53 protein-coding genes and 1 pseudogene (1 of these 54 cut by a window edge) are annotated in these 56197 nt (G+C 63.2%); 19 read left to right on the top strand and 35 right to left on the bottom strand.

Translation table 11 applies throughout. From position 1 onward, the window contains the following. Positions 1 to 368 carry the 5' portion of a histidine phosphotransferase ChpT gene (gene chpT, locus NKH33_RS02840; RefSeq protein ID WP_352452917.1) on the bottom strand. It extends 262 nt beyond the left edge of the window, so 368 of the gene's 630 nt are visible here — the first part of the coding sequence; it begins with the start codon at positions 366 to 368; its stop codon lies beyond the left edge, outside the window. Positions 369 to 708: 340 nt separating this feature from the next. Between chpT and NKH33_RS02835 the strand changes: the two genes are divergently transcribed. Together NKH33_RS02835 and NKH33_RS02830 are read left to right on the top strand one after the other, a co-directional pair. Beyond that, positions 709 to 1290 carry a DUF1134 domain-containing protein gene (locus NKH33_RS02835; RefSeq protein WP_023679557.1) on the top strand — a complete coding sequence of 194 codons (582 nt, stop codon included), beginning with the start codon at positions 709 to 711 and terminating at the stop codon, positions 1288 to 1290. Between the two features lie 149 nt (positions 1291 to 1439). Then, complete coding sequence (locus NKH33_RS02830) at positions 1440 to 2603, top strand: coiled-coil domain-containing protein (RefSeq protein WP_352767289.1); 1164 nt, start codon at positions 1440 to 1442, stop codon at positions 2601 to 2603. 37 nt (positions 2604 to 2640) lie between these two features. Here the strand turns inward: NKH33_RS02830 and NKH33_RS02825 are convergent, their stop codons facing one another. Further along, positions 2641 to 3438, bottom strand: coding sequence for a TrmH family RNA methyltransferase (locus tag NKH33_RS02825; protein ID WP_352502237.1), 798 nt, complete (start codon positions 3436 to 3438; stop codon positions 2641 to 2643). A 312-nt stretch (positions 3439 to 3750) separates the two neighbouring features. On the opposite strand from NKH33_RS02825, the gene NKH33_RS02820 reads away from it, so the two are divergent. Beyond that, the gene (locus NKH33_RS02820) at positions 3751 to 4755 is read left to right on the top strand and encodes a L,D-transpeptidase (RefSeq protein ID WP_352918134.1); all 1005 of its coding nucleotides are present in this window, start codon (positions 3751 to 3753) and stop codon (positions 4753 to 4755) included. Positions 4756 to 4810: 55 nt separating this feature from the next. Here the strand turns inward: NKH33_RS02820 and NKH33_RS02815 are convergent, their stop codons facing one another. The 4 genes and pseudogenes from NKH33_RS02815 to NKH33_RS02800 form a co-directional block, all read right to left on the bottom strand. Then, positions 4811 to 5149, bottom strand: coding sequence for an ArsR/SmtB family transcription factor (locus tag NKH33_RS02815; protein ID WP_023679553.1), 339 nt, complete (start codon positions 5147 to 5149; stop codon positions 4811 to 4813). Positions 5150 to 5322: 173 nt separating this feature from the next. After that, positions 5323 to 6084 (bottom strand): HugZ family pyridoxamine 5'-phosphate oxidase, encoded by a 762-nt coding sequence (locus NKH33_RS02810; protein WP_352822358.1) that lies wholly within the window; start codon positions 6082 to 6084, stop codon positions 5323 to 5325. A gap of 16 nt (positions 6085 to 6100) precedes the next feature. Beyond that, positions 6101 to 6861 (bottom strand): annotated as a pseudogene (locus NKH33_RS02805) (SDR family NAD(P)-dependent oxidoreductase). Positions 6862 to 6924: 63 nt separating this feature from the next. Continuing rightward, a complete protein-coding gene (locus NKH33_RS02800) occupies positions 6925 to 7479 on the bottom strand; it encodes a GNAT family N-acetyltransferase (protein WP_352815212.1) in 555 nt (184 codons plus the stop codon). 281 nt (positions 7480 to 7760) lie between these two features. Between NKH33_RS02800 and NKH33_RS02795 the strand changes: the two genes are divergently transcribed. Next, on the top strand, positions 7761 to 8750 hold the full coding sequence (locus tag NKH33_RS02795; RefSeq protein WP_352822365.1) for a glutathione S-transferase family protein: 990 nt from the start codon (positions 7761 to 7763) through the stop codon (positions 8748 to 8750). A gap of 116 nt (positions 8751 to 8866) precedes the next feature. Continuing rightward, positions 8867 to 9019 (top strand): hypothetical protein, encoded by a 153-nt coding sequence (locus tag NKH33_RS02790; protein ID WP_352918132.1) that lies wholly within the window; start codon positions 8867 to 8869, stop codon positions 9017 to 9019. Positions 9020 to 9324: 305 nt separating this feature from the next. Here NKH33_RS02790 and NKH33_RS02785 read toward each other — a convergent pair whose 3' ends face one another. Continuing rightward, a complete protein-coding gene (locus NKH33_RS02785) occupies positions 9325 to 9825 on the bottom strand; it encodes an NUDIX domain-containing protein (protein WP_352918130.1) in 501 nt (166 codons plus the stop codon). A gap of 53 nt (positions 9826 to 9878) precedes the next feature. On the opposite strand from NKH33_RS02785, the gene NKH33_RS02780 reads away from it, so the two are divergent. After that, positions 9879 to 10811: a metallophosphoesterase family protein gene (locus NKH33_RS02780; RefSeq protein ID WP_352918128.1), complete on the top strand. Its 933-nt coding sequence runs from the start codon at positions 9879 to 9881 to the stop codon at positions 10809 to 10811. A 75-nt stretch (positions 10812 to 10886) separates the two neighbouring features. On the opposite strand, the gene NKH33_RS02775 is transcribed toward NKH33_RS02780, so the two are convergent. The 4 genes from NKH33_RS02775 to leuA all read right to left on the bottom strand — a co-directional run bounded on the left by NKH33_RS02775 (position 10887) and on the right by leuA (position 16338). Next, a complete protein-coding gene (locus NKH33_RS02775) occupies positions 10887 to 11504 on the bottom strand; it encodes a hypothetical protein (protein ID WP_352918127.1) in 618 nt (205 codons plus the stop codon). A 134-nt stretch (positions 11505 to 11638) separates the two neighbouring features. Next, positions 11639 to 12442, bottom strand: a complete 804-nt coding sequence (locus NKH33_RS02770; RefSeq protein WP_352918125.1) for an alpha/beta fold hydrolase — start codon at positions 12440 to 12442, stop codon at positions 11639 to 11641. 227 nt (positions 12443 to 12669) lie between these two features. After that, positions 12670 to 14457 (bottom strand): tetratricopeptide repeat protein, encoded by a 1788-nt coding sequence (locus NKH33_RS02765; protein ID WP_352918123.1) that lies wholly within the window; start codon positions 14455 to 14457, stop codon positions 12670 to 12672. Between the two features lie 144 nt (positions 14458 to 14601). Next, positions 14602 to 16338 (bottom strand): 2-isopropylmalate synthase, encoded by a 1737-nt coding sequence (gene leuA / locus NKH33_RS02760; RefSeq protein WP_352918121.1) that lies wholly within the window; start codon positions 16336 to 16338, stop codon positions 14602 to 14604. 679 nt (positions 16339 to 17017) lie between these two features. Here leuA and NKH33_RS02755 point away from each other — a divergent pair. The 4 genes from NKH33_RS02755 to NKH33_RS02740 all read left to right on the top strand — a co-directional run bounded on the left by NKH33_RS02755 (position 17018) and on the right by NKH33_RS02740 (position 20569). After that, on the top strand, positions 17018 to 18184 hold the full coding sequence (locus tag NKH33_RS02755; protein ID WP_023679540.1) for an ATP-grasp domain-containing protein: 1167 nt from the start codon (positions 17018 to 17020) through the stop codon (positions 18182 to 18184). Positions 18185 to 18188: 4 nt separating this feature from the next. Continuing rightward, on the top strand, positions 18189 to 18965 hold the full coding sequence (locus NKH33_RS02750; protein WP_352770870.1) for an esterase family protein: 777 nt from the start codon (positions 18189 to 18191) through the stop codon (positions 18963 to 18965). Between the two features lie 18 nt (positions 18966 to 18983). After that, on the top strand, positions 18984 to 19298 hold the full coding sequence (locus tag NKH33_RS02745) for a nuclear transport factor 2 family protein (RefSeq protein WP_352770872.1): 315 nt from the start codon (positions 18984 to 18986) through the stop codon (positions 19296 to 19298). A gap of 194 nt (positions 19299 to 19492) precedes the next feature. Beyond that, on the top strand, positions 19493 to 20569 hold the full coding sequence (locus tag NKH33_RS02740) for a siderophore-interacting protein (RefSeq protein WP_352918119.1): 1077 nt from the start codon (positions 19493 to 19495) through the stop codon (positions 20567 to 20569). A gap of 20 nt (positions 20570 to 20589) precedes the next feature. Here the strand turns inward: NKH33_RS02740 and NKH33_RS02735 are convergent, their stop codons facing one another. The 6 genes from NKH33_RS02735 to NKH33_RS02710 form a co-directional block, all read right to left on the bottom strand. Next, on the bottom strand, positions 20590 to 21804 hold the full coding sequence (locus tag NKH33_RS02735) for an MFS transporter (RefSeq protein ID WP_352918117.1): 1215 nt from the start codon (positions 21802 to 21804) through the stop codon (positions 20590 to 20592). Then, entirely contained in the window at positions 21804 to 23891 is a 2088-nt protein-coding gene (locus NKH33_RS02730; RefSeq protein WP_352918115.1) for a TonB-dependent siderophore receptor, read from the bottom strand. Before NKH33_RS02730 ends, NKH33_RS02735 begins: the two co-directional genes overlap by 1 nt. Before the next feature lie 182 nt (positions 23892 to 24073). Then, complete coding sequence (locus NKH33_RS02725) at positions 24074 to 25162, bottom strand: AbrB family transcriptional regulator (RefSeq protein ID WP_352918113.1); 1089 nt, start codon at positions 25160 to 25162, stop codon at positions 24074 to 24076. A gap of 266 nt (positions 25163 to 25428) precedes the next feature. Further along, positions 25429 to 25737: a putative quinol monooxygenase gene (locus NKH33_RS02720; protein WP_352450553.1), complete on the bottom strand. Its 309-nt coding sequence runs from the start codon at positions 25735 to 25737 to the stop codon at positions 25429 to 25431. Between the two features lie 49 nt (positions 25738 to 25786). Beyond that, positions 25787 to 26584, bottom strand: a complete 798-nt coding sequence (locus tag NKH33_RS02715) for an SDR family NAD(P)-dependent oxidoreductase (RefSeq protein ID WP_352450552.1) — start codon at positions 26582 to 26584, stop codon at positions 25787 to 25789. A gap of 171 nt (positions 26585 to 26755) precedes the next feature. Next, positions 26756 to 27208: a DsrE family protein gene (locus NKH33_RS02710; protein WP_352770880.1), complete on the bottom strand. Its 453-nt coding sequence runs from the start codon at positions 27206 to 27208 to the stop codon at positions 26756 to 26758. A gap of 100 nt (positions 27209 to 27308) precedes the next feature. Between NKH33_RS02710 and NKH33_RS02705 the strand changes: the two genes are divergently transcribed. Further along, positions 27309 to 28397, top strand: a complete 1089-nt coding sequence (locus NKH33_RS02705; protein ID WP_352918111.1) for a hypothetical protein — start codon at positions 27309 to 27311, stop codon at positions 28395 to 28397. A gap of 86 nt (positions 28398 to 28483) precedes the next feature. On the opposite strand, the gene NKH33_RS02700 is transcribed toward NKH33_RS02705, so the two are convergent. The 5 genes from NKH33_RS02700 to NKH33_RS02680 all read right to left on the bottom strand — a co-directional run bounded on the left by NKH33_RS02700 (position 28484) and on the right by NKH33_RS02680 (position 35057). After that, a complete protein-coding gene (locus tag NKH33_RS02700) occupies positions 28484 to 29413 on the bottom strand; it encodes a cation diffusion facilitator family transporter (RefSeq protein WP_502896420.1) in 930 nt (309 codons plus the stop codon). Between the two features lie 32 nt (positions 29414 to 29445). Beyond that, the gene (locus NKH33_RS02695) at positions 29446 to 31635 is read right to left on the bottom strand and encodes an anthranilate synthase (protein ID WP_352540981.1); all 2190 of its coding nucleotides are present in this window, start codon (positions 31633 to 31635) and stop codon (positions 29446 to 29448) included. 436 nt (positions 31636 to 32071) lie between these two features. After that, positions 32072 to 33121 (bottom strand): M14 family metallopeptidase, encoded by a 1050-nt coding sequence (locus NKH33_RS02690; RefSeq protein ID WP_352918109.1) that lies wholly within the window; start codon positions 33119 to 33121, stop codon positions 32072 to 32074. A 101-nt stretch (positions 33122 to 33222) separates the two neighbouring features. Continuing rightward, on the bottom strand, positions 33223 to 34599 hold the full coding sequence (locus NKH33_RS02685) for an FAD-containing oxidoreductase (protein ID WP_352743322.1): 1377 nt from the start codon (positions 34597 to 34599) through the stop codon (positions 33223 to 33225). Then, complete coding sequence (locus NKH33_RS02680) at positions 34596 to 35057, bottom strand: DUF4126 domain-containing protein (protein ID WP_352450545.1); 462 nt, start codon at positions 35055 to 35057, stop codon at positions 34596 to 34598. The genes NKH33_RS02685 and NKH33_RS02680 overlap by 4 nt, the downstream gene beginning before the upstream one ends. A 148-nt stretch (positions 35058 to 35205) precedes the next feature. Here NKH33_RS02680 and NKH33_RS02675 point away from each other — a divergent pair, with 148 nt between their 5' ends. After that, positions 35206 to 35763, top strand: a complete 558-nt coding sequence (locus NKH33_RS02675) for a sugar O-acetyltransferase (RefSeq protein ID WP_352918108.1) — start codon at positions 35206 to 35208, stop codon at positions 35761 to 35763. Positions 35764 to 35821: 58 nt separating this feature from the next. On the opposite strand, the gene NKH33_RS02670 is transcribed toward NKH33_RS02675, so the two are convergent. From NKH33_RS02670 to NKH33_RS02660, 3 genes are all read right to left on the bottom strand, one after another. Beyond that, positions 35822 to 36331 (bottom strand): RES family NAD+ phosphorylase, encoded by a 510-nt coding sequence (locus tag NKH33_RS02670; RefSeq protein ID WP_352466798.1) that lies wholly within the window; start codon positions 36329 to 36331, stop codon positions 35822 to 35824. Beyond that, entirely contained in the window at positions 36328 to 36834 is a 507-nt protein-coding gene (gene parS, locus NKH33_RS02665; protein WP_352918107.1) for a type II RES/Xre toxin-antitoxin system antitoxin, read from the bottom strand. Before parS ends, NKH33_RS02670 begins: the two co-directional genes overlap by 4 nt. A 160-nt stretch (positions 36835 to 36994) precedes the next feature. Then, positions 36995 to 37984, bottom strand: a complete 990-nt coding sequence (locus tag NKH33_RS02660) for a helix-turn-helix domain-containing protein (RefSeq protein ID WP_352918106.1) — start codon at positions 37982 to 37984, stop codon at positions 36995 to 36997. A 128-nt stretch (positions 37985 to 38112) separates the two neighbouring features. Here NKH33_RS02660 and NKH33_RS02655 point away from each other — a divergent pair, with 128 nt between their 5' ends. After that, the gene (locus tag NKH33_RS02655; RefSeq protein ID WP_352918105.1) at positions 38113 to 38760 is read left to right on the top strand and encodes a cysteine hydrolase family protein; all 648 of its coding nucleotides are present in this window, start codon (positions 38113 to 38115) and stop codon (positions 38758 to 38760) included. 72 nt (positions 38761 to 38832) lie between these two features. On the opposite strand, the gene NKH33_RS02650 is transcribed toward NKH33_RS02655, so the two are convergent. The 8 genes from NKH33_RS02650 to NKH33_RS02615 all read right to left on the bottom strand — a co-directional run bounded on the left by NKH33_RS02650 (position 38833) and on the right by NKH33_RS02615 (position 49004). Then, on the bottom strand, positions 38833 to 40512 hold the full coding sequence (locus NKH33_RS02650; protein WP_352772531.1) for a formate--tetrahydrofolate ligase: 1680 nt from the start codon (positions 40510 to 40512) through the stop codon (positions 38833 to 38835). 307 nt (positions 40513 to 40819) lie between these two features. Then, complete coding sequence (locus NKH33_RS02645) at positions 40820 to 41944, bottom strand: DUF2333 family protein (RefSeq protein ID WP_352450540.1); 1125 nt, start codon at positions 41942 to 41944, stop codon at positions 40820 to 40822. A gap of 14 nt (positions 41945 to 41958) precedes the next feature. Further along, positions 41959 to 43257, bottom strand: coding sequence for a DUF6638 family protein (locus NKH33_RS02640; RefSeq protein ID WP_352683898.1), 1299 nt, complete (start codon positions 43255 to 43257; stop codon positions 41959 to 41961). A 198-nt stretch (positions 43258 to 43455) separates the two neighbouring features. Beyond that, complete coding sequence (locus tag NKH33_RS02635) at positions 43456 to 45366, bottom strand: AAA family ATPase (protein WP_352770900.1); 1911 nt, start codon at positions 45364 to 45366, stop codon at positions 43456 to 43458. Positions 45367 to 45390: 24 nt separating this feature from the next. Next, positions 45391 to 46536 (bottom strand): hypothetical protein, encoded by a 1146-nt coding sequence (locus tag NKH33_RS02630; protein ID WP_352488971.1) that lies wholly within the window; start codon positions 46534 to 46536, stop codon positions 45391 to 45393. A 35-nt stretch (positions 46537 to 46571) separates the two neighbouring features. Continuing rightward, a complete protein-coding gene (locus NKH33_RS02625; protein WP_352450536.1) occupies positions 46572 to 47660 on the bottom strand; it encodes a hypothetical protein in 1089 nt (362 codons plus the stop codon). Positions 47661 to 47875: 215 nt separating this feature from the next. After that, complete coding sequence (locus NKH33_RS02620; protein ID WP_352819908.1) at positions 47876 to 48265, bottom strand: c-type cytochrome; 390 nt, start codon at positions 48263 to 48265, stop codon at positions 47876 to 47878. Between the two features lie 127 nt (positions 48266 to 48392). Then, on the bottom strand, positions 48393 to 49004 hold the full coding sequence (locus tag NKH33_RS02615) for a thymidine kinase (protein WP_352680866.1): 612 nt from the start codon (positions 49002 to 49004) through the stop codon (positions 48393 to 48395). A 237-nt stretch (positions 49005 to 49241) separates the two neighbouring features. On the opposite strand from NKH33_RS02615, the gene NKH33_RS02610 reads away from it, so the two are divergent. The 3 genes from NKH33_RS02610 (at position 49242) to choV (ending at position 52328) form a co-directional block, all read left to right on the top strand. Next, positions 49242 to 50177, top strand: a complete 936-nt coding sequence (locus NKH33_RS02610) for a choline ABC transporter substrate-binding protein (protein ID WP_292660734.1) — start codon at positions 49242 to 49244, stop codon at positions 50175 to 50177. 118 nt (positions 50178 to 50295) lie between these two features. Continuing rightward, on the top strand, positions 50296 to 51150 hold the full coding sequence (gene choW, locus NKH33_RS02605) for a choline ABC transporter permease subunit (protein ID WP_254819158.1): 855 nt from the start codon (positions 50296 to 50298) through the stop codon (positions 51148 to 51150). Then, positions 51147 to 52328, top strand: a complete 1182-nt coding sequence (gene choV / locus NKH33_RS02600; protein WP_352450532.1) for a choline ABC transporter ATP-binding protein — start codon at positions 51147 to 51149, stop codon at positions 52326 to 52328. Before choW ends, choV begins: the two co-directional genes overlap by 4 nt. A gap of 237 nt (positions 52329 to 52565) precedes the next feature. On the opposite strand, the gene NKH33_RS02595 is transcribed toward choV, so the two are convergent. Both NKH33_RS02595 and NKH33_RS02590 read right to left on the bottom strand, forming a co-directional pair. Then, a complete protein-coding gene (locus NKH33_RS02595) occupies positions 52566 to 53975 on the bottom strand; it encodes an ATP-binding protein (RefSeq protein WP_352819909.1) in 1410 nt (469 codons plus the stop codon). After that, positions 53972 to 54688: a response regulator gene (locus tag NKH33_RS02590; protein WP_352469721.1), complete on the bottom strand. Its 717-nt coding sequence runs from the start codon at positions 54686 to 54688 to the stop codon at positions 53972 to 53974. The genes NKH33_RS02595 and NKH33_RS02590 overlap by 4 nt, the downstream gene beginning before the upstream one ends. Before the next feature lie 237 nt (positions 54689 to 54925). On the opposite strand from NKH33_RS02590, the gene NKH33_RS02585 reads away from it, so the two are divergent. From NKH33_RS02585 to clpS, 3 genes are all read left to right on the top strand, one after another. Then, the gene (locus NKH33_RS02585) at positions 54926 to 55270 is read left to right on the top strand and encodes a hypothetical protein (protein WP_352469825.1); all 345 of its coding nucleotides are present in this window, start codon (positions 54926 to 54928) and stop codon (positions 55268 to 55270) included. A 36-nt stretch (positions 55271 to 55306) separates the two neighbouring features. Then, positions 55307 to 55522, top strand: coding sequence for a hypothetical protein (locus NKH33_RS02580; protein ID WP_352450529.1), 216 nt, complete (start codon positions 55307 to 55309; stop codon positions 55520 to 55522). 256 nt (positions 55523 to 55778) lie between these two features. Then, positions 55779 to 56084, top strand: a complete 306-nt coding sequence (clpS, locus tag NKH33_RS02575; RefSeq protein ID WP_352540995.1) for an ATP-dependent Clp protease adapter ClpS — start codon at positions 55779 to 55781, stop codon at positions 56082 to 56084. Positions 56085 to 56197 lie beyond the last annotated feature (113 nt).

Genomic DNA, 56197 nt, shown 5'->3' with positions numbered 1-56197 from the left:
GCGACGAGGATGAGATTGAGCAGCAGCTTGACCTTGTTCTTGGGCAACAGTGCGCGGGTTCCGTTCCAGATCAGTTCCGGCTTCTCGTTCTTCAGGAAGGCGATGGCCACGGCCTCGGCGTCCCCGGTGTCGATCAGCATGCCGGCGGAACCGGCGGCGCCGAAGGCGATGCGGGCGAATTGCAGGCGGGCGGAGGCGTTTTTGGCGCTTTGGCGGATCAGCTTCATGGCGTCTTCGTCGGCGCCGCCTTCGTCGAGCAGCTCAAGCCCGTTGTTTATGGCGCCGACCGGCGAAATGATGTCGTGGCAGACCCGGCTGCACAGCAGCGCTGCCAGATCGGGTGCGGAAAGGGTGAAAAGCTCGGCCATCGGCAAAAATCCCTGCAAATTTCACAACACAATGACCGGGCGATCATGATCACGCCTGTCCACACGAATCACGCTCTCTCCCAAGCATTCTGAATACACAGCGCTTGTGCGTGCAGCAACAAATCCGAAATCATGATTGTCGAAAATGGCGTGTTCACGCAGCAGGGTGCTGCGCGGGCGATGTGAAAACAGCCTTCGAACCGCCATCTTCATGTGGGAGTTTAATGGTTGAAAAAGGATTACGGCATAGTTTGCCCCTAACAGTCATCCTTAACGGCCGCCAAAGAGCCGTACGGGTGCGAGGCGTCGGCGAAAGTGCTCCCTGACGGAGATTGGAAGCATGGTTTCCCGATTCTACGACCGGACTTTTTTCCGTGTCATCTCAATGACGATCGCGCTCATCGGCCTTGTCGCCTTTTCGGCATCGGCGGCGCGGGCGCAGGAATACACCGCGCAGGAGATCGTCGATTCCGGTCATAAATTCTTCGGCGCTACATCGGGCGGGCTCGCCACCGTCGTCGAGAAGATTTTCGCCACCTATGGCCTGCCGAACGGCTATCTGCTCGGCGAAGAGGGGTCCGGGGCGCTGATCGGTGGCCTGACCTATGGCGAAGGCACGCTCTACACCAAGAATGCCGGCGACCACAAAGTGTTCTGGCAAGGCCCTTCGCTCGGCTGGGATTTCGGCGGCGAGGGCTCGCGCGTCATGATGCTGGTCTACAATCTCGACGATGTGAGCAGCCTCTATAATCGTTTTGGCGGCGTCGCCGGCTCCGCCTATGTCGTCGCCGGCGTCGGCTTCAACGTGCTGAAGAACAACAATGTGCTGCTCGTGCCGATCCGTACCGGCGTCGGCGCCCGTCTCGGCGTCAATCTCGGCTACCTCAAGCTCACCCAGCGCGCGACCTGGAATCCGTTCTGACACCTGCATGATGGCGCCACTGCGATTGGAGCTGTGATCCCACGGTCTGAGCTTTGCCGCGGCATACTCTTGCCGTGGCGCCGGATTTCCGTCATGCGAAGATGGCAAAGTCGACCTTTGGCGGTTGCCATGCACAACGGATAGTCATCTTGGTCCAGTCGATCCTGTTCTTTGTTCTCGGCTTTCTCTGCGCCGGCTTCCTGGCGCTGATGATTGCTCCGGCCGTGTGGCGGCGGGCGGTGGCGCTGACGCGCAAGCGCGTCGAGGGCTCGATGCCGTTGACGCTGGCCGAGATCCAGGCGGACAAGGATCGCATTCGCGCCGAGTTCGCGGTTTCGGTGCGCCGGCTTGAAATGACCGTCAAGTCATTGCGCGAGAAAGCCGCCGAACAGCTGGTCGAGATCGGCCGCGACCGCGAAGCCCTGAAGGAATTGGCGGCCGAGCGACAGGACAAGAACCGGGTCGTCGCCGATCTTACAGCCAGCGGCGAGGAGCTTCGCAAGCGCGATGAGCAACTGCAGCAGCTGTCGGAACGGCTTGCGGAGACCGAGCGCGCCCTCGAAAAGCGCGGGCTCGAACTGCGGAAACTGGAGCACATGTATGACGACGCCAGTTTTTCATCCAGCAGCAGGCAGATCGAGCTGGTGGCGCGCGAATCCGAGCTGCAGAAGTTGGCAAGCGACATTTCGCTGCTGCGCGGCCAGCGCAAGGAGGCGGACAGGCGCAGCCAGGAATTGGCAGCCGAAAGCAAGGTTTTGCGGGACGCGCTGAAGGCCGAGAAGAAAAGAACCGGCGACCTGGAAAAGAAGGTCGAACGCCTGCTCGCCTCGCTGGCCGATCGCGAGGACAGGCTCGAGCGCCGCGAGAAGGAACTGGTGCGCCTTCGCGAAAAGCCGAAAGGCGCTGAAAGGGCGCCTGCGGTGGGTCTTGCCGGCGTGCCAGGCACCCAGGTCAATGTGGCCGCCAACGGCGACATCGAACAGACAACCGCCAAGCTCGACGCCGACCGCGAGCGGCTGGAGGCCAGGCTGACGTCGCTGGCACGCGAGAACAGACGGCTGAAGACAGATCTTGCTGCCGTCGAAACGTCGAAATCGCGGACCGGAGACGATACCGGCAGCGCCAGCGCGGCATTGCGCGAAGAGATGAACGATCTGGCGGCGCAAGTCGTGGCCTTGACGGCAAAGCTCGACGGGCCGGATTCGCCGATCGCCCGGGCGCTTGCAGCGCCTGAGGATACGCGGCCGGGGAGCGGCGGACGCAGCCTTGCCGATCGGGTGCGGGCGCTGCAGAAGGCCGCTTCGACCGACTAAGATTCCACAAGCGCGAGCGGGACGCCCCGGCTCTAAATTAGGCTCCGGAAAAATGATGCAGCGCGATGGCTGATGCGGCGGCGACGTTCAGGCTGTCGAAGCCCTGCGCCATACCGATCCGCAGAGTCTGCAGGCGGGCAAGCAGGCTTTCCGGCAGGCCTTCGCCCTCGGTGCCGAGATAGAGCGCCAGCCGCTCGTTTCTCTTGGCATCGCGAATGTCGATCTGCCCGCGCGGCGACAAGGCGAATTGGCTGAAGCCTTGCCGGTCGAGCATTGCGGTGCAGCCGGCGGTATCGGCAAAGCAGGCGAAGGGGACTTTCAAGGCCGCGCCCACCGAGACGCGGATTGCCTTGCGGTACAACGGATCGCAGCAGGTCGGATCGAGAAGCGCGGCATCCGCGCCAAAGGCGGCGGCATTGCGGAAGATCGATCCCATATTGTCATGATTGGCGATGCCGACCAGCACCACGATCAGCGCGCGGGCGGGCAGTGCGCCGAGCAAAGCTTCAGCGGAGACGGCCGCGCCCTTGCGGCCGATCGCCAATATGCCGCGATGCATGTGGAATCCGGCAATCCTGTCCATGACTTCGCCGGATGCGACATAGATCGGAAGCCCGGCAGGCGCCTTGCGCAGGACGTCATCGAGGCCGGCCAGCCGGTTCTCGAGCACCAGCACCGATTCTGCCTCGAAGCGACGGGCGGCAAGCAGCGTGTCGAGCACCACCTTGCCTTCGGCGACGAAACGGCCCTGCCGGCCGGCAAGATCGCGTTCCCGGATGTCGAGATAGGCGGCGACGCGAGGATCCTGCGGGTCGTCTATGCGGATCGGATTCATGGCTTCCTCGGCGGATCTTGGCGTCGGCCGCGAATCGGGATTCGGCTTCGGAAGGCATGATGCCGGATCCGAAGCTCTGACCGTATCTCAGCGTCCAAATGGATGCACGCCGTTCTAACGGTCAAATCCAATCACAAGGCGCCGGGCCGAGACGCCTTGCCTGGCCTCCTGGCGGCATGGAGATATTGATTCCCGCGGCACGGCACTTCGGCCAAGCCGCTTCAATGCAGAATTTCGATGGGGCGAAGGAACCCCACGGGGCCATGCCGCGTCATAGAGGCGGGCTCCTGCTGCGGTCCTGGGACGACATCGATGATCAGGCTCCTCCTCGTCTTTGCCGCCACACTTGCCCTCGCATGCGGCGTGGCCCGCGCGGCCAAGCTCGATCCAGCCACCGTCAATCAGTCCCAATTCACTATCGGCGAACCGAAGGGTGTCGATCCGATGCTGCTGAAGGCGCAGATCCTTCTGGATCGCGCCCGCTTCTCGCCGGGCCTCATCGACGGTCGCCTTTCCCGGAACTTCGCCAAAGCCGTCGCCGCGTTTCAGGCGGCAAACGGACTTCCGCCCGATGGCAAGCTCAGTCCACAAACCTGGAGCAAACTCATCGCAACCTCCGCCAAGCCGGTGCTGGTGACCTATGAGGTGATGCGCAAGGATGTGCGCGGACCTTTCACCAGGCGTATTCCGGCTCGCTTGGAGAGGATGGCCCGCTTGCGGCGGCTCGGCTACCGCAATGCGGTGGAGAGGTTGGCCGAGCGCTTCCACGTCAGCGACCAATTGCTGCGAATGCTCAATCCGGGCACCAGCCTCAGGAAACCAGGCAGGACCTTGGTGGTGCCTGATGTCGGCAGAGGCGACCCTCCCGCCGGCGTCGCCACCGTCGAGGTCGACAAGGGCGCTCGCCTGGTGCGTGTGCTCGACCGTGCCGGCAAATGGCTGGCGGTCTACCCCGCCTCGATTGGGAGCGACGAGAAGCCGGCGCCAAGCGGCATGGCGGAGGTCAGGCGCGTGGTGCACAACCCTACCTATCATTACGATCCGGACTTCGCTTTCAAGGGAGTCAAGACCAAGCGGCCCTTCACCATCGCTGCCGGGCCGAACAACCCCGTGGGATCGATCTGGATCGATCTCTCCATCGAAAGCTACGGCATCCACGGCACGCCCGAACCGGGCAAGATCGGCACGACCTTTTCGCATGGCTGCATCCGGTTGACCAATTGGGATGCCGAAGACCTTGCCTCCATGGTGCAGCCGGGCACGAAGGTCGAGTTCAAGGACGAGATTGCGCAGGCCGCCGACGAGCGCGTTCAGTAGCAAAGCGGACTTGGCAGCAAAGCGGATTTGGCGGGGCATTCTCCGCCTCGGCCGCTCAGGTCCCGGCGCGACGCAGCCGGTGCGCCATCTGCGACAGTTCACCTTCGCCGAAAATGCCGTCCAGCATGTGCAGCAATTCGCGCACCGCCGCGGACTTGCAGGAATAATAGATCATTTGCCGGTCGCGGCGGGTCTCGACAAGGTCGGAAGCCCTGAGCTTGGCCAGATGCTGTGACAGGGCGGATTGGCTGAGCGATACCTTCTCGGCTATGGCGCCGACCGACATCTCGCCCTCGGCCAGATAGCTCATGATCAACAAACGTTTTTCGTTGCCCATCAGCGTCAGAAACGCAGCCGCGGTTCCGGCGTTGGCGACTAGTTTGTTCGAGACCATAGATCCCCCATGCCTTCTTGCTCATCCGCCGCTATGGGGGCAATAGCGTCGGATTCCATAGACTTTCCCTATAGATGCACGCCAGCGATTCAGCGTCACTCGCAAAGGTAGAACATTTCGCTCAAATCTCAAGGCTTGCTTTCCACGCAAGCCGATTAACTGTGCGGCTGTGATTAATTTGCCGATCGGGCAGCCTTGGCCATGTCAACCAGGACAGGCCTGAGGTCGCGCGCCGCTCTCAGCGGCTCGGGGAAAAAGACCCGGCAGACATTGTCGCCCGATACGAGATCCATCCCGTCGGCGTCGAACCCGGTGACGATCCAGCCGTCACTCTCGGCCCCGCCGAAATGACTTGCGTAGAGGGCAATCGCATCGAGATGGTCGGCGTTGATGTGGTCGAGCGCCGATTGCTCGCCGGCGGCAAGCTCTTCGACGATCGCTCCCGTCACGACCAGATCGGTGCGGTCGAGCAGATAGGCCTTGCCGAAGCCGCCGTTCAGGCTGGCGCGCTCCGGTTCGAGCCGGAAAATCGAGAAGTCGCCGAGCCCGGCATAGAGTTTTGCCTTGGGGTTGCGGTTGAGGTAGCGCCGCTCGGCACGGGCGTGTTCGTTCGCTCCGCGTTCGAGCCGCACGGCGCGGCAGACGAGCGTCAATCGCGGATGCGCCAGCGGATCGCCCTTGCCGGGTTCGCCGACGAGCAACGAGCAGCGCGGGTCGGCAAGGATGGCGCCGGTATGGGTGGACAGCATCGATACCAGGATCAATGGCGTGCCGTCGATGTCTGTGGCGACGCCGACCCGGCTGGCCAGCGGCGAACCGGTTCCTGGTTCGAGCACTGCCAACGCGCCGAAACGGGCGCTGCGGATCAGCGTCTTTGCCAGCCTGATCGCCTCGGTATCGGTCGCGCGGATCACGTCTTTCCTGGGTTCGTCCAAGGCATCACCGTCGCATTTATTTCGGCGCCATGCGGATGGCGCCGTCGAGGCGAATGGTCTCGCCGTTGAGCATCTGGTTCTCGATGATGTGCAAGGCAAGTGCCGCGTATTCCGAAGGCTCGCCCAAACGGGAAGGGAAGGGCACAGCGGCGCCGAGCGAATCCTGCACCTCCTGCGGCATGCCGGCCATCATCGGCGTCCTGAAGATGCCGGGTGCGATGGTGCAGACGCGAATGCCGGAGCGGGCGAGATCGCGCGCCACCGGCAGCGTCATGCCGACGACGCCGGCCTTGGACGCGGAATAGGCGGCCTGGCCGATCTGGCGTCATAGGCTGCGACCGACGCGGTGTTGACGATGACGCCGCGCTCGCCGCCCTGCAGCGGCTCGAGCCTGGCGGCGCGGTCGGCGACCAGGCGGATCATGTTGAAGGTGCCGATCAGATTGACCTCGATCACCTTGCGGTATTGATCGAGCGGATGCGGTCCGTCCTTGCCGATCGTCTTCATGCCGACAACGATGCCGGCGCAATTGACCAGGATGCGCGGTGCGCCGAGCGTCTCTGCCGCTTCCGCGACTGCGGCGGCACCGCTCTCGGCGTCGCTCACATCGCATCGGACGGCGATGCCGCCGATGTCAGCCGCCACCTTGGCCGCACGCTCGATACCGAGATCGAGAACGGCTACCCTGGCGCCGCCGGCGGCAAGAGCGCGCGCCGTCGCCTCGCCAAGGCCGGAGCCGCCACCGGTGACGATCGCAATCTGGCCGTTCGGGTTCATCTCGACGTCCTCCTCCGTGCCCAGACTATGCCGCCAAGCCACCGTGCGACAGCACCGGCACGGTCATGCCATCGCGGCGATGTGCGCGGCAATCCTTGCCTGGTCGGCGTGGCAAACCTCGCCCGCCAGCCTCGCCAACGCGCCCGGCACGATCTCGTGCGCCAAAAGCCGGTCGGGGTCGACCGGACGCGGCATCGAGATCTGCCCCCGCGGCAGCCTCCTGAAGCCGAGCGGGCCGTAGTAGGGTTCGTCGCCGACCAGCATCACCGCCGGCGCGCCGGCCTTGGCGGCGGCTTCCAGCGCGATTGCCACCAGCCGGCGGCCGATGCCGAAATTCTTGAAGGCCGGCCGCACAGCGAGCGGCCCGAGCATCAGCGCGCGGCCAGCGCCGGCGGCGATGCGCGTCATCCGTACCGAGGCGACGACGATTGTGCCATCGACGGCCACGAAGGACAAAGCCCGTTCATGCGGGCCACCTTGGCGGATCTTGTAGGCGGCGAGCACGAAACGACCTGGCCCGAAGGCCTCGTCATTGATGGCTTCGATTTCAGGATCGTGCGCCGGAGTTTCCGGCAGGTATTTCACGTCGGCCAGGTATTTCAAGTCGGCAAGGCTCATGGTCTTTGCGTTCCGGTATGCGAGGAAAGGTTTGCTGCAAGCGGCAGCGTTCGCCAGTCAGCGCTTCATCAAGCGCGGGCGCTCTTTCGTCGTCGGTCGAACCGGATCATGGCAAAGTCGAACATGCGGATGTCCGCTAGCACCAATTTTCAGCCGCCGCAATCGGCCCGCGCAGCCGACGCGCACTCGACGACGCAGCCGTTGACGATCTGTTCAGCATCGGGGATTTCCGCGGCGCCGCTTGGTGCCCTACATCGAGCAGGAACGCGAAAGGATATTGCATGGGATTGCTAGTCGAAGGCCAATGGCAGGACCGCTGGCACGATAGCGGGGAGAGCGGCGGCAGGTTCGTGCGGGCACAGTCGCAGTGGCGCGACTGGGTGACCCGCGACGGCACGCCGGTCGAAGGGCGAAAACGCGGCTTCAAGGCCGAGCCCGGCCGCTATCACCTCTATGTCTCGCTCGCCTGCCCGTGGGCGCATCGGACGCTGATCTTTCGCGTGCTCAAAAAACTCGAGGACGTGATTTCCGTCTCGGTCGTCCATCATTTCATGGGCGCCGACGGCTGGACGTTCCTGGCCGAGGACGGCGCCACCGGCGACACGCTCTACGGCCTCGATTTCCTGCACCAGATCTACACCAGGGCCGATCCCGGCTATTCGGGCCGGGTCACCGTTCCGGTGCTGTGGGACAAACGCGAGCAGACCATCGTTTCCAACGAATCCTCCGAGATCATCCGCATGCTCAATTCGGCCTTCGACGAATGGGGCGATGCCAGGCTCGATTTTTATCCGCAACCGTTGCGCGGCGAGATCGATGCGATCAATGCGCTGGTCTATCCCGCGGTCAACAATGGCGTCTACCGTGCCGGCTTCGCCACCACGCAGGCAGCCTACGAGGAGGCGTTCGGCGAATTGTTCTCGGCGCTCGACACGCTGGAGGACCGTCTGTCAAGGCAGCGCTATCTCGTCGGCGGCCGCATCACCGAGGCGGACTGGCGGCTGTTCACGACACTGGTCCGCTTCGACCCGGTCTATATCGGCCATTTCAAGTGCAATCTGCGCCGCATCGCCGACTATCCGAACCTGTCGAATTACCTGCGCGATCTCTACCAGGTGCCGGGCGTCGCCGGCACGGTGAATTTGCACCACATCAAGGCGCATTATTACGGCAGCCACGAGACCATCAACCCGACGCGCATCGTGCCGGTCGGGCCGGAGCTGGACTACGGCGCGCCGCATGACCGGGACAGGTTCAGGAAGGCGGCGTGAAATCAGCGATCTAGCGGAAGGTCTCGGAGTCCATCTTTGCCCTTCTAACGAGTTCAGCTTTCAATATGGTATTTCCAAATCGATTGGAGTAGCCGAGCGACGTTGCAAGGAACGCAATGATGCCGCTGATCATGACGATCACGACCGACATCTGGGGCGGGATTGCGCGTAACAATCCCGACGGCAGAAGCACAGCCATTCCCAAAATCATTTCTATCAGGGTTGAGAAGCCGACCATTTTCCAGAATTCAGTGCGAGTAAAAAGCTGAGCATGTCGCTTTATAAAAACGAAATATGTCACGAATGCCGCAACTAATTGTATTGTGAATTGGATGAATATTCCAACTTTTGCTAACATGTATGGATCTATCCAAGAACTATTGTCGAAATTAACGCTATAACGGAAAATGATATCACATTAATTCCCGTGTAAAGTGATACATAGAGCGCGATTCTAAATCTATCGTTTTGGCAGTGTTGCATTTTTTCTCCTCATCGCTCAGCATTTATCTCTCTGAGAACAATGAATGCTGCCGGTCTATACCGACGCAGCCAAAGCTGTTGAAGAGATGATCTACCAGTAAGGCGATGCCGAATTCCCCCCAAAAACTTCGGCAATCCGCCGCAGCGTCGCCGGTGTCGTGCCCTGGGGCAAGCGGTCGAGCGGGAAGAAGCCGGCTTCGGCGATCTCGCGGTCGGGCAGCTTGGGCGCTGTCTGGTTGAACTCCTCGACCAGATAGAGGCCGACATGGTCGCGGCGGCTGGCGCGGCGGTTGAAATGCAGCGACTTCAGCACCGGCGGTCCGGTCAGCGCGATGTTGCCTTCCTCGAAGACTTCGCGTGTCAGCGCTTCGATCATCGTCTCGCCCAACTCGACGCCACCGCCCGGAAGGTGCCAGCCCGGGACATAGGTGTGGCGGATGAGGAAGACGGAATTGGAGCGGCGGTCGTGGATCAAGCCGCGCACGCCGAGCGTCATCGGCCGCCGCAGCACGAAGTACAGGTGAAACAGCCTTGCCCTGAAGCCCGGCCAGCCGGTCTGACGCAGGGCTTGCTCCGGATCCGGCGTCGTCATCGTCCGCGAAACCGTGAGTGGAAAGCCGCGCGCGCCTCGCTTATGAAGAAAAGATGTTCAGGCTCGCGCATATTTCCGATGTCCATCTGGGGCCGCTTCCCGATGTAACCTATCGCGATCTCGCCTCCAAGCGCGTGGTCGGTTACGTCAATTGGCAGCGCAACCGCCGCCGCTACATGCATGATGCAGTCATCGACACGATCGTCGCCGACATGAAGGCCAGCGGGCCGGACCATCTCACCATCACCGGTGACCTGGTCAATCTGGCGCTCGACGGTGAGCTCGAGATGGCCAAGCATTGGCTGGAGACGCTGGGCTCGCCCAATGACGTGTCGGTGGTGCCTGGAAACCATGACGCCTATGTGCCGGGCGCCTTCGACAAGACCTGCCGGTCGTGGGCGGCGTGGATGACCGGCGACGGCGTCAATACGCCGGTCGACCGCAACACCTTTCCCTATTTGCGCGTACGCGGCAATGTTGCGCTGGTCGGCGTCACGACGGCGCGCGCCACGGCTCCATTCATGGCCAACGGCTTCTTTCTGGAAGGCCAGGCGGAAAGGCTGCGCGGCATCCTCGACGCCACGAGCAAGCAGGGCCTGTTCCGGGTGATCATGATCCACCACCCGCCGGTGCGCGGCGCCGTTTCGCAGAACAAGCGGCTGTTCGGCATCTCGCGCTTCCACAAGGTTCTTCACCGGCACGGCGCCGAGCTTGTGCTGCACGGCCATTCGCATGTGCCGTCGCTGTTCTTCATCGGCGCCCGCAAGATCAAAATTCCGGTGGTCGGGGTCGCCGCCGCGGGGCAGGCGCCCGGCAGTTCGCATGCGCCGGCGCAATACAATCTGCTCGACATCGACGGTGAAAAGGACAATTGGCGGATCAGGCTGACGCGCCGCGGCCTGACCGGGCCGGCATTGCCGCCCAGCGACCTGCAGACAATGGAGCTTGGCGTGGGGGCCGAGGCCACGCTTGCCGGGGCGCGGTGAACTCAGATGGGAGCGTCTCGCCGGTCGTCAGCCGCACTCTGCGACGCCAAGTGACATCACTTGGCTGCAAATGCTTTAAAAGCTGATTTTCATCGCGACGATGCGGTCCCAGAACAGCACGAGCGAAATCGCCAGGCCGACCAGGGCGCCGGCGGCGATCAGGCCGAGGCCCGAGAAGAACGCCGACCAGCCGTTGCTGCGCGCAGGGACATGCAGCGGCGGCTCAGCCTCCGCCACCAGGGCGCGTTTCAGGCCGGCGACGGCCTGCTCGATGCCGCCTTCCATCATCCTCTGGCGTTCGACGACGCGCTCGGCGACATAGCGCGTCACCTGGTCGGCAACGACCTTCATGTCGGTCGATTCGGCGAGGACGACGCGGCCAATGCGCGTGTCCTTGAGAAAGCGGTAGGTGCGACGGTCGCGTCCCATGGCGACATGGCTGACGGCGTCGATCCACAGCCGTGGCTGCAGGCCGGACGAGACGGCGAAGTCGAAACTGTCCATGTCGGTGGGTACGTCGCCGAAAACCGACGCGAGTTCGGCGGCAAGCAGATCGAGCCGCATGCGATGCGCTTCGCGCATGTCGACGACGACGTCGTCGCGGTCGGCGAAGGCGTTCTTGACGTCGCGAATGGCATCGGACAGTTTTCGCGACTGATCGATCTGGGTGATGTTCTCGCCTGCGTCCTTCATCGGCGTTGCCTCGCGGGGTTTGGTTAACACCGAATTAACACAGCCGCCGGCAAATTGCACTTGCGAGATCGATGAGCGGGCAAGGGTTCGCTGGAGCAGCACCAGCGCCGCCGCCGTGCCTGCGCGAAGACCGATCAGCTCGCCGCAGCGGCGAATCCCGGACGAAGCCGCCTGCTGCGGCGTCGCATATTGCGACGGACGGCCTCGACGACCAGGCCGGGCGCCTCCGCGACCAGCATATGGCCGGCTTCCAGCACGTGGTGCAGATGAAAATGCTTCGGCAGGCTGTCCGCCTGGCTGACGGGCAGCATCGCGTCGTCGGTTCCCCAAACCACCATGATTGGCATATTCAGCGTTTCAAGCCGCTCGTTCGGGATGACGCCTTGCCGATCATCCCTGGTCATGGCGGCTGCGAGCTCGACAAGTGTACGCAACTGGCCGGGACGTTGGCGCATCTCGTTGACGAGTTCGACTCTATGCTGCGGCAGCCGGCTTTGCGGTCCCGACATGGCGGCAAGACAGGCGCGGATTTCATCCGTGCCGGCAGCGGCGGCGTAGCGACGCAGCAGCGGACCATTGATCTCAGGACCGAAACCGCCCGGCGCCAGCAGCGTCAGCGACGCCATTCTTTCGGGCTCGCTCAATGCCATCAGGGCGGCCACGGCGCCGCCCATCGAATGACCGACGAGATGAGCCCGCTTTATCCCGCGAGCGGAAAGATCGGCAAGGACGGCACTGGCTGCAATCCTGGCCGGACCGCCGCCCGGAAAATCGAGCGACAGCCCATGTCCCGGCAGATCATAGGCCAGGGTCCGCGCGCCGGGCGCCAGAGACTCGGCCACATCGCGCCAGTCGTCGTGGCAGCCACCGAAACCATGCAGGAAGGCAATCGTTGTCGGGCCGGTGCCCCGTTCGGCGGCGTAAAGGGAAGGGATCATGCAAACTTTATGGCTTGGTGCCGGAATCAATCAGGATGCCGGGGCGGTCTTATGCGGGGATCAGTCTTTTGCGGGGGTCAGACTTATGTGGAGATCAGCCTATGCGGGATCAGACCTATGGGGCATCAGATTGGCCGGTTCAAATTGTGTCTGAATTGCGCTTTGGCCGTCCGGATGGCCAGTAAAATCTTCGCGATCACCTGACGTCGTGCACGCGCCGGGAGACGTCAGCTGGCGCCGCCAAGCCCGGCGGCACGCAGGGCCTCCACCAGCCGGTTGGTCAGATCGGCGGGATATCTTCGCTCGACGAAGGTTGTGCGCGGATCGGCTGCGAATTTCGGAAATTTGGTGGTCAGTTCCTGCAGCAGCCTGCTCGCCAGCTTCTCGCGGCCGGCAGCCTTGGCGCCGATCAGCCGCGCCGCCAGATAATGCGATTTCATTTCAGTCGTTCGCAAGCCGTCGCTGGCAAGCGTGGCCCTGTTCATGTCGCCCATCATGAACTCTCCGGCGAACAGCCCGTAATCCCACCATGTCGGATGGGCGCTGGCGATGTCCACCGCGTGAGCAAGGATCGGGGCGCCCTCGCTGTACTTGCCGGCGAAAACCAGCCCGTAGCCGTAGGCGGCGGCCATTGCGAGATCGTAGGGATTGAGCTCATAGGCCTTGCGCATCCAGCGGATCGATTCCGCGGAATTGCCCATGCGCGAATTGAGGTAACCAAGGGCGCGGTGCGCGTAGGGGCTGGTCGGGCCCATCTGGATGGCGCGATGGGCAAACGTCATGGCTTTGTCGATCGTCGCGTCGGCGGGGTAGGGATAGTGGTCGGTGACCGCTTCGAGATGCAAGGACGCGAGTTCCGAATAGACGAGCGACGACTTCGCCTCCCGGTTGGCAAGATCTTCGAGGCAGCGGTAGGCGGCTTCATGCGTCTGGGCATTCTGGTCGAGATAATATTTGCCGTTGAGCACCAGACACGCCGTCAGCCCGGTCTGGATGCCGCTCTGCTCGATGTAGTTGTAGATCGTGCCCGAGGCGGGAAGAGCCGAGGTCAAAATGCCGGAGATCTGGTCCTCGATGGCGGTGTTCGCGCTGTCGCTGGCGGTCAGGTTGCGTGAGAGCAGCACGCGGCCGGTCGCCACGCTTTGCAGCTCGAGCATGATGTCGCCGCTACGCGGCCCGGGCAGGACATCGAATACGAAGCTGGCGGCGTCGGTTACTGGATCGGGCGGGCTGTCGGCATCACGGCCGATGAAATTGATGGTATCGAAGCCGCTGAGGCCGGCGCGCAGCGATGCGGCGACACGGCGAGCCAGGTCGCTGTCGGCCTTGACGGCGATGTAGACCCGGGGGAGGTTTTCGACGGGAGGCGCTGCAATGCTGCCGGTCGCCACCGCGGTCTCGACCGCCGTGTCGCCGCCGGTCAGCAACACCACGCTACCCTGGCGAAGGATCAGCACACCCAGCATGAGAATGACCAGCGCGATCGCCAGCCAGAAGAACTGCAAATGCCGCTGCAGCGAAGGTGCAGCAGGGGCGACGGCTGGAACGCTCAGCAATGCAGCCGGATGTGCCCGGTTGCGGGCATCTTCCGGCGATCCGGGCGGGGCGTTTGTCGCCTCCTCTGTCGCCGGCTGCGGCTTGCTCTCTGCCTCAGCCTCTGCCGGCAAGCGAATGGCGTTGAGTTCGTACGACGGAACATAGCCGCCACGCGGAATGGCGATGCGGACCGGTTCGGCAACGCCCTCATTGGCGAAATACTGCTGCAGAAGCTCGCGCAGCCTGCCGGCCTGCACCCGCACCACCGCATCGGTCGACGGGTCGAAATCGCCGTCCTTGCCGAAGACGTCCATCGCGATGGAGAAGCCCTTGAGCCTGTCGGCTTCGCCTGCCTGCTCGCGCTCGACCAGGTAGCGGAGCAGCTTGCGCGCGCGCTCGGATCGTCCGAACGTTTCGCTGGCAAGCAATCGCTCCAGCGTTTCGCGCACTGCGGGGGCGGCAGGCGTGGTATGCTGCAAGTGTCGATCCCTTCGAATTCGGCACAGGTTGAGGTACAATCATATCGCGCTGGCGCCGCCATACAAGCATCTGCTTATGGTGCGATAGCGTAACCACCGGATAAAATTTCCGGTGGGCTGATGGCGCGAGCCTGGCAGTCCCGGCTAGCCGCCCTTTCGGCCGACGATGCGGTTGGCCGCCGAAACCACGGCTTCGAGCGAGGCGGCGACGATGTTGGTGTTGATGCCGGCGCCGAACAGCTTGCCGCCCGGATGTTCCATCTCGACATAGGAAATGGCCGAGGCATTCGAGCCGCGCTGCATGGAATGCTCGGAATAATCGAGCACCGACATCGGCACCCCGACATGGCGCGACAGCGCATCGACGAAGCCGTCGATCGGGCCGGTGCCGGTGCCTGATATGGTCACCTCCTTGCCCCTGTCGAGGATCACCGCTTCAACCACGCGCCGGCCCTTGACCTCGGTGTCGGGGTAGGTGTGGTGGTCGAGGAACTTCAGCCGCGCGCCGGGCTGGTCGACATAGGTGTCGAGGAAGCGCTCGTAGATGCGCCTGGCCGGCACCTCCTTGCCTTCGGCGTCGGTGATCGCCTGGATGGCCTGGCTGAACTCGATCTGCAGGTTGCGCGGCAGGTTGAGGCCGTAATCCGCATGCAGCACATAGGCGATGCCGCCCTTGCCGGACTGCGAGTTGATGCGGATGATGGCTTCATAGCTGCGGCCGACATCGGCCGGGTCGATCGGCAGATAGGGCACCTCCCAATGCGGCGTGTTGGCCTTGCGCAGCGCCTTCATGCCCTTGTTGATAGCGTCCTGGTGCGAGCCGGAAAAGGCGGTGTAGACGAGCTCGCCGACATAGGGATGGCGCTCGGGGATCTTCAGCTGGTTGGAGTATTCGTAGACGTCCTTCATGCGGTTGATGTCGGAGCAGTCGAGCCCGGGATCGACGCCTTGCGTGTACATGTTGAGCGCCAGCGTCACGATGTCGACATTGCCGGTGCGCTCGCCGTTGCCGAACAGCGTGCCTTCGACGCGGTCGGCGCCCGCCATCAGGCCGAGTTCGGTGGTGGCGATGCCGGTGCCGCGGTCATTGTGCGGATGCAGCGAGATCAACAGGTTCTCGCGGTTGTCGAGATTGCGGCACATCCATTCGATGCGGTCGGCGTAGATGTTGGGCGTCGACATCTCGACCGTGGAGGGCAGGTTGATGATCAGCTTGTTCTCCGCCGTCGGCTTGACGATCTCGGTGACGGCGTTGCAGATCTCCAGCGCCACTTCGAGCTCGGTGCCGGTAAAGCTCTCCGGCGAATATTCGAAACGGTAGCCGCCGCCGGCCTTGGCCGCCATGTCGGTGATCATCTTGGCCGCGTCGGTGGCGATGCGCTTGATGCCGGCGACGTCCTTCTCGAAGACGACGCGGCGCTGCAGCTCGCTGGTCGAGTTATAGAAATGGACGATCGGATTGGTGGCGCCCTTCAGCGCCTCGAAAGTGCGGGTGATCAGTTCGGGCCGGCACTGCACCAGCACCTGCAGCGAGACGTCGGCGGGCACGTTGCCTTGTTCGATGCACCAGCGGGCGAAATCGAAGTCGGTCTGCGAGGCCGACGGGAAGCCGATCTCGATCTCCTTGAAGCCCATGTCGAGCAGCAGGGCGAACATGCGCGCCTTGCGTTCCTGGCCCATCGGATCGATCAGCGCCTGGTTGCCGTCGCGCAGGTCGACCGAGCACCAGATCGGCGCCTTGTCGATCACTTTCGAAGGCCAGGTGCGATCGGCAAGACCGACGGTCGGATAGGGCTGGTACTTGCGGGCAGCGTCCGGCATGCCCCTCGCGGGCTTGGCGGTTTCCTCTACATTCAGACGGATATCTTCTCGTGCGTTCATCGTCTTTTCTCCCGGCGGCTCGCGGATCCAGCTTCAGGCGGATTGGTGGCGAGCGGCGCCTTTACCAGAATTTCGTTCGCTTGATGTGACGTGCCAATTTTGTGACTGGCCAAGGAGCGTGCGCGTGAGCGGCGAATTCGACCGCCGGGCGCTCCTTCAGCGAACCCGGCGATCGCCGATAAGGCCGAGAAGCAGCAGGGTGGAGGCAAACGCGCGGACGGTCTGGCCGGCAATGCCGGTCGGACGAGACGCAAAAGAGGTGGCGCGCGGGCTCATGCGGTTTTCATACAGGAGCGGGCAAAGCGAGGCAAGTGGGGGCATGGGAGATGGGTGAAGCTGCTTATTCCAGCCTCGCAAGACCTGGGTTCCTCGCCGTCGCGAAACGGGGGAGAGGAACCCAAGCTGCAATGAAGGCGCGGCGCCGACATGAAGCGATTTTTCCTGATTATAGCAACTTTGTTCTTGCTTTGTGCCGGCAGCTATGCTAGTAATTTGGGTATGGTGCTGACTGGCGCCGAGGACCCGCTGTCGTGGCGGGTTTTTTATTTCACGGTTTTGGCGTCACCTTTCGCGGACCCAGCCGCTCACCTGATCCAGTTGCTCTTCCCCGAGCCCGGCAAATGCGCCAGAGTCGATTGTCGGCGGGGGTGTAATGGCTCGCCGCCGGGAGGGATCGTCCATGAACTTCGTGTTCTTCTCGCCGCATTTTCCAGCCAATGGCGCCGATTTCTGCGACCGGCTGAAGAAGGCCGGCGCCACCGTGCTCGGCATTGGCGACGCGCCGTTCGATGCGCTGGACGGCAAATTGAAGGCAGCCCTTTCGGAATATTACCGCATCGACGACATGGAGGAGTACGAGCCGGTGTTCCGGGCGATCGGCCATTTCATCCACAAATGGGGCCGCGTCGACCGGTTCGAATCGCTCAACGAGCATTGGCTGGAGCTGGAAGCCAATATCCGCACCGACTTCAACATCTTCGGCACCAAGCTCGACTTCGTGAAGAATTTGAAACGCAAGAGCCGCATGCGGGCGTTCTTCCGCAAGAGCGGCGTCGAAACCATCCCGCAACGCAAGTGCTCCGACCGCGCCGGCGCCATGACCTTCATCCGCCGTGTCGGCTATCCCGTGGTGGTGAAGCCGGATTCGGGCTCTGGCGCCTCGAACACTTTCAAAATCTCCAACGCCGGCGAACTCGACAGCTTCTTCAGGGACAAGCCGGAAGGCGTCAGCTTCGTCATGGAGCAATTCATCGAAGGGCTGGTGGTGACCTATGACGGGCTGGTCAACCGCGACGGCGAGGTGGTGCTGGCCGCCAGCCACCGCTACGACCAGAGCGTCATGGAGGTGGTCAACCGCGACCGCCATATGAGCTATGTCTGTTTTCCCGAGATCAGCCGGGCGGTCGAGGAGGCCGGCAGGAAAATCCTCAAGGCGTTCGACGTGCGCGAGCGCTTCTTCCACATCGAGCTGTTCGAAACCAGGGACGACAGGGTCATCGCGCTGGAGGTCAACATGCGGCCGCCTGGCGCCTGGATGACCGATGCCATCAATTACACCTTCGATATCGATGTTTATGCCGCATGGGCCGACATGGTGGTCAAGGACGCCGCCGGCGGCCCTTACAGGGGCAAGTATTTCACCGCCTATGCCAGCCGCAAGCGGCACCTCAACTATGTGCACAGCCATGCCGACGTGCTGGCCGCCCATGGCGGCATGATCGTCCATCATCACGCCATCGAGGAGGTTTTCAGCCGCGCCATGGGAAACTACGCCTATCAGCTGCGCTCCACCGACCCGAAGGCGCTGCGCCGGGCGGTCGACTACATCCATGCGGAAAAGGCGTGAGGCGATGGACGTTTCCTACCACAAGGGTTTTGGCCGCAACCTCGGCCGCGACATGGAATACAAGCGCTACGGCCATGCCGGCCGACCCGTGGTTGTGTTCCCGACTTCGCAAGGGCGGTTCTACCAGTTCGAGGATTCCGGCGCCGTCTCGGCTCTCGCCGAGTTCGTCGACACCGGTCGCATCCAGTTGTTCACGCTGGACGGCATCGATGCGGAATCCTTCTTCGACCGCCATGCCGAGCCGGCCCATCGCATCGCCCGGCATGAAGCGTATTTCCGCTATGTGCGCGAGGAGGCGCTGCCGGAACTCCTGTCTGTCGCAGCCGAGGCCAATGGCGGGCGTACGCTGAAGCCGCTGTTTTGCGGCTGCTCGATGGGCGGCTACCATTCGTCGAATTTCGTCTTCCGCTTTCCGGAACTGGCCAGCGGCGTCATCGCGCTGTCGGGGGTTTACTCGACCCACGATTTCTTCGGCAATGCGCTCGACGGACAGATTTTCTTCAACTCGCCGCTCGACTACCTGCCGGGTATCGTCGATCCGGGGCTGCTTGGCAGGCTGAAGGCGCTGCGGCTGATCTTCTGCTGCGGGCAGGGTGCCTGGGAGGAACGGATGCTGGCCGATACGCAGGCGCTGGAACAGATCCTGCGTGACAAGTCGATTCCGGCCTGGGTCGACTACTGGGGCGGCGATGCCGCCCATGACTGGCCGTGGTGGCACAAGCAACTGGTCTATTTCTTCGCTCGCTGGCTGGACGACGACCTGATGCACCGGCTGGATTAGGCCACCTGGAGGAAGGAAATGACCACGCCCGATGCCATCCGCCGCTTTGTCGAAGCTACCAACGCCGGCGACACCAAAGCTTTCCTCGAGACGTTCACGCCCGATGCCTTCCTGAGCGACTGGGGCCGGTCCTTCAAGGGCCGCGAGCAGATTGCGCGCTGGAACCAGTCGGACAATATCGGCGTGCAGTCCAAACTTAGCATCATTCGTATCGAACCGGCGGGCGATACCTACAAGGTGCGCATCGCTGTCACAGGCAACGGCTTCAACGGCGAGGGCGACATGGCATTCACCGTGGACGGCAACCGCATCTCCAGCCTGGTGATCAGCTGAAGGATATTTTGAGGGCCCTTTAGGCCACCTCGCCGCCACGGCCGCCGTTGCTCGCGCGGGACTCATTGGCTTGATGCCAAAAACATGACTATGTTTATCATCTTTTAGTGGAAACGCCAGGCCGGCTGTGGCATGCCGCAAAGGCGCCGACGTCCAGGGCGATCTCGAATTCAACGGCATCGAAAGGCTTAGCGATGGAGCAATTGAGTGCGCAAACCCGGATCAGCGGTGCCGCCATCCGGTCGGTGATGGACAGGCTGCGCGCCGAGCATGGCGAATCCGAGATCGATACCGGCCTTGCCGATCATTGGGAATTTCGCACGCATTACGGCTCGTTGAAGGCGACGCTCGGTGACGACAACGTGCTGATCCGCGTCGCGGCCGAGGATGAAGCCTGCCTGTCCTACATGAAGATGGCGGTCGCCGGCCATTTTTCGCAACATCTCGGCACGACCAGGGGCATCGCCTGGCAGGGCGACGGCAGCGATGCCGGCACGCCGGTGTTCTTCCGCGAGATCACGGTGCTGTCCTCGACGCGGATTTCTCCGCATATGCAGCGCGTCCGCTTCACCGGCAACGATCTCGGCCGCTTTGGCCGTGGCGGCCTGCATGTGCGGCTGCTGCTGCCGCCGCGCGGCAGGCTGCCGGTGTGGCCGTCGATGGGCGCCGACGGCCTGATGGTCTGGCCGTCGGGCAAGGACGCGCTCGTCGTGCGGGTCTACACGATCCGGGCACTGGACGCCGCAAGCGGCTGGCTGGATGTCGATTTCGTCCTCCACCCCGGTATGGAGACGCCGGCGGCCGCTTTCGCCGAAAAGGCAGTTGCCGGCGAGATCATCGGCATGATCGGACCGGGCGGAGGCGGCGTGCCCGAGGCGCAAAACCTGCTGCTGCTCGGCGACGACACCGCGCTTCCGGCGATCGGCAGGATCCTGGAGCAGCTTTCGCCGTCAACCCGCGCCGAAGCGTTCATCGAGGTCGATGGTCCCGACGATCGGATGCCGCTGGCCGCGGGCGAGGCCGTTGCCGTCACCTGGTTCTATCGGCATGGGCGCGAGGCCGGTACAGCCAGGCTGTTACCGGCGGTGCTGCAGCAGCGGAGCCGGACCGCGCTTGCCGACAATCTCTATGTCTGGGCCGGATGCGAGTTCGGCGATTTCCGCGAGATCCGCAGGATCGTCCGCAAGGAATGGGGTGTGCCGCGCGACCGGCACCTGGTCACCGCCTACTGGCGCCGCGGGGCGCAAGCGGCGGACGGCAGCGAAGAATAGCGCGCGACGATGCTCCGCGGTCAGCCGCGGTCGGATACGAAGGCGATCGCCGGTGCGGCCAGAAGCGCGACGAGGCCGGCGCCTGCGAAGAACGCGCCATAGCCGAAATACTGCGCGGCGTAGCCGGCCGCGATCCCGCCGGCCATGCTCATCAGTGCGTCCATGCACTGGAACAGCGTGAAGTCGACGCCCGCCTGTCTTGGATCTGACCAGCGCATGAACTGCGCGTAAAGCGCGACGAAACCGAGAGCCATGAAGCCGGACGAGCTGAGCACCGCGATGGCCATCAAAGCGGTGGTCGAGAAGCCACCAAGAAAATCGAAGACCGAAAGGAAGAACAGCGATCCGGCCTGCAGGAAAAGCGCCAGGACGAGCACGTTGCGCGGGCCGAACCATTTGACGAGAGCGCCGCCGGCGAGTGCGGCAGCCAGGCCGACGAACATGCTGCCGACGCCGTTGACAAGTCCGACCATCGAGAGGTCGAGCCCGGCGTCGATCAGGAATGGTCCGAGCATGGCGAGTGCCGCCTTCTGGGCCAGGACATAGATGGCCGACGCTGCCAGGCCGCGCCGAATTTCGGGACGCTTCAACGCGTCGAGGAGGCTGGGAACATGCTCGCGCGTCTCCTCGCGCGCGCGGCCGGCCGCGCCGAGCAGGAAGGGGAGGCCGAGCGGCAGGAGCAGCAAGGCCATCGCCCAAACGGCGATGCGCCAGCCATAAGCGTCGACCAGAAGCAGAAACAGGCCGGCGCCGATGGCCGAGCCGAGATAGGCGCCGCCGACCTGCGCGGCATTGCCCCAACCGTGGTTTTCCCTGGCCAGGCTCTGCACGGCGAAACCATCGCAGGCAATGTCGACCGTCGAGGCGGCGAAGGCGACGATGGTCAGGCAGGCCAGGACCGGCCACCAGGCCTCCGGGCCGAGCGCGCCGACGGCCCACAGCCCGGCGATGGACGCAAGTCCACCGGCGGCGACGATCGTGCCGGTGCGGTTCTTGCCGACCGGCGGCAGCCGATAGCGCTCGACGGCCGGCGCCCATAGAAACTTGAGCGCCCAGGGCAGCGCGATCAGCGAAACCAGGCCGATCCGGTCGAGCGGCAGGCCCTGGTCGCGCATCACCGCCGGCAGCCCCGCCCAGGTGATGCCGCCGATCACACTCTGCGCGACGTAGAGCCCGCCGATCGCCAGGACGATCGCGGCAGGCGTCGATGCCCGGCTGGAAACGGCGATCGACATCAGAAGCGGTAGCGCAGGCTGGCGAACAGCGAGCGGCCCTCGTCGCGGTAGCAATAGCCGGCCGAGCAGATGGGTTTTTGAGTGTCGAACAGGTTCTTGGCGTTGACCTGCAGCTTCACGCCCTCGAGCTTGGGGTTGCGGTAGCCGAAATCGTAGGAGAGCGAGGCGTCGACGAAGGCGCGCGCGTCGTTCTTGAAGGTGTTGGTGTCGTCGCCATAGCTCGAGCCGGCAACGCGAACGCCGCTGCCCAGCCCGAGCCCCTGCAGCGTGCCGTCCTCGAACTGGTACTGCCCCCAGAGCGACAGGATGTGATTTGGCGTCGCCGACAGTTCCTTGCCTGCGGTTCCCGTGGCGCCGCGTTCGATTTTCACGCGCAGATAGGTGTAGGAGGCGAGTATGCTGAGGCCGTTGTCGAGCGAGGCGCTGGCTTCCAGTTCGACGCCGCGCGAGTTCAGGTCGAGCTGGCGCTGCTTGTTGATCCCGGTCGAGGCGTCGAAGACGACGCCATCCTTCTGGTCGATGTCGAACAGAGCGGCGCTGACGGCGGCGTTGTAATCGGCAAACTCGTATTTGACGCCGATTTCCTTTTGCGTCGCGATGGTCGGACGGGCGACGCGACCGATCGGACTGCTGACATCGTCATAGACGAAGCCGATATTGGGCGAGAACGACGTCGAATAGTTGACATAGGGCGTGATGCCCCATTCGGTCTGGTAGGACAGGCCGAGCCGGCCGGAAAGGGCACTGTCGTCCTGCTTGGACCTGGTGAAGTCGGCGGCGGTCGAGGTGGTGTCGGCCCAGTCGTAGCGACCGCTGGCGAACAGGGTGAAATCGTTCCACTCCATCTGGTCATGCAGATAAGCGCCGAGCTGGTTCATCTCCTGCCCGCCAGAGTAAGGAACCGGAGCGGCCTTGATGTCACCGACGGAAACGTAGGAGATACCGCTGCCGGCGTCATAATTCGACCAGGCGTAGTCGATGCCGGCTACCGCCGTATGCCTGACCTGGCCGGTATCGAATTCGAACTGCGCCATGTTGTCGACGACGAAGTTCTTCATGGTCTCGGTGTAGTGACCCCAATAGCGTTTCAGATCCACGCCGTCCGGGTAATGACCGCTATATTCGATGTCGCTGTCGACGGCGCTGTAGCGAAGGTTCTGCCGGACCGTCAGCACGTCGTTGAAACGGTGCTCGAACTCGTAGCCGATGCGGCCCTGGGTCTGGTCGAAGTCGTTCCAGGCGGGATCGCCCTCGTAGAGGTTCGTCAGAGCGCCGCCTGAATTGTAGAAGGCAGCGGTGCCGCCGGTGACGGATTTCGAATATTCGCCGAGGATGGTCAGCTTGGTGTCCTCATCCGGCTTGAAGGTGACTGCCGGCGCCAGATAGATCTTGTCGTCGGGATAACCGGGCAGGTCGGTATCGCTGGTGCGGCCGAGGCTGGTGAAGCGGTAGAGGATGCTGCCGTCGTCGTTCACCGGGCCGGAAGCGTCGAGTGCGGCCTGGAAGCGATTGTGTGCGCCGAGCAGCATTTCGATTTCGCGGAACTGTTCTTCCTTGGGGCGCTTGGTGACCAGATTGACGATGCCGCCCGGACCGCTGATGCCGTAAAGCGAGGAGGCCGGACCCTTCAGGATGGTGACGCCCTCGATGCCGTAGGGCTCGGTCTTGAACCAGGCCGAGGGGCCGTTGTACTGGCGCAGCCCGTCGCGGAACATGCCGTTGTAAAAGGCCTGGAAGCCGCGCAGGAAGAAGGCGTCGTAGCGGGTGTCGAAGCCGAAGCTGTTGGGATTGGCGCTTGCGACATAGCCGAGGGATTCGTTCAGCGTGCGTGGCTTCTGGTCCTCGATCTGCTTTTGCGTCACAACCGAAACGGCTTGCGGAATCTTGACCATCGGCGTATCGGTCTTGGTGCCGATGCGGTCCTTCTGGGCGACATAGCCGTCCTGCACGAGGATCTCGTCGCTCTCGGCATCGACCTCGATCTTGTTGAGAACCGTGACGCCGCCCTGATCCTGGGCGTGAGCCGGCCCGGACAGGCCGAGCAGGGCAACGCTGCCCGGCAGTGATAACCCCAGGAGCCATGTCATCGTCCGTTTCCGCATCAACTCGTCTCCACTCTTCCGTACATTGACGGAAGGGGCTCTCAAATCTGAGTATTTGAGTCAAGTTATTTTTTGAGCTCGTGCGGGTGCTGGCCCGATACGGTCGGCGACAGCAAAGTGCGACCGGTTTCAGGAAAACCAGCTGCCAATCAGGGAGAGGCGAGCTGCTATGGTTTGAGGCTTCTCGCCACCAGCCGCGCCACGCTTGGGCCGACCAGAAGCACGATCAGGAAGCGTGCCGATTGCAGCGCCATGACGAAGGAGATGTCGACATGCTGTGCGGCGGCGGCGATGATGGCGACGCTGTCCATGCCGCCGGGGCTGGTTGCCAGATAGGCGGTCAGCGGATTGATGCCGAGCAGGCGGCTGATCAGGAAGGCGAGGCCGCCGCAAAAGACGATCAGGGCAATGATCGAGCCGACGATCTGCGGCAGCGCGCGGGCCGCGTGGCGCAGAATGGCCCTGGTGAAATTCAGGCCGATGCTCCAGCCGATCATCGTATAGCTCAAGGCAAGCAGCCAGGGCGGCAACTGCATGGTCACGCCGAGCCCGAGATGGATCACGGTGCCGAAAATGAAGGTGCCGAGGAATAACGGCGACGGCAGCCGGAAAAGCTTTCCGGCGAGGCCGCCAACCAGCGCCACGCCGAATGTTGCGGCCAAGCCTTGCGGGTCGATCGGCGGAAACCAGACGATGCCCGGCACCTCGATGCCCGAGGTGTCGACCCAGAGCTTGGCCACCAGGGCTGCCGTCATCGAGACGCAGATGACGCGCAGATACAGCATAAAGGCGACGAGGCGCTGGTCGGCGCCGAAGGCACCGGCCATCAGCACCATGGCGGTGGCGGCGCCCGGCGACGAGCCCCAGACCGCGGTGGTGCCGGGCAGGATGCGCCAGCGGCTGATCAGCCAGCCGAGCAGGCTGGATGCCGCGACCGTCGCCATCACGACGCCAAGGAACAGCGGCCATTCCCTGTAGAAGACGGGAAAGATATCGGCCGAGATGGAACTGGCGACCAGGCAGCCGACGACCGCCTGGGCTGAGCCGAACAGAACCCGCGGCACACGCACCGTGGCGCCGTTGGTGCCGGCAGCTATGGCCGCCAGCATCGGTCCGATCAAGAGCGCGGCGGGCAGGGCGGCGAGCTCCAGCGCGCCGGCAAACAGCACCGAGACCACCACCAGGACGGGCCACTGCCAGGCCTTGTGGATCCGCGCCAGGTGCTCGATGGCCGGCGGGTTCGGGGAAGAATCCATAGATGGGCTCTTAGACCGGTCGCGAAAAAATGCGAACCCTTTTTGCGCGGAAAAGGGCTTGGGTGGTAATGGCACCAACCATCCGCAGCGATCCTTCGCGCCCCCCTCTGGCCTGCCGGCCTCTCCCTCTAGTGGGGAGATTGGATGTCACGTCGGCCTTCGCCAATCTCCAAAAAAGAGCGCTGTCGGCGAAGCTGCCAATCTCCCCACTTGAGGGGGAGATGGCCGGCAGGCCAGAGGGGGCGCTGTCCCATAGGCCTCTCCCTCTATCCCGCCTTCACCGCCGGCAACCCGAACCCGCCAACAGGATGCGTCTCCACCTGGAACTCGAAGCCGGCGATGATCGGCCGTGCCTTGGCGATTGCCGCCTGGACTTCGGGCAGCTGCAGCGAAGCCTTGTGGCTTTCGGCGTCGGTCCACACTTCGGTCACCCAGATCGCGTCGGCATCGGCCGGGTCGGTGGCGATGATGTAGTTCAGGCAGCCGGGCATGGCGCCGGTGCTGGCGAGCAGGATATCCATCATTGCGTCACGCTGGCCGCGCATCGCCCGCATCTTGCCGATCAGTCCGTACATTCGCTTTGCTCCGTTGAGATGACGCAACCAGGAGTATGCAGTTCGCCGTCTACGGCATCAACTGCCCGCCATTCACCTCGATCACCTGGCCGGTGATGTAGCCGCTCAACAGATCGGAGGAGAGGAACAGATAGGCGCCAACGCAGTCCTCGGCGGTGCCGGCGCGGCCCTGCGGGATGGTGGCGATCATGCCCTTCATCTGGTCGTCGGTCGAGTAGCGCTCGTGGAAAGGTGTCGCGATCGTGCCGGGCGCCACCGCGTTGACGCGGATGTTGAACCCGATCAGCTCCTTGGCCATGCCGCGCGTGACGTTGGAGACGAAGGCCTTGGCCGAGCCGTAAAGGCCGGCGCCGCCACCGGCGCCGTTGCGCGCGGCGATCGAGGAGGTGTTGACGATGAAGCCACCCTGCCGCTTCAGCCATGGGATTGCCTTGCGCGAAGCTGTCAGCACGGAACGCGCGTTGAGGTCCATCACCGCGTCGTAATGCGCCTCGGTCTGCTCGGCATAGGCCACGCGGCCGAGCATGCCGCCGGCATTGTTGACGAGGCCGTCGAGCCGGCCGAAATGTTGCGCACTGTCCTCGACGACGCGCTCGACATCGGCGGGGATCGAGAAATCGCCCTGGGCGAGGAACACGTCGCCGCCGCCGTTGCGAATGGTCGCGGCCAGGTTTTCGGCAGCCGCGCGGCTCGAATTGTAATGCAGCGCGACGCGGCATTTCTGCGCGGCATAGGCAAGTGCAAGCGCCGCGCCGATGCCGGTCGAGGCGCCGGTGACCAGGACCGCCTTTCCGGCAAGGTCGGGGATGACCAGAGAGGGGCTGACAAGGGTGGTGGTGGCTGGCACGTCTATTCCTCCGGGGACTCTGCCTGCTCTTCGTAAGCCTTCGCAGTCCTCGCGTTCAAGTCCGTAAAAGTCTAGAGCGGTTCACCGTTTCACGGAAACGGCGAACCGCTCCCTCTTTGTCTTGACGCAATTCCGGACGGAAAACCGTTTCACGCTTTTCCTGGAATTGCCCTATGGCCTGAGATAGGCGTAGCCCTGGCGTTGCAATTCGGCGAGCTTGACGACGCCGCCCCTGTCGGCTGCATGGAAGCCGTCGAGCAGGTCGGCCAGGCCGATATCCATGCCGTGCATGGTGTTGGCGCAGGCGTGCGGGCTGAGCCCATCCTGGACAAGGCCGGCGAACCGCCCGGAAATGGCGGCCGATATGCCCTTCGACTTGAAGGCGGCAAGTGCCGGGCCGTGCACGACAAGCGCGATGTCGACCTTGCCGTCGGTGCCTTCGAAGTGGTTCTTGATGTTGCCGAGCACGAAATTGACCTTGTCGAGATCGCTGAGGTGATAGGCGACCTTTTGCCTTTCCTCTTCGACGGCCTTGACTTCAATGGCTACCGCCTTGGTGGGGCGCAGCCCGAAAAGCCCGGCGGCCCCGGCAAGACCGACGCGGAAAATATCGCGGCGTCGCATGGCTTTATCTCCATTTATCCGGCCGGCGCAAATTGCGTGGCCTCGGCCTCGATCCTAGCATAAATTGAAGCGACGTCTTGTCGGGGCAGGGGGAGCCAGCATGATATCAAGGATCGTGATGGGCGCCGGAGTTGGGGTTGCCTTGCTTGCTGCCGTCGCCGGCTCTGCTTTCGCCGATGACAGGCTCAAACTCACCGAGCTCAGCCCCGACGGCAAGGACGCCTGCTTCGGCCGCGTCTATGACGCCGCGCATCTCAAGTCGCATCCGCAGCAGAAGGTGACGCGCATCTTCTTCTATTACGGCCGCGATCCGGTCAGCCGGCCGAACGAGGAGCCAAGCACCGGCGTCGATTCCTCCTACAATGGCTTCATGGCGACGACGGTGCGCGGCGCCAAGGCGCCTGAATGGCTTGGAGGCTGGTGCAGTCATGAGTCGGAGGACGGCAAGACCGGCCCGATCCGTTGCGGCATGGACTGCGACCGCACCATGGCTTCGCTGAAGGTCGACGACAAAGGCCGGCTGATCGTCTCGGACGTGCAGCCCGACCTCTATCTCGACGCCGGCTCGGAAGACGAGCTCGGCAAGGCGGAGTACGAAAGGCAGGCGCTGGGCAAGGACGATACCGGCTTCAGGCTCGACCCGATGCCGGCCGCCACCTGCAAGGCGGAGTTCGCGCGCATCGACCCGATCGACCCGGCACTTGGCCCGCCATTGCGCGAGCGGCTGAAGCCGGACCAGCCCTTCTGCTACGGACGCGACTACGACGCCGGGCATCTCGGCTCGCATCCCGACCAGCTGACCCAGTCGATCAGGGTTTTCCGCGGAGCGGTCGAGCTGGCGTCTTTCGCCAAGGAGGGCGATCCGGCCAATTGGCCAAGCGGCGCCGATATCGCCGTTTCGGTTACCACGCGGCAGAAATCGGCCAAGGTCACGCAGGTCTATAATTGTCAGGGCGAGGGCGACCAGTGGCGCTGCGCGGCGAGCGCGAAGACGGGTGCTGCGTCCTGTGACATCGCGCAAAGGGAGGTCTTCCTTCGCCGCGGCGCCAACGGCACGATGATGCTGGCCAACCCGAACAGCGGCCTGCCGATCATCGATCTGTGCTCGAAAGTGGCGGAAGGCGACACCAGCTCCGACGACAAGGTCTACCGGCTGGAGCCGATGCCGCAGGCTGCCTGCGGGCTGTAGCAGTTCAGAGACGCGATGCCGGCGGGACAGAGGGGGTGCTGTCCCGCCGACCTCAAGGTTTTGGATGGCGGCGTCCCGCTATCGCCTCACGCGAACGGCACGGCTGTCGTGCCTTTGGGCAGTTTCGCTTCGTCGTCGGGTTCGACATGGATGATGACCCGCACGGAAGGGATTTCGGCCTGCAGCGCGTCCTCGATGCGGTCGCAGATGACGTGGCTGGCGCCGACCGACATGTCGGCGTCGACGACCAGGTGGAACTCGATGAAGGTGGCGCGGCCGGCGATGCGCGTCTTCAGGTCGTGGACCTCGAGCGCGCCCTTGCAATTGGCCGAGATGATGTCGCGTATGCGGATATGTTCCTGGGTGTCGACGGCGCGGTCCATCAGCCCGTTCATCGACGAGCCGATGACGTGCCAGCCCTGCCACAGGATGTTCAGCGCCACGATTACCGCAAGAGCCGGATCGAGAACCTGCCAGCCGGTCAGCACGGCGCCGACCAGGCCGATGAACACACCGAGCGAGGTCGCCACGTCGGTCATGATGTGCCTGCCGTCGGCAACGAGAGCCGGCGATTTTTCGCTTCGGCCGGTGCGGATCAGCGTCAAGGCCCAGACGGCGTTGATGACCGTTGCGACGCCATTGACGGCAAGGCCGGTCCATGGCTTTTCCAGCAGGGCGGGATGCTGCCAGGACCACCAGACCTCGTTGAGGATCAGCAAGGCGGCAAGCACGATCAGCACGCCTTCGAGGACGGCCGAGAAATACTCGGCCTTGTGGTGACCGAACGGATGGTCCTGGTCGGCTGGCTTGTAGCTGACCTGGATCGCCCAATAGGCGGCGGCAGAGGCAATGACGTTGACGATCGATTCCAGCGCGTCCGAATAAAGCGCGACCGAACCGGTGACGTACCAGGCCACCAGCTTCAGGCCGAGCACGACGCAGGCGACGACGATCGACCAGAAGGCGAGGCTGGCGACCTTCTGCCTGGCGGCGGCTTTGATTTCCGCCGCGGTCACTGGGGAAAAGATCCCAACACTGAGCCCTCGAATTAAGCGGCCTTTTCCTTGGCCTTGCGCGGCAGGTGCGCGACGATGTTCTCGATGATGCGCATGCCGGCATTGTGGCCGAGCGTCATGATCGACTCCGGGTGGAACTGCACTGCGGCGATCGGCTCCTTGCGGTGCTCGAAGGCCATGATGATGCCGTCCTCGGTCTCGGCGGTGACGACAAAACCATCGGGCAGCCGCACCGGATCTGCAAAGATCGAATGATAGCGGCCGACCGTCACCTCCTTGGGCAGGCCGGAGAAGATGATGCCCGGCTTCGACACGCGGATGCGCGACGGCTTGCCATGCATCGGGATGTGCAGTTGGCGCAGCTCGCCGCCATAGGCCTCGGCCAGCGCCTGCAGCCCGAGGCAGACGCCGAAGATCGGCAGGTCGCGCGCACGGGCCCGCTTGATGGTGGCGGCGCAGTCGAAGTCCTTCGGCGTGCCGGGGCCGGGCGAGAGCACGACCAGGTTTGGCTTCAGCCGGTCGAAGATCTCGTCCGGCACTGGTGTGCGCACCGTCGAGACATTGGCGCCGGTCTGGCGGAAATAGTTGGCGAGCGTATGGACGAAGGAGTCCTCGTGGTCGACCAGCAGGATGTTGACGCCGTCGCCGACACGCGCGGTGCTGCGTTCGGTGCTGGCGGCATTGCCTGATTTGGCGTCGCGGATGGCGGAGAGCATGGCGGATGCCTTCAGTTCGGTTTCGGCTTCTTCTTCCTCGGGAATGCTGTCGAAGAGCAGCGTGGCGCCGGCGCGCACCTCGGCGATGCCGTCCTTGATGCGAATGGTGCGAAGCGTCAGGCCGGTGTTCATGTCACCGTTGAAATTGACCATGCCGATCGCCCCGCCATACCAGGCGCGCGGGCTCTTCTCGTTCTGCTCGATGAAGCGCATGGCCCATAATTTCGGCGCGCCGGTGACGGTGACCGCCCAGGCATGCGACAGAAAGGCGTCGAAGGCGTCCATGCCTTCGCGCAGCCGCCCCTCGATGTGGTCGACGGTGTGGATCAGGCGGGAGTACATTTCGATCTGGCGGCGGCCGATGACGCGCACCGAGCCCGGCTCACAGACCCTCGACTTGTCGTTGCGGTCGACGTCCGAGCACATGGTGAGTTCGGATTCGTCCTTCTTCGAATTGAGCAGCTTCAGGATCTGCTCGCTGTCGGAGATGGCGTCGTCACCGCGCTTGATGGTACCGGAGATCGGGCAGGTCTCGACGCGGCGGCCGTTGACGCGCACGAACATTTCCGGCGAGGCGCCGATCAGATATTCGCCCTCGCCGAGATTGATGAAGAAGGAATAGGGCGAAGGGTTGATGCTCTTCAGCTTGCGGGAAATCTCGGAGGGCTGGGTTTCGCAGCGTTCGTAGAACATCTGCCCCGGCACCACTTCGAACAGGTCGCCGCGCTCGAAGCTCTTCATCGCCTTGCGCACCAGCTTGGCATATTCGCCGGGCTCGTGGTCGCCGCGCGGCGGGATGCGGTCGGCGGTCCTGAACGGCTCGACGATTTCGTCGCGCGGCAGGCCTTCGGTCGAGAAGCCATCGCCGGAATAGTCGTAGCGGTCGGTCCAGGCCTTGGTCGAATAGTGGTCGACGACGAGGATCTCGTCGGGCAGGAACAGCACGAGATCGCGCTGGCTTGGCTTGCGCTCGAGCTTGTAGTCGACCGGATCGAACTGGAAGGCGAGGTCATAGCCGAAGGCGCCATAGAGGCCGAGATTGGCGTCTTCCTCGGTCTTGAACAAAGCCGTGATGGCGCGCAGCACGGTGAAGACGGAGGGTACGCGGCTGCGTTCCTCCTCGGTGAAGACACGGCCGGGCTTGGCGACCTCGAGGCGGATGAGTTTCTGCGTTGTCTCCGCGATCGTTACGTCGTCAAGACCGGCAAGCGCCTTGCCGATCACCGGCAAAAGCACCTGGCCACGGCTGTTCAAGGCCTCGATGCGCATGGCGCGGCCGTGTGCCGAGATCACCAGCGGCGGATCGATGATGGCGGTGTCCCAGCGCGTATAGCGGCCGGGATATTCGTAATTCGAGGAAAACACGGCGCCGCGGCGCGAATTCAGGCCATCGACATAGCCGTCGATCGCCCCCTCGTAAGGCCGGTCATGGCGCTGGCGGGTAATCGCCACGCCACCCGCCGTGACGAAGCGCTCGGCGCCATTCTCCAGAATTTTCGTCGTCATTGCCGTCTCCATCAGCGTCTTTGGGGCAACGGACCCGGGAATGGCTTGAAAAAACAAATGGCCGCCCGGACATTCCGCTGCGGCCACCCTCTATTGTCACGCGAACGCGTTCGAACAGGCCGCTGTCAGCGAGCCCACCACCAAATGGTCTTGATCGAGCGCATGTTCATGGCGAAATCCATAGCCGCGAAAAGCGGTATGCGCAACAGGTTTGAAAGTCTGTGGGGTGGCTGCCGCTTTCGCAACCCAGCACATGGCCAAGACCGGCAGTCCTGCCTAGACTCTGTGTTGCCCTGGCGCATGTGCCGCCGCGCCAGAGGCTTGCCGAACTCGGCGTCGCCCGCGTGAGCCATGGTCCGGTGCCGTACCGGCAGATGGCCGAATGGCTGGAGGCCAGGGCGCGACAGGCGATTTCGGGGTAGCCTGGCGGGGTGCGTCAGTCCTCCAGCGTTCCCGACCTTGCATCGGCGCTCGTCCCGTCGCCGACCAGCTTCAAGAGGTCTTCGCCGGCGCGGATGATGCGGCGGGAACGCCGCGTCAGGATGAGGCCCGCCTGCGGCGCCAACACTTCCGTGCGGCCGTCGGGATCGCCGGGCGCGTGGACGATGGTGGCAAGGCGCGCACCCTTGGTGACGCGGTCGCCCGGCTTCACGTCGTAGAGGATCGCGCCCGAGCGGGGCGCCGGCATCATCTCGATGTTTTCGAGCGGCGCGACGAGCCCAACGAAGCTGCCAGGCGCGCGCAGCGCCTGGTCCTGGATTACGCCGCGCGCCACCAGCAGCCGATAGAGCCCTTCGGCATCGGCGCCGGCGAGGGCGCCGTCGACATCGAGTATGCCGCGATATTCGACGGTGGTGGCGACGCGCCGGTGGAGGCGCGCCACGTCGGCCGGGACATTCTGATACGGCATGATCGAAGCGCCTTCGAAGGTGCCGTCGGGGTCTTCGTCCCACAGCATCACCGCATCGACGCCCATGGCCGCTGCACAATCCGCCATGGCCGGCCACAGGCTGGTGTGGACGTAGAGATAGGCGAGGCCTTCATCGTCGCAATGCAGGTCGAGCACGATGTCGTGGCCAATGGAGAGCTGCAGCAGCCGCGTCTTCAGCCGCTGGTCGACCGTGCCGTGCGCCGGCAGCAGCGTGAGGTCGGGCGCGGCGAGCCGCGGAAAGCCACGGTTGAAATTGGTGCGCGTGCCCAGATGAAAGCGGCCCTGATGGTCGCCGTAGAGATATTGCGCGCGGCCGATCGGATTGGCCCAGGGCACGATGGTCATGTTGCCGGTGATGCGGCCTTCGGCTTCCGCCTTGCTGAGCATCGGCATCAGCGTGTCGATGGCGACGACACCCGGCAATTCGCCGGCATGAAGTGCCGCCTGCAGATAGGCGGAAGGCGCCGTCTTGTCCGTTCCGGCGAAGCGGAAAACGGGGAATTCGTAGGAAACGCCTTCGCTGTCGCCGGCGACGCGTTCGATGGACTTCTGCATGGGATGCCTCCCGGAGAAGAGGCGGAACACATGCCCTTTTGCCGCTGGGCTGTCGATTGGTCCAGTCGCTGCCGCTATGGGCGCACGATTCTACCCGGCCGTTACACCAGCGGCTTGAGTTCCTGGGCGATGGTCGGCAGAAGCTCCGAGACGTTCGGGTGGATGTGCACGGCGCGCGCCAGCGTGCTGACCGGCGCCTTGGCATACATCAGGTCGAGCACGCAGTGCACCGCCTCGTCGCCGCCCGGGCCGAGCACCGAACAACCGAGGATCTCCTTGGTGTCGGCATCGACCAGGATCTTCATGAAGCCTTGCGTCTCACCTTTTTCGACGGCACGGCTGACGCGGGTCATTGGCCGCTGGCCGACCAGGGCGCGGCGGCCGGATTTCCTTACCGCGGCTTCGGTCATGCCGCAGCGGCCGAGTGGTGGGTCGATATAGAGCGCATAGGCCTCGATGCGGTCGCTGACCTTGCGCGGATCGTTGTCGAGCAGGTTGGCGGCGACGATCTCGTAATCGTTGTACGAGGTGTGGGTGAAGGCGCCCTTGCCGTTGCAGTCGCCCATTGCCCAGATGCCGGGCACGCTGGTGCGCAACTGGTCGTCGACGACGATGAAGCCGCGTTTGTCGACCTCGACGCCGGCTTTGTCGAGGCCGAGATCGTCGGTGTTTGGCGTGCGGCCGAGCGCCAGCAGCACATGCGAGCCGACCGCAGCCGCCTTGCCTGGCGAGAAGGTCACGGCGATTTCGTTGCCTCGCCTGGCGAAGCGGATGTCGTCGGCGCCGAGATGGACGGCAATGGCTTCGTTTTCGAGGATCGACAAAATGGCGTCCGAGACATCCTCGTCCTCGCGACCGATCAGGCGCGGGCTTTTTTCGATGACCGTGACTTCGGAACCGAAGCGGCGGAACATCTGCGCGAATTCGAGCGAGACATAGCTGCCGCCGACAACGATGAGATGGCGCGGCAGCACGTCGAGATCCATCATCGAGGAATTGGTCAGGTAAGAAATGCCGTCGATGCCAGGCAGGTCGGGCACCGAGGCGCGCCCGCCGGTGTTGAGGAATATCTTTTCGGCGCTCAGCAGATCGTCGCCGACGCGCACCGTGTTGGCGCTTACGAAGCGCGCATGGCCGCGATAGAGCGTGCATTTGTCCATGCCGGCAATCCAGTCTTCGAGATTGCCGCGGGCGCCGTTGGAGACCTTGTCCTTGCGCGCCTTGATCGCCTTGTAGTTTACGCCGACGGGACCGGACAGCGTCACCCCGTAATCCGCGGCCGAGCGGGCGAGATGCGCGGCATAGGCGCTTGCCACCATCGTTTTGGTCGGCGTGCAGCCGGTGTTGACGCAAGTGCCGCCGACCAGCTTTCGCTCGATCAGCGCCACGCTCATGCCGGCCGCATTCAGCCGGCCGGCGAGCGGTGGGCCGGCCTGCCCGGCACCGACGATGATGGCGTCGAATGTCTTTGCCGTCATGCCGCCGCCGCCGCGATCAGAAGCCCGCCGACGATCGCCACCGCGTCCTCGATGAAGGCGGCCGGCGGGTCCTTGCCGAAGGCGGCGGCCAGGCGTTTACGCGCCTCGGCGCCGCCCAGCGTGCCGATCACCGCGCCGATGGCGCCGGCGATCAGGCCGCCGATGGTGGCGCCGCCGGTCGCGCCGATCACCGCGCCGGTGAAAGCGCCCAAGACGATGCGCGTGCCGAATTGCTGCGGCACCTTGCGGCTCGGCGCCGAGGGCAGCTGGTCGGTGACCAGTTCGGCGATGGCCAGGATGGTGAAGATGCCGACGGCGATCCAGTGGCCCATGAAGCTCGCCCAGGTGTCCGCGACCGGCAACCAGCCAAGCCAGGCGCCCCAGGCGACGGCGGCGGGCGCGGTCATGGCGCGAAGCCCGGCAACGATGCCAATCAGGAGTGCAAAAATGTACAGCATGATTGATCCCCTCGATGGCCGGCTTGGGACAGGTCCGAGAGAGCAAGCTACCATAGGTCCGGTATTTGACCAGAGGTGGTGTCGCCGCCGGCGCTTCCGCATTTGCAGCACTTGTGCTTTGGCAAAGATTGAGACTGGAGTTGCGGCCATGGCCGAAAGCGAACGCACGAAAATGGCGGCGGGCGAGTGGTATTGCTGCCTCGATCCGGAACTGGAGGCGTTGCGCATCACGGCGCGAGACGCGGTGTTCGAGCACAACAGCCTGCCGCCCCGGCAGCGTCGCGACATCGGGCCTGGATTGCGGACGCTGCTCGGCGCTGCGGGCGAGGGCGCCCGGATCGAGGCGCAGTTCCACTGCGCCTATGGCTTCAACATCTTTCTCGGCGACCGCGTTTTTCTCAATGCCGGCTGCACCATTCTCGATACGGCGCCAGTGCGCATCGGCAAGGGAACGCTGCTCGGCCCCAATGTGCAGATCTATTGTGCCGAGCACCACAAGGAGGCTGCCGGGCGACGGGCAGGGCTGGAGATCGCCAAGCCGGTCGAGATCGGCGACAATGCCTGGATCGGCGGCAGTGCCGTCATCCTCGGCGGAGTCAGGATCGGCGATGGCGCCGTCGTCGGCGCCGGTGCTGTGGTGACGCGCGACGTCGCGGCGAACACCACGGTGGTCGGCAATCCGGCACGGGTAATCAGCAACAACTGAGCACCGTGCTTCTGTCGCCGGTCACGTCCTCGTTCTGATGGACATGGGGGCGGCTATGTCACTTGGCCGGAGGTGGATGCAACCGTGTGTCGAGCGCAAACGCCTCCTGGGTCTTCATGGCGTATGCCCCTCTGGCGAGGCTCGCGTCGAAGATCAGGTTCCAGCTATGCTGCGATACGGCGCTCGGAATCACAACGAACCGGTGCCGTTGCAGAAGATCGTCGCCAAACGCCTGTTGCCCGGAGCTCGGAATGCCCGGGCGCAACCAGTTGGGGTTGGGCACGGCGGCGGGGTCGACGATATGCACATCCGCGACATCGCTGACGATTGCTGCCGTCATGACATGCGCAATCGTGTCGAGCGCCCTGAAGCCCTTATGGACCGCAACCTCGAGGATCGCAGTCGACGGATCGATCGAGCAGTAGACGGCGCGCACGCCCTTGCTGTTCCAGCGTCCGCCCACCCTGTATGCGCCCTCGCCACTATCCCATGTAGGCGCAAACGCGGCTTGATCGAGGCGCCATCCGATGAGGTCGGAGCCACCAAGCGCCGCCGGCAGCGGCGTCATGCATAAACGCCATATTCAAGCCGTTCCAGATAGTCTTCTACAAGCTCGATCCCCGCCGGCGTCGCCAGAAGGTCGATTGGACGACGCTGGTCGAGCCCAATCGCCGGGCGCTCCAGCCATTGCTCTGCCTCCGCCTGCGAACCGAACACGTCGGTCGCTTTCGACAGGATCTCCGCGAACTTCCAGGTTCGTCCGCTCTGGTCCTGACTGAGAGGCTTGGACGGAGCATCCTTGCGGCGCTGGTAGGTGCGCAGGCTCATGCCGACGGCCTTCTCCAGCGAATCGGTCTTCTGGATGAAGACGAGTTGCCCGATAAGATGGTCCAGCGCTGAAGCCGGCAGGCCGTGCAGAAGCAACTCGTGGGCATCCAAAGCGCTGCTGAGGCGCCTTGCCAGAATGCGGCTGCCGCCTAGCAATTTCGCCACCTTCTGAAGTTCATTGTTTTTTGCTGCTGGCGCAGCCTTTTCCAATGCCCTCGCCACGGCGAGCCCTCTTCGCGTCATCTGTCGCTTTAATATGTGACAGATGACGCAGAGCCTTTCAAGCACGACAGGATCGAGAGCAGGGCAATCGCTTCGAGAGAAAAGATAGCCTACTCGGGCCAGATGGCAGTCCAAGGTCGGCACTGAAGCGATTGCCCTGGAATCGAGCGCGAGCCGAATTTCACCTCGGCATGTGCGCCACGCGCTCCTCCTGAGCACTCCTCGAGAATTCGCGCCGGTACTGCGCCGGCGAGGTTCTGAGGCGCGCTGCGAAATGCTGGCGCAGCGAGGTAGCGCTGCCGAAGCCGGCCTCGAACGCAACCGTGTCCATCGATTTTTCCGTTGCTTCCAGCAGCCGTTGCGCCAGCTGGACGCGCTGGTCGGTCAGCCAGTCACCGAAACTGGTGCCGATCGTTTTCTGGAAACGGCGCGTGAACGTCCGGCGGGTGAGGCCGGCGTGACCGGCAACGCTGTCCAAACTGTGCGGCCCACCCAGGGTTTTGCGCACCGCTTCGAGAGCCTGGGTGAAGCGGTCCGCATTGCCGGTCCTGGCGATGGGACGTTCGATGAATTGCGCCTGCCCGCCCTGCCTGTGCGGAGAAAGCACGATCTGCCGGGCAAGGCGAAGCGCCGCCTCCGCGCCGTAACGAGCCCGTACGACGTGCAGGCAGCAGTCGAGCCCGGCGGCGACGCCGGCGGATGTCACGACATCGCCATTGTCGATGTAGAGCACTTCCGGTTCGACGAGAATGTCGGGATAGAGTTCCTGCAGCTGATCCGCGTAGGCCCAGTGCGTCGCCGCTCGCCGCCCCGAAAGCAGTCCGGTCGCCGCAACAGCGAACGTTCCCAAGCACAGTCCGACGATCAGCGCGCCGCGCTCGTGCGCGCCAAGCAACGCGTCGATCAATGCGGCTGGAGGCGAGCTCCCGAGATCCTTCCAGCTTGGCACGATGACGATGTCGGCGTCATTGAGCGCGGAAAGCCCGTGCGGGACGCTGATGGTCAGCCCGGCATCGGTGCGGATCGGCCCGTCCTCAATCGCGCAGACCCGGAAGTCGAAGCGCGGCAGGCCGAGCTCCGTGCGATCAGCGCCGAACACGAGACACGGCACGGAGAGATGAAACGGGCTGATGCCATCGAAGGCGATGGCGGCAACGGCAGGATCGGTCATGGGAGCTCCAGCAACGGGTGAGGCCGATTGTCCCAATTCTTTCGAATAATGTCAATCGGGACACTTTTTGCAATCCGGTGCCGAGCTTATCGTCCACCCATCAATGTCCAACGGGAAAGGAAAACCCCATGTCGCAACCAGCCAAAGGCAAAGCTCCGCGCCGCGCCCTCATCGTCATCGATGTTCAAAACGACTATGATGGCGGCAACCTCGCCATCCAGCATCCGCCCTTCCGCGACAGCGTCGTCAATGTCGCGCGAGCGATGGACGCGGCCACCGAGGCAGGCGTCAAGGTGGTGGTCATCAAACAGTTGGCGCCGGAAACCTCACCGGTCTTCGCCAAGGGCAGCCATGGCGCCGAGTTGCACCCGGAAATCGCCAGGCGAGACCGCGACCACTACATCGAAAAGAACTTGCCCAGCGCCTTCACCGGCACGGACCTCGAGGAGTGGCTGCGCGCCAACTCTATCGATACGATCACAGTCATCGGCTACATGACTCACAATTGCGACCTGTCGACGGTCATCCACGCCGTGCATACGGGCTTCGAGGTCGAGTTCCTGTCGGACGCAACGGGGTCGTTGCCGTACGCCAACAGCGCCGGTTACGCTTCGGGGGAGGAAATCCATCGCGTCGTGACGATCATCCTGCAGTCGCGCTTCGCGGCCGTTCTCAAAACCGCCGAGTGGATCGATTGCCTGAAGACCGGCGTGGTACCCCAGCACGACACACCCTATGCCTCCAACCAGCGCGCGCTGGCGCGAAGCGCGGCGTAGGAGACTGTCGCGAACAGGCAGAAGGACGCCGCAGCGTTGCGGCGCCCTTTGCCGTTCAAGCGTTGATTATCCCTAAAACAGGCCTTCGATCTGGCCCATTTCGTTCAGGAAAATCTTTTCCGAGGATGGCGCTTTGGGCAGGCCGGGCATGGTCATCACCTCGCCGCAGATGATGACGACGAAGCCGGCGCCGGCAGACAGCCTGACCTCGCGCACCGGCACGGTGTGGCCGGTCGGCGCGCCGCGCAGATTCGGATCGGTGGAGAAGGAATATTGCGTCTTGGCCATGCAGACCGGCAAATGACCGTAGCCGGCGTGCTCCCAGGCGTGGAGCTGGTCGCGCACCGATTTGTCGGCGATCGCTTCGGAACCGCGATAGATGCGCTGGACGATGGTGTTGATCTTCTCGAACAGCGGCATGGCGTCGGGATACAGCGGGGCAAATTGCGACGCGCCGGATTCGGCCAACGCCACGACTCTTTTGGCCAGTTCCTCGATACCGGCCGATCCCTGGGCCCAGTGCTTGCACAGGATCGCCTCTTCGCCCATCGAGGCGACGTAGTCCTTCATCGCCTGGATCTCGGCCTCTGTGTCGGAGTAGAAATGGTTGATGGCGACCACAGCCGGCACACCGAACTGGCGGATGTTCTCGATGTGGCGGCCGAGATTCGCACATCCCTTCTTGACCGCCTCGACGTTCTCCTTGCCGAGGTCCTCCTTCTTGACGCCGCCATTCATCTTCATGGCGCGAACCGTGGCGACGATGACCGCCGCGGCGGGCCTCAGGCCGGCCTTGCGGCATTTGATGTCGAAGAACTTTTCGGCACCGAGATCGGCGCCGAAACCGGCTTCGGTGACGACGTAGTCGGCAAGCTTCAGCGCCGTCGTCGTGGCAACGACTGAGTTGCAGCCATGCGCGATGTTGGCGAAGGGGCCGCCATGGACGAAAGCCGGGTTGTTCTCCAGCGTCTGCACGAGATTGGGCTGCATGGCGTCCTTCAAGAGTACGGCCATCGCACCGTCGGCCTTGAGGTCGCGCGCATAGACGGCCGACTTGTCGCGGCGATAGGCGACGATGATGTCGCCGAGGCGCCTTTCCAGGTCCTTCAGGTCGGTCGACAGGCACAGGATGGCCATGACTTCCGAGGCGACTGTGATGTCGAAACCGGCCTCGCGCGGGAAACCGTTGGCGACGCCGCCGAGCGAACAGATGATCTCGCGCAGCGACCGGTCGTTCATGTCCATGACGCGGCGCCAGACGACGCGGCGGGTATCGATGCCGAGCTCGTTGCCCCAGTAGATGTGGTTGTCGATCAGCGCCGACAGCAGATTATGGGCGGTGGTGATGGCGTGGAAATCGCCGGTGAAGTGGAGGTTCATGTCCTCCATCGGCACAACCTGCGCGTAGCCACCGCCGGCGGCACCGCCCTTGACGCCGAAATTCGGTCCGAGTGAAGCCTCACGGATGCAGACGATGGCCTTCTTGCCGATGCGGTTGAGGCCATCGCCCAAGCCCACCGTCGTCGTCGTCTTGCCTTCGCCGGCCGGTGTCGGGTTGATGGCGGTGACGAGGATCAGCTTGCCATCCTTGTTGCCCTTCACCGACTTGATGAACTCGGCCGAGATCTTCGCCTTGTCGTGGCCGTAGGGCAGAAGATGTTCGCTCGGAATGCCGATCTTCTGGCCGATCTCCTGGATCTGCTTCTTCCTGGCGCCGCGCGCGATCTCGATGTCGGACTTCACTTCGGCCATGGACGACTTCCCTCTGAATTGGACGGATTTGACTAGTGTGGTCGCAAGAATAGCCCGGCATTGCAGGCGCGGGCATGTTCTACCCCTGTCGCTGCCGCGGCGTCAACTTTCATGCAACTATGTTTCCTACGAAGAAAATGCCTCTGCGGCCGGCTGCCCTGCCACAGGTTCTTTTCGCGCCGGTTGCCGCGCCGTATAGAAGCCAGAGCAGGCGCGGTTCCGCCGTCTCAAAACAGCCGCGTAATACGCGAAAAGCGACAGAAGCAACGGCGCAAATTCACCAGCGCCGGCTGTGCGGGACGATCCGCTACTGCGTCAGCACGTTGCTGATCTCGACCATGTTCGAGCGCACCCTGAGTATGTAAAAACCCATCGTCGTCAGATGTGTCGGCAACAGCCAGCCGTCCTCGCGGCCATTGGCGATGATGAAGGGCTGGATGCGCAGTGCCGAGACGAACTGCGCGTCCATCGTATCCCACAGGTTCTGCAGGTGCTTTTCCTTGATGACGTCCTCGAAGTCGGCCTGTGCGCCCTTCATCAGCCCGTAATAGGCATAGAGCTGGCCATAGGCGAACCAGAAGCGGTCGTCGGCGCGAGTGTCGAACCAGCCATTATTGTGGTTTTCGGCACGCTCCTTGAGGATCGCCGAGGTCGAACCGATGTCGGACGAGATGCGGTCGATATACTGCTTGAGATTGTCAGCGCGGGCATCGAACGTCGCCTGGCAGGCTGCGAGGCGGGCGTTGAAGGAACGCAGCTTGCGCACCGCGTCGCGATAGTAGCTCGGCGTCGGCGTCTTGGGGCCGAACGGGTTCAAGCCGAAATACCAGGTTTCCTCGTCGAACTGCAGATTGCCGCGGGCATCCTGCAGGTCGGCGTCGATCTGCGAGGTGGTGCGGACGCGGCCGAGATTATCGGCAAGCTCGGTCGCCGTGCGCCGCACCGCCTGGTTGATGCCGCGCTGGAACGAAGCCTTGTTGTCCATGAACGGCGTGTGATCCCAGTCGATGCCGAACAGGCCGAGCTTGTAAAGAATCATCGACGACACCCAGGCATTCTGGTTGACGTTGAAGTCGGTCAGGTCGGCCGCAACCTGGGCAATGGCTGAATTTCCGCAGGTCTTGGCCGTGTCGGTGCCGGCGCCGGCGGAAACCTGTTCACCGGCGGAGCTGTTGCGTTTTTCGAACGTGTATTTGTCGACGTAATTCGGGTCGAAATTGTTCCACCACTGGGTGGCGTAGAAGAAGTTGACATAGAGACCGATCAGCACGAGCACAGCCAGGCCGAGCACCGCCTTCAGGATCCAGCCGCGTTGCGTGTACCAGCGCCCCGCCCACAGGAACGGCCACAGGATCGCGCCGATGAGCAGGCCGATGCCGCGGCCAATCCACTGGAAAATCCGGGTGAAGAAACTCACGATCGGATCAAGCATGGCGATGTCACCCCTCAGTCAGTCAAGCCGTAGAGGCGTGTGCGAAACGCCACCTTGTCCTTCAGATATGTGGTTTTCAGAACGTCCACAACATGCGATCGCCAGGCGTCGCTGAAGCCCTCATAGTCCCTGTAGAAGCCCGGCTTGTTGAAGACGTAACGCGAAACGAAGTCCTGCGGCACGAAGTCCGAGATCAGCTGGTTGGTCAGCCAGGCGTCGGCATGGTCCGGCTTGGCGCGGATGACCAGGAAGCGCTGCTGCGGGAACACGTCCTCGATCTTGAGATGGCCGAGCTGGGCGATCTCGCGCTTGGCGGCGTTGAGGAAGGGAAAATTGCCGTCCCTGGTGATCAGATCGGTATGGCCGTGGATCCAGGTCTGCAGCCAGACCTTGTCGACGTCGGTCAGATTGCGGTCGGGATCGGCGTCGCGGATCAGCGCGCGCACCACCATTTCGGCGCGATGCTCGAGATAACCGGAGGTTTCGATCCATGAGGCGCGCGGCAGCTCGATGCGGCCGGTCGAGGCGAGGAACTTGAACACCTTGTCGGCATCGTGGATCGAAAGGTAACTCACCTGCCACGGCCGCGAGCGGCGGAAACCGGGCGCTGCGGGGTCGCTGATCACCGTCGTCACGTCGGGATCGACGAACACATAGAGCCCGCCGAAATGGCTGGTCCAATAGGCATTGTGACGGAAGATCACCTGGTCCGGCACCAGCGCATTCTCGCGGATGTCGCCGCAGACCTTCGCCAGCTCGACCATGTGGGCCAGCATGGCGTTGTCGCGCCAGGCATCCGGCTCCTGCTTCAGCCGGTCGACCAGCTTGCCGAGCTCGGCGGCCTTGCCGAGCACATCCTCGGCCGACAGCACCTTGAACTCGACCTGGTTGATCGACAGCAGGTCCTCGATGTCGTCGACCTTGGGGACCGAATCCTCGATCTCGCCGTAGATGACGTCCTTGATCGTCAGCGCATCGATGGCGCGCTGGTTCTTGGACATGAACTCGTACATCAGCAGCGAGGTGTTGGAGAACGCCGTGTGCACCACCGGCAGGTCGATCTGCGACGGCGTCAGGATGATGAAGCGGCGGTTGACCTCGTTCGGATCGAGGTAGCTGTAGTCGCCGCATTCCTCGGCGACCTGCGGCGAGAAGCCAGTGCGGTCGATCTCGAAGCTTCTCAACTTGGTCGGCTTCAAGCCGAACGCGACCATCGCCTTGTTGTAGCGCTGGATCAGGTGCGGCTCGTCGATCGTCAGCAGCCGGCCGTAGATCAGCTCGTTGTCGCGCAACAGATCGGGTTTCTTGGCCATTATTCCTTCTCCGCGTTCACGGGGAGACGGTGCCCGAAGGGCGGATGAGGGGCGCGAACGCTCCTTCTCCCCTTGTGGGAGAAGGTGGCCGAGCGAAGCTCGGTCGGATGAGGGGTGTTCCAGCTTGACGAATACCCCTCATCCGTCGCCTTCGACGCCACCTTCTCCCACAAGGGGAGAAGGTGGCGTCGGCGCATCTCACGCATTCCACAGCCCCTTTTTCTTCAACCCCTCGATCTCGCGGACGGCACGCTCCCGCAGACGGGTGTCGCGGATCATCTTGGTCACCGCCGCATCATCGGACTTGTCGGAATAGCGGAATTCGGAATCCGCATAGCGGTTGATCTCCTGCATGACCATGTCCATCGAGAATGGCCCGCGCAGCTCCTCGATCATCGCTTTCTTGTCGTCGTAACCCTTGTGCATGAAGGCTTCCGGCTTTTCGAACCACTCGTCCGGCAATTCGATGTCCATGGCGCGCATCTTGATGGCATCGGTAACGTTCTTGATGGCGCGGCCGGTAAAGCGCGGCTCGGCATCCTTGATCAAGTGCAGATAGGTGCCGATGTCAGCCATCGTCTTCGGCGCGCCGTTTTCCTTCATGTAGCGCTCATAGACCTTTATCAGCCCGTCTTCCTGCGGCTTTTCATGCTCCTCGTAGGCTTCCATCACCGCGCGCTGGATTTCCTGGGCAGCGTAGAGCTTGTGCTCGCCGAGCGGGATCTTGTGGTTCTTGCCGGCGAGCAGAACGAAGATGTCGATGTAGTCGTCGCGGCTCTGCGGGCCATCGACCAGCCAGCGCGCGCCGGCGCGCTGGCGCAATGCGTCGTCGACGTTCTCGGGATAGTTGGAAAACATGCCGAACGAGCAATTGCCGCGCACCACGGTCGCCGCACCTCCAAAGGCGTCCATCAGGACGCCGGTGATTTCCTGCTGGCCGGCCGAGGCGCGGTCGTCGGACCGGCGTGCCGCCACCTGGTCGATATCGTCGATGGTGCCGAAGCCGATGACGCGCGGGTTCAGCACATTGTTGATGAACTGTCGGCAGTTCTGGCCCGACTTGCCCTGGTAGGAGGAGATCTGGTCGACGCCGAAATTCTCGTAAGCGAAGGGATAGCCGGCGACCTGGCAATAACCATTGAGAAGACCGGCGATCATCTGGATCAAGGTTGTCTTGCCGGTGCCGGGCGCGCCATCGCCGATAAAGGTGAACAGGAAGCCGCCGAGCTCGACGAACGGGTTCAGCTCGCGCTCGAAGTCGTAGGCCATCAGCATCTTGGCAAGCTTGACTGACTGGTATTTGGCGATGTGGTTGCCGACGACCTCTTCCGGTTTTTTGAAGGTCATCACCAGCGGCTTTGCCCGCTTACCCGGCGCGACGTCGAAGCCGTCAAGGGTAAAATCGTCGACGTCGATGCGGATATGCGCGTTCTCGAACGGACCGATGCCGTCGAAGCGGCCCTTTCGCGCCAACAGCCCGTCGATGGCGACGCGGGCAAAGGCGCGGGCGCGGGTCATCAGGTCGGCATCGTCCTTCGAACCTGCTATCGCCCTGTCGAGCCCGGCCACGATCGACTTCACCGCATCCTGTGGCGTGTCGAACAGAAAGTCCGGCTCGGGCGTGTCGTTCGGCGCCTCGCCGTCGCTGTCGATCAGCTGGAACAAATAGGAGGCAAGGCTGAAGGCGGAGATGTAGGCAGAGGCCGACAGCAGCTTCTTGAAGGTGGCAGCTTCATCGCCTTCGAGCGGCGAGCGGGCGTTTTTCGCCTGCAGACTTTCGAGGTCCGAGCCCTCGGCGAAGACATCCGATATGGCCAGCGCTATCGCTGTGCCGCGCCGGGCGCGAAACAACAGCGTGTGCTGCGGGATGGTCAGCAACTGGTCGTCGGAATGGACGGCGGCGACGGTTTTGGAGAGCTCGACCTCGCGCGTGCGGCGCACCGAGCCGACCGAGACGGTAGAGACGAAGCGGCGGTTGGTGCCGGCAAGCGCGGTGCCGGACTCGCGCGATGGGTCCTCCAGCACGACGATGCGAGTGATGAAACTTTGCGCAGTGGCACGGTGCTTTTCAATTGCCGCTTCCGGGATGGTGGTCAGGCCGGTGTCCATGGAGGATGCTCCGCGATTTGACGGTCAGACGTCGCTGATGACCTGCCCTTTGGACAGGATGTGGACCTTGTAGCCCGAAAAGATCTTCTGCGCCTCGCCGGCGGCATAGAGCGCCTGATAGGCCTCGTGCGGAATCAGCGCATGGTTCTCATAGCTCGACACGCCTTGCCGCGCGGCCTCGAGATCGTCGGTATTGATGAAGAATTCCTGTGTCGTCTTTTCGCTCGAAAACAGCCCCTTGCGGCCTGGCTTTTCGGCCTTGGAAAAGACCTCCTGGATGGTCCAGGTCAGCAGCCAGGCGTTTTCCGGCTTGCGCACCTTGGCCAGCACTTCGCTCACCGTCGAATTGTTGTCGGTAATCCCTGCAGAATAGAACGGGCCGAGCACGACGCGACGCAGTTGCTTGGGATGCAGCGGCTCGAAATCCTTGTCGAGGTTGACCGCGATGGTCGCCGGCGACAGCGCGTAGGCGGAATTCTTTTCGGTGAAATCGTCGAAACGGTGGGCAAGCTCGGGATTGAGCAAGCCGTCGACCGGCAGCGGAATGTCGATCCTCTCATTAAGTTTGCCGCTGGAGTCGACAAGCTGCCGGATCATGTCGTCCGAGGAATCCTCGACCGTCACCATATAGACAAGCGGCAGGTTGGCGCTGCCGTCGAAGCAGGCCCAGTGGACCAGATAATAGGGGCGCAACGTCTTCGGATTGACCGACACCTTGACCGTCTGGGCCAGCGTGAACGGGCCGAAGGTAGTCTCGCTCTTGACGTCCTCGAGGTAAAGCCGCTCGGCCATCGACTTCTGCAGTGCTTCGGGAAATTCCTTGTGGCGCAGGATGAAGTCCGCCATTTCCTCGCGCAGCTCATCGGCCAGCGGAAGGTTGGCGAGTCGCGCATCGGCCTGGAGCCGGTCGTTCTCCAACTCGAGCAGGTTCTGGAAGACCGGAAAACCGCTTTCGGCGCGCGAGATGCGGAACGTCTCGGTGAAGCCCAGCCGGTTGCGCCAGCACGAGAACGACTTGTCGAGCCGCGCAATATATTCGGCGACGACCTTGGCGACGATGCCGTGCCGGTAGAGCGGCGAGCGATCGTCGCGCATGAACACTTCGAGGCCGCCAAGTGCCGCCGCGATCGCCGAGAAATAACGCGCCGCAGCTTCGTTTTCGGGGGTCATGCTGCCAGCCCTTGGGAGCAGTGCACGTGCAGCAATTACGACTGCACGTAATTTGCCGAATTGTGCTTCTTCATCACATCGTCGAAGCGGCGGGCGAAGGCATCGTCGGCGAGCTTCTTGCGGCGCTGGATGTCGGCGGTGGCGACCATGTTTTTCTCGTGCATTTCAAGCAGATCGCCGATGTGCTTTTGCGAGGCGGCACCAATGCCGGCCATGGTCTCTTCGGCGGTATTGTCGACCTGGCTGCCCAGCGTGTTGATCTTGTGGGCGACATCCTGTTGGGCGGCGGTCTTCAGCGAATCTTCCAGCGCCTTGTACAGAACGATGCGCTGCTCGGTATCGATGGTCAGTTTGTTGATCAGCGTCGATTGCGCCGCGATCTGGTTGTTGAGGGAATCGACGAAGGTCTGGAACATCGAGGTGTAGCGCTCCAGCGTCTGGCTTTCGGCCAGCAATTCCTGCTCCTTGGCCTGCTTCTCGTTGTATTCCGTGGCTAGTTTCGAGCGTTCGCCTTCCAGCTGGGTGCGCTCCTTCTGGCTGGTCGAGGCGGCGATCTTGTTCTCGATGTCGAGCAGCATCGGGTTGAGTTCTTCGATGCGTTTCTGCACGGTCTCGAGATTGGACATGGTGGTCTTGCGGCGCTCGATCACCTGCGACAGGCTGGCCTCGGAGGTCTTGTAGCGCGTGTCGAGAACCTGCTTCTGCGCCTTGAGGATGCCGACGATGGTGTCGGATTTCGCCAGCAGCTCCTGCAGATTGCCGGCCAGCGACATGTTGCGGACGCGGTCGGTGCGCAGGCGCTGCTTGCGCTGGCTGGAGAAGACACCGACGAAATTTTCCCAGCCGGTGTAGTTCTTCATGCTCTCGAATTCGGCGCCGAAGACGTTGGTGGCGTCCTCGAGGCCGATAATCAGGTCGGCGATATTGCCTTCCATCACCTTCTGCTGCTTCAGCACGTCCTCGATGCGGGCATTCTCGATGTCGAAATTGGCGTCGCCGATCTTCTTGTCGGCGGTGGCGAGCGTGTCGAGCACAGTACCGGACTGCTCGATCTTGGTGCGCATGTCCTCAACGACCTGCTTGGTCTTGGCAATCTCGGCGTCGAAATTCTGCAATGTCGCCATTGGGGCCTCCCGCTTCGGCATCGGTTTCGTTTCGCAAACCGCCGCGAATATATGTGCCGGGTTTGGCGAATGAAAGACGGAAGACATGGGATTACAGGAAAACAAAAGAATTTCAGGAGGCCGACCGCAGGATAGTCAGGCAATGATTACGGTGTAACTGCCGTCCAATCAGACACCGCTTCAACCGCGGCTGGACTTTAGGTCGGGAGCGACGCTCAGGGCTTGGGATCGGCCTTGAGGTAGGCGATGACATTGGCGATGTCGTCGTCGCTGGTCAGGCCGGAGAAGGCCATTTTGTTGCCGGGGACCTTCTGCCGCGGCGCGCGCAGGTATTCGGCGAGGTTTGCTTCGTCCCAGACCAGGCCGGCGGCGCCGGCGTCCTTCATCCCCTGCGAGTAGCGGCTGAGATAACTGTCCGCGGTGCCGGCGCTGCGGCCGACGACACCCAGCAGATGCGGGCCGACCTTGTCGTGGTCGCTCGTGGCCTCATGACAGGCCATGCATCTGTTGAAGACTTTCTTGCCGAGAGCGGCATCGCCGTCGGCATGCGCGGCAAGAGCGCCGGCGATGAGGAAAGCAGTTGCAGATGAGATGGCTCGAAGCATGGGAACTCCCCGACGGCTCTGGCTGAGAGGTTCTGAAATAGCAAGCAGGCCTTAAATAAGCGCCGCACGATGGCGCGATTGGCGAACGAATGTCGGCCGGGAGGTCGGATGAAGGCAATAGCGCTAGTCAGGTTCTGGTGAAGCCGATGAAATCGTCGGGCACGGCGCGGCCCATTTCCTCTTCCCAATGGCGGCGGCAGAGCGAGACATAGACATCCTTGCCGATCGCCACCTGTTCGCCCTGTTTCGCCACCTTGCCGTCGGCGCCGAGGCGCACCACCATCGTCGCCTTGCGGCCGCAACGGCAGATGGTGCGCACCTCGCGCAGGTCGTCGGCGATTGCCAGCAGGGTGCGCGATCCGGAAAACAGCTTGCCTTGGAAATCGGTGCGCAGGCCGTAGCACATGACCGGGATGTTCAGCCGGTCGGCGATGCGGGCGAGTTGCCAGACTTGCTCCTCTTCGAGGAACTGCGCCTCATCGACGAAGACGCAATGGACCGTGGCGTGGTCGTGATGCTCGGCGACCCGGGCGAACAGGTCGTCGCCGTCGCGGAACATCTCGGCTTCCGTCTCCAGGCCGATGCGCGACGAGATCAGCCCGGTATCGCCCTTGCGGTAGTGGCCGGCGATGAACAGCATCGTCGTCATGCCGCGCTCGCGGTAATTGTACGAGGCCTGCAACAGCATCGTCGTCTTGCCGGCATTCATCGTCGCATAATGGAAGTACAGCTTGGCCATGCCGTCCTTTTAAGCCGAGTTGCAACAAAGCGGGGAGGGGGAGCGCCTACATTCCACCGGGAAAAGACGACTTCCATCCGGAAAGCGGCGGGCGTGTCGCTGATCGGCCAGCCTGCGCCGTTGTTCGTGATTGCCTTAGTGCTTGAAACCGCAGCAGAATGATGTTTGGCTGACGGAACAAAGGCGGAGATAAAACCGTCGCGTCGCTTCACCGAGAACTGAAATGGGAGAATTTTCATGTCGCGTATGAGTTCATTCGTCGCCGGCCTCGGCCTGGCGGCTTTTCTATCCACGACTGGGGCCTTCGCCGGCGATCCGGAAAGCTGCAAGACGGTGCGGCTGTCCGATGTCGGCTGGACCGACATCCAGGCGACCACCGGCGTCGCCTCGGTGCTGCTCACGGCGCTGGGCTACGAGCCGCAGGTGATCCAGCTTTCGGTGCCGGTGACCTATGCGTCGCTGAAGAACAAAGACCTCGACGTGTTCCTCGGAAACTGGATGCCGTCGATGACCAACGACATCAAGGACTATGCCGCCGAAGGCTCGGTCGAGACCGTCAGCGAAAATCTCAGCGGTGCCGGCTACGGCATCGTCGTTCCGACCTATGTCGCCGATGCCGGTGTCAAGACGCTGACCGATCTCGGCAAGTTCAAGGACAAGTTTGACGGCAAGATCTACGGCATCGAGGCCGGCAATGACGGCAACCGCATCATCCTCGACATGATCAAGGATCCGAAGACCAATCTCGAAGGCTTCGAACTGGTCGAATCTTCCGAGGCCGGCATGCTCACCCAGGCCGAGCAGTCGATGAAGAACAATGAATGGATCGCCTTCCTCGGCTGGACGCCGCATCCGGTGATGGGCGCCATGAAGATCACCTATCTCGAGGGGATGGGCGATAGCGGCTTTGGTGCTGCCACCGTGCATACCAATGTACGCAAGGGCTACATGAGCGAATGCCCGAACGCCGGCAAGTTCATCGCCAATCTGAAGTTCAACCTGGACATGGAAGGCGAGATGATGGACGCGATCCTGAAGGGCGGCGATGCCAATACGGTCGCGACCGACTGGCTGAAGAAGCACCCGGACGCGGTCGCTCCCTGGATCGCCGGCGTCACCACCTTCGACGGCGGCGATGCGGCGGCTGCGGTGAAAACGGCGCTCGGAAGCTGACCCGACCATCTGGCATGACGAGACAAGGGGCAGCCACGGTAGAAATGGCTGCCCTTTTTCGTATCCTGTGACAAGATGACCGTCCGGCGAAGGACGGCGCCGGCAGAAGAGGGGCTAGATGGATCCGATCTCCAAATTCCTGGTCAGTTACAAGATTCCCATCGGGGCATGGGGGAAGGCGTTTTTCGGCTTTCTCACCGACAATTTCGACACCATCTTCAGGGCTTTTTCCAACAGCCTCAACTTCCTGCTCGACGGCATCGTCGACGGGCTGCTGTTGCTGCCGCCGGTTCTGCTGATCGCGCTGATCGCTCTGCTCGCCTATTTCCTGCAGCGCTCGAAAGGCCTGGCTTTGGCGGTATTCATCGGATTGCTGTTCATCCTCAACCAGAACCTGTGGAAGCAGACGGTGGAGACGCTGGTGCTGGTGGTCGCCGCCGCCGCCGTGTCGATGGCCATCGGCGTGCCGCTCGGCATCTGGGCCGCGCACAAGCCGAAGGTGTATCGCGTCATGCTGCCGGTGCTCGACCTGATGCAGACATTGCCGACCTTCGTCTACCTGATCCCGGTGCTGACCCTGTTCGGCCTCGGCAACGCGCCCGGCCTGATCGTCACCATCATCTTCGTCATCCCGACCTCGGTTCGGCTCACCCATCTCGGCGTCACCTCAGTGCCGAAATCGATCGTCGAGGCGGGCGAGGCGTTCGGCGCCACCAAGCGCCAGCTGCTGTGGAAGGTCGAGCTGCCTTCGGCGCTGCCGACCATCATGGCTGGGCTGACCCAGTCGATCATGCTGTCGCTGTCGATGGTGGTGTTCGCCGCCCTGATCGGCGCCGGCGGCCTCGGTACGGAAATCAACCGGGCGCTCGGTTCGCGCAGGATCGACCTCGGGCTTGAGGCAGGGCTGGCGATCGTCGTGCTCGCCATCGTGCTCGACCGGATGACGCGCATCGGCGTGGGAGGCAAGAAATGACCGTCGCCGTCGATTTCAGGAATGTCGACATCGTCTTCGGCGCCGACCAGGCCGGCTCGCTGGCGCTGATCGACAGCGGCGCCACCCGCGCCGAGATCCTCGAACAGACCGGCAACGTGCTGGGCTGCGCCGGCGCCAGCCTCACCGTGAACGAGGGCGAGATCTCGGTGCTGATGGGGCTTTCCGGCTCCGGCAAATCGACGCTGCTCAGAGCCGTCAACCGGCTGAACGTCGTCTCGCGCGGCCAGGTGCTGGTCAAGGACGGCGACGGTACGGTCGACGTCGTCACCTGCGACGAGGCGACGCTTCGGCGGCTGCGGCAGAAGCAGGTGGCGATGGTGTTCCAGCAGTTCGGCCTGCTGCCGTGGCGCACGGTGGAGGAGAATGTCGGCCTTGGCCTCGAGCTCGCCGGCGTACCCGAAGCCGAGCGCAAGGAGCGGGTGAACAGGCAACTGAAGCTGGTTCATCTCGACCAGTGGTCGAAGAAATATGCGCATGAGCTGTCCGGCGGCATGCAGCAGCGCGTCGGCCTGGCGCGCGCCTTTGCCACCGAGGCGCCGATCCTGCTCATGGACGAGCCGTTCTCGGCGCTCGATCCGCTGATCCGGACCAAGCTGCAGGACGAGTTGCTGCAGCTCCAGGCCGAGCTGAAGAAGACCATCATCTTCGTCAGCCACGACCTCGAGGAGGCGCTGAAGATCGGCACCCATATCACCATCATGGAAGGCGGGCGCATCGTGCAAACAGGCGCGCCGGAAGACATCGTGCTGCGGCCCGCCAACGACTATGTCCGCGACTTCATCGCCAATGTGAACCCGCTCTCGGTGCTGACCGCGTGGAACGTCATGCGCGACCGACGCGACCTCGAACATGGCGAGAACGGCTGGGTGTGGCTCGACCGGCGCAGGACGACACGTTTCAAGATCGACGAGCATGGGCTGGTGGCGGCGGCCGAGCGCGACGGCAAGCCGGCGGTCTGGGTGTCCTGCGCCGATGTCGAAGCCCAGCCGGAGGAGACGGCTCAGGTATTCTGGGCCAATCCCGGCACCTCGCTGAAGACCGTGATGCTGGCCATGCATCGCTCGCAGACCGCACCCGTCGCGCTATTCGACGAGCAGTCGCGCTTCGTCGGCGCCATCGGCGTCAGGGATGTGTTGAGCGCGGTGTTGCGAAGATAGTTTTTCTCCTTGGGGAGAGAACCAAGACCAAACGCCGAGTTCTGTCGCGCCCCCCTCTGTCCTGTCGGACATCTCTCCCACTTGGGGGGAGATCGGCGGCTTCGCGGACGGCTCTCACATTCCAACGTTTGTAATTGGCGAAATCGGCGATGACGGCCAATCTCCCCACCTGTGGAGGAGGTGTCCAGCAGAACAGAGGGGGGCGCGAAGGAACGCCGGCTTAGCCCGATACGCAAGCTAAACCGCCAGCGGCAGGCGCAGCTCCGTCATCAGGCCGCTATCGGGATGGTTGGACAGGCTGACTTCGCCGCCGGCGCTACGGGCGATGTTGCGGGCGATGGTCAAGCCGAGGCCGAGGCCGCCGGTCTGACGGCTGCGCGACTGTTCCAGGCGCACGAACGAGCCGAACACGGCGTCGAGCTCGGCTTGCGGGATGCCCGGACCCTCGTCATGGATCGCCAGCGTGATTGTCTTGCCTGATTGACGCAGGCTGAGATGCGCCCTCTTGCCATAGGTCACCGCGTTCTGGACGAGGTTGGTGACACAGCGCCGTAGCGCGACCGGCTGCGCGACGCAGATCAGGCCGCGCGAGCGCGCGTCCTCATTGTCGAAGGAGACCTCGTCGAAGCCGTCGGCGATCGATTCTACCAGCGACCAGAAATCGATCCTCTCGCTCTTCTCCTCGGTCACCTCGAAAGTGGCGAAGTCGATGACCGAGCTGGCAATGCCTTCGATGTCGGCGAGGTCGTGCGCCAGTGCGGCGCGCACGGACGAATTCCTCAGCAGTTCGAGGCGCAGCCGCATCCTGGTCAACGGCGTGCGCAGGTCGTGCGCCAGTGCGGCGGCAAGATGCTCGCGGTCCTCGACGTAGGCGCGCAGTCTTGCCTGCATGGCATTGACCGCCTTTGCCGCGGTACGCACCTCGCGGCTGCCGCTCTCGGCGATCGGCGGGCTCTTCAGGTCCTCGCCGATCCGCTTCACCGCGGTCTCCATCATCCGGTAGGGCGCCGTCAGCCGGCGCAGCGACCAGATCGAGGAAGCCACCACCAGCCCGGCGATCAAGGCATAGAGTGGCAGGCTATCGAAGCTCAATATCGGCCCGGCCGGCGTGTTCGGCTCGGTGAAGTTCAGCCATTGGCCGTCGGCAAAGCGAAGCGAAGCGGTCAGCTTGTCGCTCTGGGCGAAATCGGCCGCCAGCACCAGCAGGTCGCGCTCGACCTGGCCAATATCGGGACCGGCGACCGTCCCGCCGGGAGCGTCGGCTTCGTGCGTTGCCGGGTCGCGGCGGACCCGCGCGTCGGTGATGCCGAACTTCGATAGCCGGCCGACCAATATGTCCTCCAATTCGGCCAGCTCGTCGTCGCCGGCTATCGAGGAAGTAACGGCAGGCGTGTTGGAAACGGTGAGCGCATAAGTGGCGTTGAACAGGCCGGACGCCGTCGCCTTGCGCTGTTCGGGGGTGGCGTCATGCATCAGCTGTACCAGCGAGAAGGCGCGGTCGTTCAGCCGGTAGAGATCGACGACGTCATTGGCGGCGGCACGGTCGCGCGAAACGATGTAGAGGGTCGCGATCTGGCTGATCAGCAGGCCGGCTATGACGATGAGCAGCACCCAGACCGGCAGTGTTTGTGGCAGAATACGTCTCATTCGGCGGTCGTCTCAGGCAGGAACTGGTAGCCGCCGCTGCGCACAGTCAAGATCAGCTTCGGCGTTTTCGGGTCATCCTCCATCTTGCGCCGCAGCCGGCTGACCAGAATGTCGACGCTGCGGTCGAAACTGTAGCCGCTGTCGCCGCCGGACAGCTCGATCAGCTGCTCGCGGCTCAGTACGCGTTGCGCGCTCTTGACGAAGGTCTGCAGTAGATTGAATTCGGCCATCGTCAGCTCGATCCTGACGTCGCCGGGCGCCATCAGCCGGCGGCGCGAACAGTCCATCGTCCAGCCGGCGAAATGGTAGATCTGCCGCGAGGCCGCGCGTCGCGGTTCGGCGGCGCCATTGCGTCTCAAGACGGCACGAATGCGTGCGAGCAGCTCGCGCGGATCGAAGGGTTTCGGCACGTAGTCGTCGGCACCCATCTCCAGCCCAACCACGCGGTCGGTAGTTTCGGTAACCGCGGTCAGCATGATGATCGGCGTCGAATAATTGGCGCGCAACTCGCGGCAGAGCTCCAGCCCGCTCTTGCCGGGCAGCATGACGTCCAGGACGATCAGGTCGACCTGGGCGCGGCGTAGGATGGTCTCCATCTCGGTGCCGTCGGCGGCGACCGATGTATGCAGCCCTCGCTTCTGGAAAAATTCCTGAAGCAGGTCGCGAATGCCCTTGTCGTCGTCGACGATCAGTATGTGGGGGTCGGATTTCACAGGGAACCTGTCATTTGTGGATCGCCCAAGCGCTGCTTCGGCTGTCAGCCAGACGATAGAATTCAGGCCATAAGTTGGCCAGTGGAGATCGGCGGCCCGATCCGGGCTGCCCAGAAACAATCCAGAAACAAAATTCTACAATCCGGAAAAACTGCCGAAAAAAATCAAAGGCATAAGTGGTGCCGTGGCGGTCAGGTCATCGGCTGCGACACGCGTTACGGGATTACGGACAGACCAATGCAAAGGTTCTCGATCAGTCTGATGGGTGCGTTGCTTTCCATTTCGCTCGTCACGGTCGCGGTCGAACATGCCGATGCAAAACTGGCCGATGCGAAGGTGGCCAATGCAAAGGCGGCCGATGCAAAGGTGGCGACCACCCGCAGCGAGCGTTGCATCGATCTGAACCGCCAGTTTGACGAAGCCCTCGAAACCCATGCCGCGGCAACGCAGGTCACCGCGGCGAAAGCACTTCAAAGAAAGGGAAACCGGTTCTGCGCCAACAAGAAACAGGCACAGGGAATCCGGATGCTCGCGAACGCTTTGAAGCTGCTTGGAGTGACACCGATCGATCCCGTTCAGTGACACTCAATCCGATCTGCACAAAAAGGAAGTGAAGCCATGAAAAAGTCCCTCCTCTCCGCCCTCGGTCTCGCCATCGCGCTGGCCGTCTCGATGCCGGTTCTCGGCGCCAGCAGCGCCAATGCCGCGACCACCACCCCGGCTGCGACGACAACGACGACCGCTGCGCCGGCCAAGGCCGTGAAGAAGGTCGCTGCCAAGAAGACCGTCAAGAAGCACAAGAAGCACGCGGTCAAGGCAGCCCCGAAGGCCTGATCAAGCGACATCTTTCTACCCTACGAGAAGACCGCTCCAGTTGCGATTTGCCTGGAGCGGTCGTCTTTTTTGTTGCGTGCATACAATAGGGCCAGGCCCGGCCCACACCCCCGGTTGAACGCCAGACGGCAGTTCCCACATAGGCACGGACTTTGAACTGCGCCTGCCGGGAAGCCGATCGCGCGCGGTTGAATGGACGACCGCTTTTGTCCATGTCAAAATGACCGCAAAGCTGTCGTACGCAATTGCCGGTCCAATGCCTGAAATCACGACAAAACCCCGTACCAGCACGAAGCCGAAGGTCGAACGGCCGAAGCTCTACAAGGTCATCCTGGTCAACGACGATTTCACGCCGCGCGAGTTCGTCGTGACGGTGCTGAAGTCCGAGTTCAAGCTCAGCGAAGACCAGGCGCATAGGATAATGATCACCGCGCACCGGCGCGGCGTCTGCGTTGTCGCCGTCTTCACCAGGGATGTCGCCGAGACCAAGGCGGCGCGGGCAACCGATGCCGGCAAGGCCAAGGGCTACCCGCTGATGTTCACGACGGAGCCGGAGGAGTAGGGCGGTTCGCTTTCTTCCTTCTCCCCTTGTGAGGGCTTTGCATGAAGGGTGTGCTTAACCTGATTGGCCTACTGGGCGTCTTTTGAAGGCGTCTAAGGCCTCGCCCTGTCGCC

The organism is Mesorhizobium sp. M1182, assembly GCF_040318335.1.
Lineage (GTDB): Bacteria > Pseudomonadota > Alphaproteobacteria > Rhizobiales > Rhizobiaceae > Mesorhizobium.
This window is presented reverse-complemented; position numbering and strand designations above follow the sequence as displayed.

Excerpts from the sequence above, each read along its gene's own strand:
- NKH33_RS02835 (WP_023679557.1), top strand. The coding sequence starts at position 709 with ATGGTTTCCCGATTCTACGACCGGACTTTTTTCCGTGTCATCTCAATG.
- NKH33_RS02825 (WP_352502237.1), bottom strand. The coding sequence starts at position 3,438 with ATGAATCCGATCCGCATAGACGACCCGCAGGATCCTCGCGTCGCCGCC.
- NKH33_RS02820 (WP_352918134.1), top strand. The coding sequence starts at position 3,751 with ATGATCAGGCTCCTCCTCGTCTTTGCCGCCACACTTGCCCTCGCATGC.
- NKH33_RS02815 (WP_023679553.1), bottom strand. The coding sequence starts at position 5,149 with ATGGTCTCGAACAAACTAGTCGCCAACGCCGGAACCGCGGCTGCGTTT.
- NKH33_RS02800 (WP_352815212.1), bottom strand. The coding sequence starts at position 7,479 with ATGAGCCTTGCCGACTTGAAATACCTGGCCGACGTGAAATACCTGCCG.
- NKH33_RS02795 (WP_352822365.1), top strand. The coding sequence starts at position 7,761 with ATGGGATTGCTAGTCGAAGGCCAATGGCAGGACCGCTGGCACGATAGC.
- NKH33_RS02790 (WP_352918132.1), top strand. The coding sequence starts at position 8,867 with ATGATGCCGCTGATCATGACGATCACGACCGACATCTGGGGCGGGATT.
- NKH33_RS02785 (WP_352918130.1), bottom strand. The coding sequence starts at position 9,825 with ATGACGACGCCGGATCCGGAGCAAGCCCTGCGTCAGACCGGCTGGCCG.
- NKH33_RS02780 (WP_352918128.1), top strand. The coding sequence starts at position 9,879 with ATGTTCAGGCTCGCGCATATTTCCGATGTCCATCTGGGGCCGCTTCCC.
- NKH33_RS02775 (WP_352918127.1), bottom strand. The coding sequence starts at position 11,504 with ATGAAGGACGCAGGCGAGAACATCACCCAGATCGATCAGTCGCGAAAA.
- NKH33_RS02770 (WP_352918125.1), bottom strand. The coding sequence starts at position 12,442 with ATGATCCCTTCCCTTTACGCCGCCGAACGGGGCACCGGCCCGACAACG.
- leuA (WP_352918121.1), bottom strand. The coding sequence starts at position 16,338 with ATGAACGCACGAGAAGATATCCGTCTGAATGTAGAGGAAACCGCCAAG.
- NKH33_RS02755 (WP_023679540.1), top strand. The coding sequence starts at position 17,018 with ATGAACTTCGTGTTCTTCTCGCCGCATTTTCCAGCCAATGGCGCCGAT.
- NKH33_RS02750 (WP_352770870.1), top strand. The coding sequence starts at position 18,189 with ATGGACGTTTCCTACCACAAGGGTTTTGGCCGCAACCTCGGCCGCGAC.
- NKH33_RS02745 (WP_352770872.1), top strand. The coding sequence starts at position 18,984 with ATGACCACGCCCGATGCCATCCGCCGCTTTGTCGAAGCTACCAACGCC.
- NKH33_RS02740 (WP_352918119.1), top strand. The coding sequence starts at position 19,493 with ATGGAGCAATTGAGTGCGCAAACCCGGATCAGCGGTGCCGCCATCCGG.
- NKH33_RS02735 (WP_352918117.1), bottom strand. The coding sequence starts at position 21,804 with ATGTCGATCGCCGTTTCCAGCCGGGCATCGACGCCTGCCGCGATCGTC.
- NKH33_RS02730 (WP_352918115.1), bottom strand. The coding sequence starts at position 23,891 with ATGACATGGCTCCTGGGGTTATCACTGCCGGGCAGCGTTGCCCTGCTC.
- NKH33_RS02725 (WP_352918113.1), bottom strand. The coding sequence starts at position 25,162 with ATGGATTCTTCCCCGAACCCGCCGGCCATCGAGCACCTGGCGCGGATC.
- NKH33_RS02720 (WP_352450553.1), bottom strand. The coding sequence starts at position 25,737 with ATGTACGGACTGATCGGCAAGATGCGGGCGATGCGCGGCCAGCGTGAC.
- NKH33_RS02710 (WP_352770880.1), bottom strand. The coding sequence starts at position 27,208 with ATGCGACGCCGCGATATTTTCCGCGTCGGTCTTGCCGGGGCCGCCGGG.
- NKH33_RS02705 (WP_352918111.1), top strand. The coding sequence starts at position 27,309 with ATGATATCAAGGATCGTGATGGGCGCCGGAGTTGGGGTTGCCTTGCTT.
- NKH33_RS02695 (WP_352540981.1), bottom strand. The coding sequence starts at position 31,635 with ATGACGACGAAAATTCTGGAGAATGGCGCCGAGCGCTTCGTCACGGCG.
- NKH33_RS02690 (WP_352918109.1), bottom strand. The coding sequence starts at position 33,121 with ATGCAGAAGTCCATCGAACGCGTCGCCGGCGACAGCGAAGGCGTTTCC.
- NKH33_RS02685 (WP_352743322.1), bottom strand. The coding sequence starts at position 34,599 with ATGACGGCAAAGACATTCGACGCCATCATCGTCGGTGCCGGGCAGGCC.
- NKH33_RS02680 (WP_352450545.1), bottom strand. The coding sequence starts at position 35,057 with ATGCTGTACATTTTTGCACTCCTGATTGGCATCGTTGCCGGGCTTCGC.
- NKH33_RS02675 (WP_352918108.1), top strand. The coding sequence starts at position 35,206 with ATGGCCGAAAGCGAACGCACGAAAATGGCGGCGGGCGAGTGGTATTGC.
- NKH33_RS02670 (WP_352466798.1), bottom strand. The coding sequence starts at position 36,331 with ATGACGCCGCTGCCGGCGGCGCTTGGTGGCTCCGACCTCATCGGATGG.
- parS (WP_352918107.1), bottom strand. The coding sequence starts at position 36,834 with ATGACGCGAAGAGGGCTCGCCGTGGCGAGGGCATTGGAAAAGGCTGCG.
- NKH33_RS02660 (WP_352918106.1), bottom strand. The coding sequence starts at position 37,984 with ATGACCGATCCTGCCGTTGCCGCCATCGCCTTCGATGGCATCAGCCCG.
- NKH33_RS02655 (WP_352918105.1), top strand. The coding sequence starts at position 38,113 with ATGTCGCAACCAGCCAAAGGCAAAGCTCCGCGCCGCGCCCTCATCGTC.
- NKH33_RS02650 (WP_352772531.1), bottom strand. The coding sequence starts at position 40,512 with ATGGCCGAAGTGAAGTCCGACATCGAGATCGCGCGCGGCGCCAGGAAG.
- NKH33_RS02645 (WP_352450540.1), bottom strand. The coding sequence starts at position 41,944 with ATGCTTGATCCGATCGTGAGTTTCTTCACCCGGATTTTCCAGTGGATT.
- NKH33_RS02640 (WP_352683898.1), bottom strand. The coding sequence starts at position 43,257 with ATGGCCAAGAAACCCGATCTGTTGCGCGACAACGAGCTGATCTACGGC.
- NKH33_RS02635 (WP_352770900.1), bottom strand. The coding sequence starts at position 45,366 with ATGGACACCGGCCTGACCACCATCCCGGAAGCGGCAATTGAAAAGCAC.
- NKH33_RS02630 (WP_352488971.1), bottom strand. The coding sequence starts at position 46,536 with ATGACCCCCGAAAACGAAGCTGCGGCGCGTTATTTCTCGGCGATCGCG.
- NKH33_RS02625 (WP_352450536.1), bottom strand. The coding sequence starts at position 47,660 with ATGGCGACATTGCAGAATTTCGACGCCGAGATTGCCAAGACCAAGCAG.
- NKH33_RS02620 (WP_352819908.1), bottom strand. The coding sequence starts at position 48,265 with ATGCTTCGAGCCATCTCATCTGCAACTGCTTTCCTCATCGCCGGCGCT.
- NKH33_RS02615 (WP_352680866.1), bottom strand. The coding sequence starts at position 49,004 with ATGGCCAAGCTGTACTTCCATTATGCGACGATGAATGCCGGCAAGACG.
- NKH33_RS02610 (WP_292660734.1), top strand. The coding sequence starts at position 49,242 with ATGTCGCGTATGAGTTCATTCGTCGCCGGCCTCGGCCTGGCGGCTTTT.
- choW (WP_254819158.1), top strand. The coding sequence starts at position 50,296 with ATGGATCCGATCTCCAAATTCCTGGTCAGTTACAAGATTCCCATCGGG.
- choV (WP_352450532.1), top strand. The coding sequence starts at position 51,147 with ATGACCGTCGCCGTCGATTTCAGGAATGTCGACATCGTCTTCGGCGCC.
- NKH33_RS02595 (WP_352819909.1), bottom strand. The coding sequence starts at position 53,975 with ATGAGACGTATTCTGCCACAAACACTGCCGGTCTGGGTGCTGCTCATC.
- NKH33_RS02585 (WP_352469825.1), top strand. The coding sequence starts at position 54,926 with ATGCAAAGGTTCTCGATCAGTCTGATGGGTGCGTTGCTTTCCATTTCG.
- NKH33_RS02580 (WP_352450529.1), top strand. The coding sequence starts at position 55,307 with ATGAAAAAGTCCCTCCTCTCCGCCCTCGGTCTCGCCATCGCGCTGGCC.
- clpS (WP_352540995.1), top strand. The coding sequence starts at position 55,779 with ATGCCTGAAATCACGACAAAACCCCGTACCAGCACGAAGCCGAAGGTC.